Source organism: Nocardiopsis ansamitocini, from assembly GCF_030268225.1.
Lineage (GTDB): Bacteria > Actinomycetota > Actinomycetes > Streptosporangiales > Streptosporangiaceae > Nocardiopsis_D > Nocardiopsis_D ansamitocini.
The window spans coordinates 224,205-279,202 of the sequence record NZ_BSQG01000004.1; the positions used below are offsets into that span (position 1 = coordinate 224,205).

Sequence of the window (54,998 nt, forward strand, 5' to 3'; positions counted from 1 at the left end):
CGAGCCGCGCCGCTGCGCAAGGGCCGTCGGGGCCGCCACGGGTGGTACGCCGCCAGAGCGGGCTCTATCCACCCTCGCCACCGGCCCCGGCCGACCAGCTCCCTGCCGCCCTGCCCCGAACGTCACCCGGAACGGAGCAGGGCCGACGGTACGGCACCGGGAGGTCGCCTGGCGCGCGAGTTCTTCGAGCCCTTGCTCACCACCGCCGGGGTGGACAGGGCACTGTGCCGTGCTGGCGTCTATTCGGCACCGATGGAGGTGCCGACGTCGTCAACGTATTGGTTTGGCGAGCCGATCAGTTTTCCACGCGCGTCGTATTCACGGACGATGGTCTCGCTTCTCGCTCCGAACGCTGCGGTGAGGACACCTTCCGTGCTGGCAATGACGCCCTTTGGGGCGATGCTGTAACCGGAGATGTCCACGACACCCACCTGCTCTACTATTTTGGGCGTGTAATTGAACGCCTGGAGATCCCTGATGAGCTTATCGACAGAAACCCACCACAAACGGTGATGAGGGTCCGAATCACTGATGGGGATGTTCTTTTCGAACTGCACCGCAACGCCGCCGTGCAGCGGGATGGTGGCCGTGAAGGGAACCTTGTACTGCCTCATGTCCACGTGCATCAATACGTCGGCATAGTGCGTAGAGGGTACTTCTACAGGAACGGTATACTTATAGATTCTTTTGGCCGACTCTAGAGACTTGCGCCCGGCACTGAAATTCACCTCCCCGCTCTGCTTGAACCCTCCGCTCGCGACGAAGGGAAGCTCCAGCTTCCCGCTCACCTCGTAGCCGAGCTTGAAACCACCGGTGATTGTGACCTCAATGGACTCCGTGATCTCCTTGGAGAACTCAACCGTCTCCTTGAGGGTGGTGCTGCCGTGCCGATTGTCGATGCGCCGCGATCCGCCGAAGTCCCTGACCGGCTGTAGATGGTCTTCAACCGGCTGGTAGTTCACCTTCACACCCGCACCCTCCTGGACCTTCTCCCAGTTCCTCAGGTGCTCACTTTTCGCTATGTCCCAGTTTTTCTTCGTCGTGGCGATCCAGAGCACTCTCCCCCCGCCCCCGCGGAACAACTTCTGCCTTTCGGCCCAGGCGTACGTCAGGTCGTCGATACTGAGACCGCTCATTTTGGACTCCCATCACATACCGCCCGATAAACTCTCGAACCACTTCGAAGACGCTGGATTCCGGGCGTGGACACCCAATCCACCCGAAAAACCGACTTTGGCTCCATTCGATACATGACGATAAAGACCGCCCGATGGCCTGTCAATAATGCGCCCGTTGCACCCTGCGGCGGGAACGTATTTTAGTGTGGCTCATAAATGCTTGCCGTTGAATCTCGAACAGGAATTCTCACAGTGGCTGGGACGCCACCGCTCGGCCGTCGAACGCACCATGGTCCTGGCTTGCGGGCTGCCGCCGCCCCACTGCCGTTGCGAACGCAAGGCCGAGCATTTCCTCGCCTGCATCAACCTGCTATTTCACTTGATTCGAAACTCAAAGGGTTTTCATCGAGCACATGGCGGACGTGCGGGCCACCGAAATAGCCGCGCACGATGTGTGGTTGACGCCGGCATCGTGGAAGAATCTGCGGGCTCCGGCTGTGAGTTCGGCCTGGCTCCTCGTCCGGTGGATTGTGAGTGGTCCAGTGAACCGGGTCTTGGTGTGAGGTTCGGCGTTCCATGGGTGCGGAGCGCGGGGGCACGCCGCAGCAGAGGTCCGCGCCGCGCTCTCCGGTCCCTCCCCCGATCGCGCTTCCCCGGCGTTTTGCGCTCCATCAGGCCCGGCCCATGTCGCGGGACAGGTGGGACCGGTGCAGCCGTCTGGTGCGCCGCAGTCGGGCGAGGTCGGCGCGGGTCTGATGGGAGAGCTGGACGTGGAAGTAGTTCACGTGTTCAAGGACCGCGAACGCCCAGAGGCCGAACCCCGGCCACGCCTGGGACCAGCGGGGACCCACCGCCAGGCTCCACAGGACGACCGCTCCACCGGCGAGGAGCAGCAGGACGTTCACCCGCTTCAGGACGCGGAAGACCCGCATTCCCCCGGGACTCCGGGCATGGACGCGGACCTGACGGGACTTGAGCCACCAGTAGGCGCCGCCCTGGGCCAGGAGCAGCGCGAACAGGGCGAAGCCGACCAGGTTGGCCGGCGAGGCGGGCATGCCCGTGCCCCCGAACAGCACCACGGCGAACAGGGGGATGTTGACCATCTCCAGGACGGCCAGGGTGCGCAGACGCTTGAGCATCCCCCGATTGTGCCCGGACTCCGCACGGCCACGGCATCCAGGTCAACAGACCTGCGCCTGCATCCTCGTACGGCGGGGCGGGGAGCACTGCGGCAGCGTCCGGTCCTCGAACACGCTCCTCGTCACGAGGGTGGAGTGGAACCGAGGCGCTGGACGCCGGGCCGTGCGGCGATGCGGTCACCGTAGAGGTCCTGCACCAGGAGCACGGGAGCCGGCTCAGAGCCGGTGTTCCCGTGCGGTGGTGAGGAAGGCGCTCCACTCGGTGAGAGGGAAGGCGAGGTGACCGCACTCAGGGTGCTGGGAATCGCGCAACGCGGCGACACGATCGAGATCAGCGACCTCCACACAGTTTTGGTTTTGGGCGCTGTAGCTGCTCTTGCGGAACTCCGAGGTCCGGGGCATCACTGGCCTTCCAGATCAGGCAGCAAGGAATGTGGGCGGGAGTCGTCTCAGAGTCGGCGATCCCGTGCGGTGGTGAGGAAGGCGCTCCACTCGGCCACGGGGAAGGCGAGGTGCCCGTGACCGGGGTGCTGGGAATCGCGCAACGCCGCAGCACGGTCGAGATCAGCGACCTCCACACAGTCCTGGTCCTGGGCGCTGTAGCTGCTCTTGCGGAACTCCGGGGTCCGGGTCATCACTGGCCTTCCAGATCACGTAGCACGGTGGCGATGAACTCGGCGGACAGCGCGGTGGACAGTGCCACGCCCTGAACGTTGCCGAATGCCACGTTATACCGGGCGATTTCGTCTGCCTGTTCCAGGAACAGGCTGTCGGCCGCAGTAGCCACGTAAACGATGGGGGAGTCCCGCTGCTCGGGAAAATCCAGAACGGTGAACGGTCCGGCAAGGGCCAGATGGGCGCCGGCGGAGTAGGGCAACACCTGGATGTCGATGTTGTGCCGCAACGCCATCCGCGTGAGGTAGGTCAACTGTTCACGCATGACTTCAGGACCACCGATGATTCTCCGTAGCGCGGCCTCATCGATGACGGCGCTCAGGTGGGGTGGATTCACGCGGTTGAGGATGGCCCGGCGCGCCATCCTCGCCTCAACCCGACGGGTGATGTGCTCCTCTTCGAGTGCACGACCCGCGCGAAACACCGATGCCGCATAGGCCGGTGTCTGCAGTAGGCCGGGGATGACCTGGGCCTGAAAGGTACGGATCATGGACGTCTCGGCCTCCCAGTCGGGAAGGGCGTTGTCACCGAAGACGTCCTTGTACTTGGACCACCAACCGCGTTCCTTGGATTGGTTGGCGAGTTCGTGCATCGCTTCGCGTGTAGCCGTGTCCACCTCGTAGAGGTCCGCCAGGGCGTCCAGATCGGTATGGCGCAACCGTTTGGCGTCGGCCGTCTCCATCTTCCCCAAGGTCGCCCTGGGCACTCCGGCTGCACGAGCCGCTGCCTCCAAGGTCTGAGCCTTCTCTTCCCTCAGTCGGCGAAGCACCTGGCCGAGGCGTCGTCTCCGAATGTTGGGGCTCTGCTCATCCATGAAACCACCATAGAGGAAATTGGGGGCATCTCCAGCAACCACTTGACTACTGAGATTCTCTATTTCATGCTGAAGGTAGCAGGGTGACTACCGCATCGCGGTTCTCCCACCCGCCACGCTACGCATCCGGCCGCCCTTCCGTCCCCCGAATCGGGGTCCCGTCCCGGTCGCCGCTGCCTGTTCTCCCATTTCGTCCCAAGGAGTTCCGCCATGCCCGCTACCGCGACCACCACGCCCGAAGCCCCGTCACCCCTTGCGGCGATGCCCGCCGTCACCGTCCCGATGACCGCGTTCGTGCCCGACCGTCTCGCGCACTACTTCTGCGGCCGGTTCACCGGCGCGTTCACCAAACGCGCCTTCCTGTTCCCCGGCGACCACGCCTTCACCCCGTTGGTCCGCGCCTTCCTCGACACCTGCGTGGCCGAGCACGGCGCGGACCACCGTTCCGTGTTCGCCCTCCTCGGCCTCGAACTCGCCAAGAACGCCATCGACCACACCCGCTCCGGGGGACCGGAGAACACCTACCGTCTACTGGTCGAGCGCACACGGACACACACCCTGCTCACCTGCTACGACGACGGGGACCCGGGCCCGCGCGACTGGTTCGGCCACCGCCCCCTGGCAGCCGTGGCCCCGGACCCCATGGCCGAGCGCGGTCGCGGCCTCGCCCTGGTGGACGCCCTCTCAAGCAGGTGGGGCGACAGCGGGCGCACCGCCTTCCGCTCCGTGTGGTTCCGCCTCGACCACACCCGCTGACCGATCGCACCAGGTCGTCCGATCCGGCGTTCCGCCGCCTCGGACACAGGAGCACCGGAGCGCTCAGCCCGAAGGCACCGCGCACGGCACTGGTCCCCGCCGGAGAAGCCGACGGGGACCAGTGCTCAGTGTGCTCCGGGGTCAGCCGCAGGCATCCTGTCGGTACGTGACCTGGTAGTTGCCGATGCTGCCGCCCCAGTCGACACACTGCGAGGCCGCGCTGCGGTATACGGGGCCGGCATAGGTCGTCCAGTTCCCCGGGTCCTGCTGCCACGTGCTCTCGTTGCTGCGCTTGAGCCAGGCGTTCATGGGAATGGCCGCACCCGGACTGTTGCGGATGACGACGACGCAGTTGGTCGTGTTGGCGGCCCGGTAGGTCAGGAACGCCGTTCCCTGGCCGCCCACACTCGCGGACCTGATGACGTTGTATCCGGACCCGCACTGGCCCCCGTAGGTGGCGGCGGAGGCCGGGGCCGCAGTCGCCGCCAACGCGGCGAGGATCATGCCGGTGGTCATGCCAAGGGCGGTGAGCTTCTTCCCGAGTTTCATTACGCTCCGTTCACTCTCGCGTTCGAAACGTCAACGCTAAAGAGGGTTCGGCCCGGCGGCCATGGCTTCACGGGCGCCGGAACCGGCCAGACCGGATGCGGCCCCGAAGGACGGTGATCAAGCTGTGGGCCGCACCACGGGCGCGGCTCGCTTGACCTTCCAGTTACTGCAACCCCGAAGCTGGACACATGTTGTCGATCAGCGATTTCAGCGAGATGTGCGCACTCCCCACCCAGACGTTGCGCTTCTACCACTCCGAGGGCCTGCTGGTCCCGGCCGAGGTGGATGAGCGGACCGGCTACCGCTCCTACACGTTCGAGCAGGTCGAGACCGCCATGCTGGTCATGGTCCTGCGGGGGGCGGGGTTGAGCGTCAAGCAGGTCCGGCAGGCCCTGGACGCCCCCGACACCGTCCCCGCCCTGCTGGAGGAGCACACCGAGGCGCTTCACCGCCGACGCGAAGCGGAGGACGAGGCGCTGCGGGAGGCGCACGCGTTCGTCCACACCTGGCCGCAGGTCCGGCGGTCGCACACCCCGGATATGACCGTGGTGTCGAAGGTGGTGCCCCCGACACCGCACACCGCGGGCGATCACTACGACTGGGACGCGGTCGGCGCGGCGGTCGCCTCCACCGTGGGAGAGGTGACCGCCGCGCTGGAGGCCCGCGGGGCCACCGTGGCCGGGACGCCGTGGCGCGGCAACGCCGTCGAGACCCCGGAGCAGAGGGAGCGCTCCATGACGCTGGAGGGACCGCACTGGCTGGTGAAGGTGCCCGTCGAGGCGCCGTCCGACGTGCTCGCCGACCTGCCACCCGACATGGAGGTGCAGACCTTCGAGGGCAGGGACGAACTGGTGGTTTTCATACCGGGGAAGGAGACCATGGCCAAACACGCCACCGCGCTCTCCTGGTTGACCACCCACTCACTGGAGGAGGGCTACCTGGAGAAGGGCTACGTCGCCGATACCGCCCGGGTGCGTACCATGCTGTCCGAGGACGGGGTGGAATCCCGCGCCTGCCTGCTCCGCCTCGACTCCCTGGAGGGACTCGACTCGGCGGAGGAAACCGCGTGACCTGCGAAGGAGGCCGCGCGGCCGCTCAAGTCCCGGTTCGGCTCCCCTCGGGCGGGGTCCCCCGGAACGTGGCCCGGTAGGCGCTGGGGGAGACGCCGAGCGCGGCGTGCAGGTGCTGGCGCAGCGAGACCGGGCTGCCGAAACCGGTGTCGGCGGCGATGCGCTCCACCGACAGGTCGGTGCTCTCCAGCAGCTCCCGGGCGCGTTCGACGCGTCGCAGTGTCAGCCACCGCACCGGGGAGAGCCCGGTCTCCTGGCGGAAGTTCCTGGTGAAGGTCCGCACGCTCATGGATTCGCGGGCGGCGAGTGCGCGCAGGCTCAGTTGGCGGTCCAGGTTCTCCAGCGCCCAGGCGCGCGCCCGGCCGGTGGAGGAGGAGCGCGGCTCGGGGACGGGACGGCGGATGAATTGGGCCTGGCCGCCGTCGCGGTGCGGCGGGACGACTGTTGCGCGCGCGACGTCGTTGGCGACGGCCGCGCCGTGGTCGGAACGGATGATGTGCAGGCACAGGTCGATACCGGACGCCTCACCGGCCGAGGTGAGCACGTCGCCCTCGTCGACGTAGAGGACGTCGGGGTCGAGGGCGATCCCGGGGAACAGTTTCCGGAAACGGTCGCTGGACTCCCAGTGCGTGGTGGCGCGGCGGCCGTCGAGCAGCCCCGCTGCGGCGAGGACGAAGGCACCGGTGCAGATCGAGGCGATCCTGGCCCCCGGGCTGATCCAGGCGAGCGCCGCGGCCAGGACGGTGTCGAGGACGCCGTCGGCCTCGGTGGCGTCGGGATCGTGGGAGGCCACGACGATCACGGTCCGCGCCTGGGCGAGGGCCTCGGGTCCGTGGGCGACGCGAATGGAGAAGTCGGCGTTGGTGCGCACCTCCCCGGGGACGGGAGTACACGTCACCACCTCGTAGAGCGGCGCGCCTTCGGTCGATCGGGCCTGGCCCAGGAGCTGGTGCACGATGCCCAGCTCCATGGGCATGGCCCCGTTGCGCGCGAGGACGGCGACCGGATGCCGGTCGGCGTGCACGAAAACGCTCATGGCCCGATCATTGCACATCGTATGAATCGGGCCATGGCCCGCTGTCCTGGCCACGGTCGCCGTGTTGACAGGCGGCGGCCGGCTGGCTCTAATGGTCCGCGTGTAGCGCGACGCCCGCCAGAAAGCAGGAGGCCGGCCGGCAGTCGAGCGGACACCATTCACCAAGGGACGACGCCATGAGCTCATTCCACTCCTGACGCAAGCCGTCAGTGCGCGTCGCCCCCTGTCCCACGGCAGTTCCCGACCACTGCCGTGCGATGCCGGGACATGCCAGGCCATCCCGCCCCGACCGCCGCCGAACCCCGGCACCCGTTCGCGGTGTCGGGTGTCCGAGGCGTCCCTCTCCGGACAGGGCCCGCGTGTGCTTACGCCGCGCACACCACCGTCATCGCCCCCGCGCCCGTCGCGGCGCCCCTGATTCTTTCCGGAGACCCAGTCGTATGCCCGAATCGTTCAACCAACAGATCATCGACGAGTTCCGCGCCAACGCGGGCCGGGTCGGCGGCCCCTTCGAGGGAGGCGACCTTCTTCTGCTGACCACCATCGGCGCCACGTCTGGCCGGGAGCACACCGTCCCGCTCGGTTACGTCCGCGACGACGGCCTCCTGCTGGTCGTGGGCTCCGCAGGAGGCGCCCACCGGCACCCCGCCTGGTACCACAACCTGCTCGCCCACCCCATGGTGCGGGTGGAGATCGGTACCGAGACGTTCGACGCGGTCGCCGTCCCGACCGAGGGGGCGCGGCGCGACCGGCTGTTCGCACGCGTGGTGGACACCGCCCCCGGATACGCCGACTACCAGGCCCGGACCACCCGGGCCCTGCCGGTGGTGGCCCTGGAGCGCTCAGGGCCGGCGGCGGGGGAGGGCCCCGCGACGATCACCAACCTCGCCGACAAGCTCATGGAGGTCCACACCTGGTTGCGCGCCCAGCTGCGGCACGTGCGCGCCGAGGCCGACGCGCACTTCGCCGCGCGCGCCGAGCACAAGGGGGAGTCTCCCGTTCCGGGGCTGGGCCTACAGATCCGGCAGCACTGCCTGGCGTTCTGCGAGTCCCTGAAATTCCACCACACCAGCGAGGACGCGCACCTGTTCCCCTCGCTCGCGGGGTACCACCCCCACCTGAAGGGCTCCCTCGACCGGCTCCGTGCCGAACACCGCACGGTCGAGCGCGTCCAGAACGAACTGCTCGCCCTGCTCGCCGACATCACCACCGCCGATCCCGAACGGTTTCGCACCGGGCTGGACCGGATGTCGCGCGAGCTCACCGCGCACCTCGACTACGAGGAGGAGTCACTCATCCCGGTCCTGGCCGACGTCCCGTGGCCGCCGGCACCGCCGGATCCCGACCGCTCCGAAGGCGCCTCCGCCTAGGTGCGGGACCGGAGGCGGTGGTCGGCACCTTCTGCGGCAGATGCCGCCTAGGTGGACCCGCAGCCCTTGGGCCCGCTCCCGTGGGGAATCCGCGCTTGTCAGCACTGCTGAGAGCTGACCGGCCCGAAGGCTCACGCGCTGTTCGCGCTCCCCGCGAACGCGAGCGAGCCGAGAAAACGCGTCTGTTCGTGTTCCACCGTGGCATCCAGCTCACCCATCGCCTCCAAGGCGCGAGGATCGCCGAGTGTCATGGCGTTGAGGGCGCGCTCCAGGTGGCCCTGGTCCTCGATCTCCCACAGGTTGAACGCCTCGTACAGCGGTCCGACCTGCGTCACCGTGCCCGCAACCAGCGAGATGCCCTGCGCTTCGAAGAGTTCCCGGATGGTCACCATGGCGGCTTCGTAGCGCGCCAGATTCGCGAAACCGTACTTGAGCTGGAGCTGCGCCAGCATGTAGCTGCTCATCTGTCTGCCTTTCCTGGGGGGAGGGCCGTCGAGGCCTTCACCAGGAAGGTAGACGTTCACACTGGTGTGAAGGGCAAGTCACTTGTTGCCGGTCACCGCGTTCAGTACGGCTTCCAGGCTCGTCAGCTTGGAATGCAGTTCCTCCACTTCACGGGAGAGTTCGGCGTGCCGCGTACGCAGCAGAGCCTCGACCCGGGGCGCGGAGTCGGGGAGTTTCCACTCCCGCACCACCGTACGGATCAGGTCGCTCGGCAGGCCCGCGCCGTACAGACGCTGGATAAGCCCGACACAGTCGGCGTCTTTGGCCTGGTACCTGCGGTGCCCCACGGCGTTGCGCGACGGGAGCAGGAGGCCTTGCTCCTCGTAGTACCGCAGTGACCGCGTGCTCACTTGACACCGGTGAGCCAGTTCACTGATCGACAGCGACACGGGGTCCGAATCGGAGTTCCACTCGGGACCTGACTCGGAGGTCGATCCGAGACTGTGCGCCGATCTGCCCCCGCACGGCCAGAGGGCCGTTGGAGACGCCACAGCGCCATCACTGGACGGGGCATTCGAAGCGTTGGAACGCATGGGGGAACTTTAGCCCTCTATCGGCTGGTTCCGTCAGGTATGGCGGTCGGGCGGGTCCGGCTGCGGCGCGGACACGCCGGCGGCAGGCCACCGGCCTTCGACCGCGAGCTCTACAAGGTCCGCAATGTGGTCGAACGGTGCTTCAACCGCCTCAAGCAGTTCCGTACGATCGCCACCCGCTTCGACAAACTCGCCGCCCGCTACAAGGCCGGCATCCACCTCGCGCCCCTCATCCTCTGGCTCCGCGAACCCACCCAAGATCATTTGTCAGACGGCACCCAGGTCACCGGAACCCCGGGGAAGCCCACGGCCTCCGGGAAACTCCATCGGCTTCCCGGTCGGAGAAGTGTTCACCGGGGAGGGGCCCTGGCCGTCCGGGGCCGGACGGCCAGGGGGTGCTCAGGCGCCGGGGGCCGGTACGCACATGGCGTCCGCGATCCAGGCGTAGAGCGCCTGATCCTGGTCCTGGGCCTCCTCGGAAACGGTCCCGTTGACCATTGCCACCAGGGACAGGTACCGGCCGTGGGTGTCGTCGTAGACCGGGCCCTCGGCAGCAGCGTCCTCTTCGGCGATCAGACGCATGATGTCGGGGAGCCGCCGGTATCCGTCGGCCATCCGGTTGCGCAGTTCGGGGGTCAGGGGAGTGTCGGACAACGCCGCGGACGCCTCCATGAAACGGGTGACGGCGTCCTGCGCCCGGGGGGACCGGGGGGATTCCCCCGCGTGATACGCGGCCAGGACCTCTTCGCTGAGCGCGGCACCGTTCGTGTGGATGAAGTCCTGGAACGGCGCGCTCGCCACGTTCCTCCCCTCGTCGGTGGAGTAGGTCTCGTGAAGGTAGGTGCGCACCGCCTCGCGAAACTCCGGGTCCTGCACCAGATCGGCCAGCTCGATCCACGCCTCCAGCTGGGCGGCCGTGGGCTCCGCCGGGAGAACGGGACGCACTGTTCGCAACCGCTCGACGAAGCCGTCGGGGACGTCGAGGCCGGCGCCGACATCGTTCCAGAAGTCGTCGATGATCCGTTCGCGTTCCTCGTCGGTCATCGAGACGAGCTTGTGCATCAGGTCGGCCCGCGCGGTCGCGTCGCCCTGCTTGATCAGGGTCCTGAGCACCGCCCGCCTGGCCCGTAGGACGCGCTCCTGGCTCTCGACGATCTCCAGGTGGGTGGTGAGCAGGTCATGCAGGGTCGTGCCGCCGTCGAGCAGGCGGCGGATCTCCTCCAGGTCGGTGTCCAGCTCGCGCAGGGTGCGGACGAGTTCCAGCCGGGCGATGGCGTCGATGTCGTACCGCCGGTGGCCGAACTCGTTCAGGTCCGTGGGTTCGATGATTTTGGCGTCGGCGTAGAAGCGGACGGCGCTGACGCTCAGGCCGCTGCGGCGCGCGGCGTCCCCGATGGGGTACAGCTCGTGGTCGTTCATGAAAACCACTGTGGCGTCTCAAGCCGCTTGAGACGCAAGTCCGTTTTCTCGAAGCTCCCGTTGTCGAGCAGGGGTGTGGCCGTCACGGATCCAGGCGTCTGGCCCCTCGTCCGTGCTCCTCAACATCCCGCGGCGGGGCTCCCGGACGCTCGCTCAGCGACGGCGGGCGCCCCGTTCCTCCGACGGAACGGCTCCTTGACACTTTATATTTCTAATTGGTTATATAGCTACTATGGCAAATGCGTTCGAGGTGCTGGCCGAGCCGCGGCGCCGGCAGATCCTGGACCTGCTGCGCGGCGGGGAACTCCCGGTGGGCGAGCTGGTGCATCGGGTCGGCCTCACTCAGCCCGCGGTATCCAAGCACCTGCGCGTCCTGCGTGAAGCGGGACTCGTCGAAGTGCGCCAGGACGCCCAGCGGCGTCTCTACCGGCTGCGCCCCGGACCACTGGCCGAGATCGACTCCTGGCTGGCGCCCTACCGCCTCCTCTGGGAGCAGGGCTTCGACTCCCTGGCGCAGCACCTGTCCACCATGCCCGACGAACAGACCGGAGCAGAGCAGTGACGAACGTCGTCCGAGCGACCGCCGAGGGCCGTTGTGAACTGCGCATGGAACGCCGCTTCCCCCATCCACCGCGCAAGGTCTGGCGCGCCCTGACCGAGAGTGCGCACCTTTCCCGCTGGTACCCGTTCCCGGTACGCGAACTGGAACTGGCCGTGGGCGGCACGATCAGCTTCGACGACGGCCAGGGCGGTGCGCTGTCGGGTGTGGTCACCGTGCTCGACCCGCCCGGCGTCTTCGCCTTCAGCGAGCAGGACGACCTGCTGCGCTTCGAACTCCACTCCGACGGCCCCGACGGATGCCTGTTGGTGTTCACGCACGTCTTCGACGATTCCGGGCACAGCGCGAACAACACCGAGGGGTGGCAGAAGTGCCTGGCCGTGCTCGGCGAGGCGCTCGCCCAGGACGCCGAGGGCTGATTCCCGCGCCGCAACCCGATACCGGTCGCGTCCAGGTATGGCCATGTCGTGTTGTTAGCCACCCCCGACCCTCCCGTGTGGGAAACACTGATCCCATGCGCCTGGACCCACTCGACGAACAGATCATCGCCATTCTCACCAAGGACGGCCGCGCCAGTTTCGCGACCATCGGGGACCGGGTGGGATTGTCGGCCTCGGCGACCAAACGCAGAGTGGACCGGTTGACCGCGACCGGCGCGATCACCGGTTTCACCGCGATCGTGGACCCCTCCGCCCTGGGCTGGGGCACCGAGGCCTACGTGGAACTGCACTGCAAGGGGCAGCCGAAACCCGAGACCCTGGCCGCCGACCTGGAGGGCATCCCCGAGGTCGTGGCGGCCTCGACCGTCACGGGAGAGGCGCACGCGCTGTTGCGGGTTCGGGCGGGCGACGTACGCCAGTTCGAGCAGATCCTGCAGCGTCTCTCCGGACTGCGCTACGTCTCCTACACGAAGACGACCATGGTGCTCTCCGCCCTTTTGGAGCGCTCCCACAGCGGAGTGGCCGAAGAACGCTGACCCTACTGCGCAGGATCACTGCGCGAAACATGACCCATACGCAATGAAGTACCGATAACCAGCAGTTTTCTCCTCTTGGGGTGCGCGCCCACGGGCAATAACGTGCAGGTGACGTCCCACTGCGCCGAACGCCCGCCCGGGCGCGCGCCCCAGTCACGAGGGAGACCCATGACGACGAGTGCCACCCGTACCCACAGCGAGCAGCAGATCGCGCTGGCCGAAGAGCACGGCGCGCACAACTACCACCCGCTGCCGGTCGTCATCACCGACGGGCTGGGGACAAGGGTGACCGACGTCGAGGGCCGCGGCTACCTGGACTTCCTCGCCGGGTACTCCGCGCTGAACTTCGGACACCGCCACCCCGGACTGATCGCCGCCGCCCACGCCCAACTCGACCGGGTGACCCTCACCAGCCGGGCCTTCCACCACGACCGGTTCGCGCCGTTCTGCGCCGGGCTGGCCGCGCTCGCGGGCAAGGACATGGTGCTGCCGATGAACACCGGCGCCGAGGCGGTCGAGACCGGGATCAAGGTGGCCCGCAAGTGGGGTTACGAGGTCAAGGGCGTCCCCGAGGGCCGGGCAACCATCATCGTGGCGGGCGGCAACTTCCACGGCCGCACCACCACCATCGTCGGCTTCTCCGACGACCCCGACGCCCGCGACGGATTCGGGCCGTTCGCCCCCGGTTTCGTGACCGTGCCCTACGGCGACTCCGCCGCTGTGGCGGCCGCCATCGACGAGACCACCGTGGCCGTACTGGTCGAACCGATCCAGGGCGAAGCGGGCGTGCTGGTGCCGCCCACGGCCTACCTTCCGGAGCTGCGCCAACTGTGCACGGGCGCCGACGTGTTGCTGATCCTGGACGAGATCCAGTCCGGACTGGGCCGCACCGGCGCGACCTTCGCCGCTGAGCACAGCGGTGTGGTGCCGGACATGTACCTGCTGGGCAAGGCCTTGGGCGGGGGAGTCGTCCCGGTCTCGGCGGTCGTGGCCGACCGCGACGTCCTGGGCGTGATCAAGCCCGGCCAGCACGGCAGCACCTTCGGCGGCAACCCGCTGGCCAGCGCCGTGGGCAACGCAGTGGTCGACCTGCTGCGCACGGGGGAGTTCCAGGAACGCGCCCGCGTCCTGGGCGAGGTCCTGCACAGCGAGCTGTCCGCCCTCCTCGGCCACGGGGTCGTCGCCGTGCGCGGCCGAGGGCTATGGGCAGGCGTGGACATCGACCCCGACCTGGCCACCGGACGCCAGATCAGCGAGGACCTCCTGGCCGAGGGCATCCTGGTCAAGGACACCCACGGCTCCACCATCCGGCTCGCCCCGCCCCTGGTGGTGACCGAGGAGGAGATCCGCGAGGCGGTGGGAGCGCTCGGCCGTGTGCTGGCGGCCCGGACGGCTTCGGCACTCGTGGGGGACGCCCACTAGGACCGGTCGGGAAGTGCTGGTCGCGACCACTCGTCGAGGGCTGCGGCCAGCACGGTCGCCCGGTAGCGAGCGTGCCGGCTCCAGGGGCTGCGCCATTGACAACGGCTGCGAACGGACAGCACCCGGGGGACGACGCACTCCGACGTCGAGTCGGAACCGATACGACGTCCGCACCGGTCGAGGATTCGGTGTCCGGGATCACCGTCCGGGCCGGGCCGTCGGTCGCGACTCCCCTTGACCCCGACGCAACGTCAGGGTCTTTCCTGGTCCCATGCCGCTCAAACAGCACCTGGTCGTCGTCTCCTATCTCGCCTCGCATCTGCTGAGCCTGCTCGGCAACGGCATCGCGGCGGTGGCGCTGCCGCTGATCGTGCTCCAGACGACCGGCAGCCCGTTGGGCACGGCGGCGCTGGCGGCCGCGACTGCGGTCCCGGCCGTTCTGGTCGGACTGCTCAGCGGGGTGGTGATCGACCGGATCAACCGGCGGACGGCCTCGGTGGTCTCCGACGTCATCTCCGCCGCCTCGGTCGCCGCGCTGCCGCTGGTCGACCTGTTGTGGGGCCTGGACCTGGCGTGGTTCATCGTGCTGGGCATCCTGGGCTCGTTCGGGGACGTGCCGGGGACGACGGCCCGTGAGGTGCTGGCCCCGATGGTGGCCCGGCACGCAGGGTTCGACCTGACGCGGGTGATCGGCCTGCGCCAGACCCTGACCTCTGCCGCCCTGGTGATCGGCCCGGCTGCGGCCGGTGTGCTGCTCGCCGCCTTCGACGCCGCTTCCGTACTGTGGATCACTGCGGCAACCTCGGCGGTCGCGGCGCTGCTGACGCGGACGCTTCCGCGCCGGCTCGGTGAGATCGAGGCCAACAGGTCGCCTCGCCGGTCGATCCTGCGCGAACTCGGAGAAGGTATGGCGGTAGTGGGACGCAGCCGGTTCCTGCTCGGCACGTCGGGCCTGGTCGTCGGCCTGGCCGTGGCGCTCGGCGGGTTGCAGGGCCTGGTGATGCCGCTGTACTTCGACCTCATCGCCCGCCCCGACCTGCTCGGCCTCGTCCTCACCGCGCTGGCCGTCGGGATGCTGAGCGGCGCGACGCTCTACAGCAGTATCGGTCGACGACTCTCATCGCCGGCATGGTTGTCGGCCGGGCTCGTCATCACCACCGCAGGGTTCCTGATGATGGCCTCCCTGCTTGCCCCGGCCGTGGTGTTCGCCGGCGCCGCGACGCTCGGCCTGGGCAACGCCGTGGTCGGAGCAGTCATCGGGGTGTTGCAGGTCGAACGGACCACCGGTGCGGTACGCGGTCGGGTTCTCAGCGTGAAGACCGCCTTGCTGATGATCGCCGCGCCGGCGGGGATCGGTCTGGCCGGGGTGACGGCTGAGTACGGGTCCCCGACCCTGGCCGGGTTCGGCGTCACCGGGGTGTGGATCCTCGTGTTGCTGGCCGTGATCGCCTCGCGTGCTCTGCGCGACCTGGAGCCGAAGGAGCTGTCCGATGCTCAGCAGTGAGCTCGCCGAGCTGGCCGGCGTAACCGTCCGCACGTTGCGCCACTACCACCAGATCGGGCTGCTGCCCGAACCACCGCGCTCGGCCGGGGGCTACCGGCACTACGACGTGGGCCACCTCGTCCGTCTCCTGCGCATCACGAGGATGACCGCACTGGGAATACCACTGTCCGCACTACCTGCGGTGCTGGACGATCCAGCGGCCGCGGAGGAGCTGCTCGACGAACTCGATCGCCAAGCCGCCGCCGACATCGAACGGCTCGCCGCCCGCCGGGCCAGTATCGCCGCGCTGCGCAGCAGCGGCGCCCCACCCGACCTCCCACCCGAGCTTTCGGCATGGCGTTCCGCCCCCACAGCGGAGATGCCGACGGACATGGCCCGTTACGAGCACGAACAGCTGATCCTGTTCGGACACCTGCTCGGGGAGGACGGCCCGGCAGGACTCGCCGCCCTGTTCGGTGGAGCGGACGACGGCATGGCCGCAGCCGCCCCACTGACGGCACGCTTCTACGCCCTCGGACCCGACACCCCCGACGACGAGGTCTCATCACTGACCGACGAGCTGGTCGCACACCTCAAGCCGGTGATGGTGCGAGTGGCCGGCCTGCCCTCACTCGACGCGCAGGCCTCAGCGCTGATGGACGAACTGAACCAGCAGACTCTCAGGCCCGTGCAGCACCGCGTTCTGCGCCGGGTCCAGCAGCGGTTGACCGGGCCCGACGAAGCCTGACCGGGGGCCGAGGCCCTTCATCGGTCCACACTCCGCAACATCCTGTGATCCAGACCACTCCGCGGGGCCTTGAGTACGACGCGACGTCGGAGTTTTGACTCGGGGGTGTCCGCATCCATCGACCAGGAGGATCCGTCATGACCGCCCCGTCGAAGCTGATCACTGTCGAAGAGTTCTTCGGCCCGCCCACCCGTAGCCGGGCCCTGCTGTCCCCGGACGGCACGAATGTCGCCTACCTCGCCCCATGGCACGGCCGGCTCAACGTGTTCCTCCGTGATCTGGACACGGACTGGGCCGCCCCCGACGACGTGCACGACGCCGGCGCCCCGGGCGCCCGGCGCATCACCTCTGACACCCGGCGCACCATCGACACCTTCTTCTGGACCACCGACGGCCGCTACCTGCTGTTCCAGCAGGACACCGACGGCGACGAGAACTGGCACCTGCATCGCGTCGACCCGACCCGACCCGACGAGCCCGCGGTCGACCTGACTCCCTTCGAGGGCGTGCGGCTGCTCGGCGCGCACCTCCCACCGGACCGGCCGGGGACGGCTTTCGTGCAGCTCAACATGCGCCGCCCCGACCTGGCCGACCTGTTCGAGCTGGACCTGGCGACCGGCCTGCTGACCTTGATCGCGGAGAACCCGGGCGACGTCATCTCCTGGCTGCGCACCCCGGACCGCTTGCTGGTCTTCACCATGGAGGAAGGGGGCGAACACGTCCTGTCGGAGTGGGCTCCGGGCGAGCCGCGCCCGATCGCGCGATTCGCCGGCACCGATTTCCTCTTCGGGGTCCTCCCGGCCGCGCTCACCCCGGACGGGAACGGACTGTGGATCGGTTCGTCGCGCGGCTCGGACCGCACCCGCCTGGTCCGGGTCGACCTGGACACCGGCGAGCAGATCGGGGTGGACAGCCACCCCGTCTTCGACCTGGACACGCCTCGCCCCGAGGCAGACCCGCGCTTCCCGTCCTCGCTGATCCTGCACCCGAGCACCGGGGAACTGCTCGGCGCCCGCTATCTCGGTGCCCGTCAGGAGATCCACGCGCTCGACCCGCACTTCGCCACGGTGCTGCCGCGACTGGCCGAGCTGTCCGACGGCGACCTGGCCCACGTGTCCTGCGACGCCACGGCGCAACGCTGGGTGGTGGACTTCACCCACGACCGCGATCCCGGCGCCACCTGGTTCTACGACCACGCCACGGGACAGGCGCGCCGCCTCTTCCGACCGTTCCCGCACCTCGACCCGGCCCTGCTGGCCCCGGTCACCCCCATCACCGTCACCGCCCGCGACGGCCTGGCCCTGCCCTGCCACCTCACCCTGCCGGTCGGGGTCGAGCCGCGCGACCTACCGACCGTGCTGCTGGTGCACGGTGGACCGTGGTACCGCGACAGCTGGTGCTACGACCCAGAGGTCCAGCTTCTGGCCAACCGCGGCTACGCGGTGCTACAGGTCAACTTCCGAGGGTCCACCGGTTACGGCAAGGCCCACACCCAGGCCGCGATCGGCCAGTTCGCCGAGCGCATGCACGACGACCTGATCGACGCCCTCGACTGGGCGGTCGAGCAGGGCTACACCGACCCGGACCGGGTCGCGATCTACGGCTGTTCCTACGGCGGCTACGCCGCACTCGTCGGGGCCGCGTTCACCCCGGACCGGTTCGCCGCTGCGGTCAGCTACACCGGGATGTCCGACCTCGTCGACCTCGTCCAGTCGGTCGTTCCGTTCGCCCGTCGCAGCGTCGAGAACAGCTACCTGCGCTACATCGGCGACCCGGACGACCCCCGCCAGGAGGCCGACATGCTCGCCCGCTCGCCCATCAACCGGGTCGACGGCATCACCGCACCAATGCTGCTGATCCACGGCGCCAACGATGTGCGCGTCGCCCGCCGCCACTCCGACCGGGTCGTCGACGCGCTTCGCGCCCGCGGCGCCGAGGTCGAGTACCTGCTGAACGAGACCGAGGGCCACTGGTTCATCAACACCGACAGCAACATCGAGCTGTACCGCACGCTCGAACGCTTCCTGGCCCGCCACCTGGGCGGACGGTCTTCGACCATGTCCTGATCCACGGCGGGCGAGCGACGACCGCACACCACCGCGCCCTTCTCGGGCCCAATGCCGCGGCCCGGCCGGTGAGAAGCGATCATGATCGGAGCGGAACGGGCCATGGAGCACACCGATCACTCGATCGACGCCTCCTTGCGGTCCCGCCCCCGCTTGCGGTGGAGAACCTCGGGGCTCGACCACGGACCGTCGTCGCGTGGCGGGGGAGTACTTCGAATCCCCCGGCACGGGCGGTACTCACTCGTCGACGGAAGGAGTAAGCCGAAGCTGAGTAGGAGTGCTCAGGTGGCGGTATCCGGTGCGCCCCACACTGATCGCATGATCTCAACACCCTTTGCACCGGTCAGTCCGCTTCGTTCGTTCCTGACTGGTTTCGCCGCAGGCACAGGCGCGGCTTTTGGCGCATCGCTGCTGGGCGGTCTGGTTACCGCCCTGATAGCGGCCTACATGTCGGAAGACGTGGTGGGAGCCAACATCGGTGCCGGCCTGGCCGGCACGGCCACGGTGATCGTCATCGCCCCGATCCTGGCCTGGCTCCTGTTGCGGCTCGCCAAGGCGGCCTCACCGCTCCTGACGGCCGTGCTCTCCTTCCCCGTGCAGCTCGTGCTGTTAATGGTGGCGACGAGCGCGGGGATCGCCGTGGACGACTGGCTGTGGACATCGGCGCCGGCCCTCGCCGAGGCCGTCCCCACGATGGTGCCCTTCGTGGTCATGGACGTGATCGCCATCGGCGTCTCGGTCGCCATCGCGGCCCTGGCCGTGAACTGGTTCCGCTCCCGCCGCACATCCGCCGCTCTGCCCGCGCAATCTTCTGATCAGCGCCAGCCCGAGGCCCTCTGACGGGTCGGCCCGGTTCTGCCGAGAGTACGGCGGGACCGGGCCGATTCCTCACCCCACCGGTTCCTCGTCCGCGGCCCCTCCCCGCCCGGGGCGGCTGCACCGGCCGCCGGTCCTCCGAGGTGCCGACCGCCTCCCCGCCCCCTATAGCCAGTCGTGTTCCCGTGCGTAGCGTGCGGCTTCGTGTCGGGTCCGGGTCTGGGTCTTCTGCATGGCGTTGGAGAGGTAGTTGCGAACCGTGCCTTCGGCCAGGTGCAGCTGGGCGGCGATGTCGGCGACCGCGTACCCCTCGCGGGTCGCTCGCAACACGTCGATCTCGCGATCGGTGAGGGGGCAGTCGTCGATGACGGCGAGCGCGGAGACGTCGGGGTCGATCCATCGCTTGCCCTGGTGCAGGGCCGTGATGACCGAGGTGATGTGTGCGGGGTCCGCCGCCTTGCTGACGAAGCCCTGGACCCCGAGTTTGAGCGCCTTGCGCAGCACGCCGGGTCTGGCGTGGCGGGTCAGCATGAGAACCACCTGTTCGGGCAGTGTGCGGCGGATCTCCGCGACCGCGCCGAGTCCGTCCACGCCGGGCATCTCCAGGTCGATGACGAGCACGTCGGGTCGGTGGTGCAGCGTGGCGTGAACGGCGCTCTCCCCGTCTTCCGCTTGGGCGAGCACGGTGATATCGCCTTCGAGGGGCAGCAGGGCGGCCAGTGCTTTGCGCAGGAGGGCTTCGTCGTCTGCGAGCACCACTGTGGTCACTGGTCGTCCTTGCGTGTGTCGGAGGGGGTCGCGGCGGGAAGGGTCGCGGCGGTGCAAAACCATCCGTCTTGCTGGTGCACGCGCAGTTCGCCCGCGCTGTCGGCTACTCGTTGCCTGAGGGTGGAGAGTCCTCTGAGATCGGGAAGAGGTCCCTCGCGCGCGCCGTCGTTGACGATGGTGATTCCCATGGTGGAGAGAGTAATCCGCACCTGTCGAGCCTGGGCGTGACGCAGGATGTTGGTCGTGGTCTCCCGGAGGACCTGGCCGAGCAGTTCGCCCGCGTGTGAGTCGACCTCGGATTCACGGTCGACCCGAACACGGATACCGGCGGCCTCGAAGAGGTTCTTGGCGTTCTCCAGTTCCGCGGACAGGTTGAGCCGTCGTTGGGCGTAGGCGAGTTCCTTGGTCTGTGCGATGGTCTCGCCGACGAGGGTGTGGATCTCCTGGAGTTCGTCCTCTGCCCGTTCGGTGTCGACGCGCACGAGCTTGCGTGCCAGTGCGAGCTTGAGCTTCACCACGTGGAGCGTGTGGCCCTGGATATCGTGCAGGTCGCCGGCGAAACGCATGCGCTCGCGGATGACGGCGTGTTCCGCCTCTCGTCGTCGCGATTCCCCCAACTCCGTGATGAGGTCGTGGACCGCGTAGATGAGCATCGTGAAAACGATTCCCGCCGCGGCGACGCAGAGGGAGATGAAGACGAACTCGGCCAGGGCCGCGACCCCGTCCTCGCGCGCCACGACCAGTTTCGTCGCGAGCACGACGACGGCGAAGGCGGCGATGCCCGCGATCACCGCCCGCCGGTGACGCGGCAGTTCGAAGGCGGCGATGGTGGCCACGATGGCGAACCCGTAGGACGGTGCCGAGACGTTCAGCGCCAGCACCCCGACGACCCACACGATCGCGGTGACGATCAGGCCGGGGAGCACCACACGGGAGAAACGGCTCACGGTCCACCGGTTGACGACCAGCAGTGTCGTGGCCAGGCCCACGCCCATGAGAAGCGCGTCCCACCAGGTCCTGGCGTCGCCCGCCACCAGCAGCGCGCCGACGGCGGAGATCGCGCCGGACACGATGCCGAAATTGAGCGTGCGCAGCTGGCCCTGTGTCTTCTCGCTCTGCCCCGACGTCATGCACGCCCCTTCCGCACTCGTTTCCACAGCCCCCGCACATCGTCCTCCATCCCGGCCCTTCCGGTGTCGGAGCGAAGGCGTCCCGAGCCGTGGGGGAGCCCCCGTACGGCCCGGGACGCGACGGCCGCCTCGAAACACGGTCGACGGGCCGCGTCACGGTGTCCTTTGTGCTCAGGCGTCAGGATTGCGTCCAGTCTGCTCCCGCCCGACCGCGTCCACCAGTGACACCACGTCATGGGTTCGCCGCAGAAATGTCACGGGAGAACGGTGACGCGGTCCCACTGCCCGGAGGCGGCGCCGATGGACGAGGGTGGCGTCATGTCCGTGACACCCGTCATCGATGCCGACGCCCCACGCTCCGATGCAGCGGCTTCCCCCTCCCGCGAAGAGCCTCTTCGTCGGGCTGCCTCGCAACGGGCCCCACGCGCGACTCGACACGAACGGGGTCGAAAAGACCTTGTCCGCAACCCGCTGCCCCTACAAGACGATCTGGAGTCCACTCCGATGACGGTTGCCCGTTCCGGCGACTCGCCGCCCACCACACACCACCCGGTACAAGCGACCCCCGTCACCGAACGCGTTTTGGCCCCCGACCTGGCCCGCGGCATGATGCTGCTGCTCATCGCCCTGGCCCACGTGCCCTGGTTCATCTACGACGCCCCCGCCGGCATCGCCCTGCTGCACCCCGCACACGGCAACCTCGCCGACAAGATCGCCCAAATCCTCACCATCGTCATCGTCGACGCCCGCACCCACACCATGTTCGGGTTCCTCTTCGCCTACGGCATCGGGCAGATGTACGCCCGCCAGACAGCGCGCGGCACACCCCCCGCCCGCGCCCGCCGGCTCCTGCGCACCCGTCACCTATGGCTCCTGGCCTTCGGCGCCGTGCACGCCGCCCTGCTGTGGCAGGGCGACATCCTGGGCACCTACGGCCTCATCGGCCTGCTCATGATGCCGCTGTTCTTCAACCGCAGCGACCGCACCCTCAAGATCTGGATCGTCGTCCTGCTGGTGGCCGGCGCCCTTCTCAGCGCCCTGACCGTTCTCTCCGCGATGGCCGCGCCCGCGGGTGAGGCCATCGCGGCAGCAGACCTGCAACGCCTCAGCATCGCCGAGGCCGGCTTCCTGCTCTCGGCCGCGATCCGCGTGCCCACCTGGATCTTCGGACTGTTCTCGGGGGTGGCGACCCTGGCGTTGCCCACCGTGTTCCTCATCGGTCTGCTCGCCGCGCGCCACCGCGTCCTGGACGAGCCCGCCCGCCACCTGCCGTTGCTGCGCCGGGTGGCCCTGACCGCCATCCCGTTGGGTTGGGCCGCGGGGGCGGTGCTGGGTCTGGAGCACACCGGTGTCATCACCACTGGCTACGAGAGTGTGTGGAGCACGCTGCACTTCTACACCGGAACCTTCACCGGGGTGGGTTATGCCGCGCTGTTCGGGCTCCTCGCCCATTTCCTGGCCACCCGCGACGCCCACCGCGCGCTGCCCGTCCAAGCCCTGGTGGCGTTGGGGCGCCGCTCGCTGAGCGGGTACCTGGCCCAGTCGGTGGTCTTCGCACCCGTGTTCGCGGCGTGGGGCCTGGGGTGGGGGATGTATTTGTCGAGTTGGTCGGCGGTAGGGGTGGCGGTGGGTACCTGGGTGTTGACCGTGGCCGCTGCACTGTGGATGGAACGCGCTGGTGTACGCGGGCCGGCCGAAACCCTCCTGCGCACACTCACCTACCGAGGAACGACTCGCCGGGTCCACGCCGACAAGGCCCGTTAGCGGCACTGCGGAGCATGAGCCACCGCGCCAGGAGTCCTCTGAGGATCTCCTCGGCGCGGGTCCACGACGGGGAGCCACTGTCATCCGGGGGAAACACCTGCGCGCAATGGGTTGCGTGCGGCGGACGCGGTCCCGTGACCGGGAGAGCGAACGGGCCCGGTGTCCGAGCCGCCGCCGCACCGGAGGCCCGGTGTGTTCGACTCCGTGCGCCGTGCACCATCAGCCGGGACCTACGGTTCTCCCATGGGGAGCCGGTCGCAGGGGTATGCCTTCCCCAAGGAACTCGAACGGGTATCCGGCGGCCTCGGGTTCACCCAGTGGCGGAACCTCCTCAAGGGACGCCGGAGAACGGTGTCGGGACGGACATACGGGGGCTGACATGTCCACGACGCGCTTGCTGGTGCTCGGCCTGGTGGTGGGGCACGGCACGACGCACGGCTACGCGATCCACCATGAACTCGTCCTGTGGGACGCCGACAAGTGGGCCAACGTCAAGTGGGGATCGATCTACCACGCGCTGCGACAGTTGACGAAGGAGGGCAAGCTCGCCTCCGTCGAAGACCCCTCCGGGCGGGTGGACTACCGCATCACCGACGAAGGCCACGAGGCGTTCATGCTGCTGTTGCGCGGCGCGCTCAGCGACGGGGGAGCCCACGCCGACCTCTTGTCGGCGGGGCTGGCCTTCCTGACCGCCCTGCCCCGGGCCGAAGCCATCGCGCTGCTGGAACGCAGGCGCGCCGCCCTGGAGGAGGAGCGGGAGCGCACCGCAACCATCGTCGGGGCCGGCCCCGACCGGGCGTGGAAGACACCCGGTACCGAACACGTGCCGGAGATGTTCGCCCTGTGGCACGGCAACGCCGACCACGCGCTGCAGTGGACGTCGGGGCTGATCGAACGGCTGCGCGGCGGCGCGTACACGATGGCCGACGACGTACGGGCGTGATCGACCGGTCGCACGGACCGGTGGGCAGCGGTTGCGCAGGAGCCGTTGCCGTCGTCCCGGAAGCGGGGGATCAGTCGGTGGAGAAGTGGCTGGCGACTTTCTCGGCTTCCACCGAACCCTCACCGATCGCGGTGTAGAGGCTTTCCAGGTCGGCGTGTCCGGCTCTGCGAGCCACCCCTACCATCTTGCCTATTGCCTCGGAGTCCACCAGCCGGACCTCGCCCACGAGATCCGCGAGACGCCGGCGGCCGGCCTGTTCGGCGTGTTCGCGGGCGCGCGTGCGGTGCCACGTGGTGATACCGACCCGGGCTTCACCGGTCTTGGCCGAGGCCAGCCAGTCGCGGTCGGGGTTGGGCTCGTCCTTGGTGATGATCCGCACGGTGTCCCCGTCACGGACCGGGCTGGAGGGGCCGACGAGGCGTCCGCCGATAATGGCGGTGGAGAAGTGGTTCCCGGTGTCGGTGCTGATGGTGTAGGCGACGTCGACCGGGGTGGCGCCCTCGGGGAGGGTGAGGATTCGTCCGTCCTCGGTCAGGACGGTGATGGTCTCGGCCAGGTCGGTGCGCACGCCGCGCAGCAGTTCCTCGGCGGATGCCTGCTCCTGCCAGCCCAACAGGCGGGTCAACCACTCCGGGTCGGTCGTGCGTTCCCGGGTCAACCGGCCGTCCCGGCCGGTCACCTGACGGATCTCGGCGACGATTCCGAGCTCGGACACCTGCTGGGCGTGGGAGTCGCAGATGATGATCTGCACCCGCCGGCCGGAGTCGGTGACCACGGTGGTGTGCAGCGCCCGGTAAAGGTTGTATTTGGGGATCGCGATGAAGTCCCGGAACTTCTGCGGTACCGGGCGCCAGCGCCCGTGGACCGCGCCGAGCGCGAGGTAGGCGTTCTGCTCGCTGCCCTTGACCACTACCAGACATCGGACGGTGTCGAGTGCGTCGAGTCGCTCACCGGGGCCGCGCCCGGAGGTGAACACCGAGTAGAGGTGCCGTTCGCGGGTCTCCACCGTCGCCTTCACCCGGAAGGAGACGAGCATGTCGCGGAGACGATGGCGCACGGCGTCGAACTCGTGCCGACAGTCCTTGCGTACCTGCTCCACCTTTGCCCGGGTGCGGTCGTGCTCGTCGCCCTCCAAATACGCGAAGCACAGGTCCTCCAGCTCGCGCTTCAGGCGGTACACGCCGAGGCGCTCCGCCAGCGGGATGAGGAGCTCCCTGGTTCCCTGGGCGATCTTGATGCGCTTGTGGGGCGGCTGGAACTGCAGGGTGCGCAGGTTGTGCACCCGGTCCGCCAGTTTGATCAGCAGTACGCGGAGGTCGTCCCGCGCGGCCAGGACCATCTTGCGGAAGGTCTCGCCCGCGGCGGCGTTGCCGTACATGGACCGGTCGACCTTGGTGACCCCGTCCACCATGATGCCGACCTCGACCCCGAACTCGGCGCTGAGGTGGGCGAGGCTGAAGGGGGTGTCCTCGACGGTGTCGTGCAGCAGGGCGGCAACCAGCGTGGCCGTGTCCAGTCCCATCTCCGCGAGGATCGTGGCGACCGCGAGCGGGTGGATGATGAACGGTTCCCCGCTCTTGCGCTTCTGGTCCCGGTGCAGGTGCTCGGCGACCGCGTAGGCACGACTGAGCAGGGCTGCGTCTGCCTTGGGGTACCAGCGCAGGTGTTCGTCCACGAGCGGCTGGACATCGGGGCAGGGGCTACGGGTGGCCATGGCCTTGTTCAGGCCCTTCCACCATGCGGAGGAGGCGATGAGATCCGCGGATGCGGCCATGTGGGAGTCCCCCTTCGCGTACGCGCGAGTGTGGTGTGTCGCCGATATTACATCGGCTCCCGGGTGCCACCGGCGGCCAGGGGAGCCTCACCGATCCACCGCAGGTCAGCGGCCCGATCCAGCTCGCCCAAGCACACTGGAACTTACCGTATTCGCAGGTCAGAAGGTTGCTGTTGATGGAGTTGGGTCCCCCCGATCGGGGGGAGGGAAAAGGACTCGGGACCACCGCCGGTGGGGCGCTTCTCACCCGACGGGCGGGGCCACCGTGTCGGAGCTGCGCCGAGGTGCGGGACGGGGAAAGCGAGGCGCTGATTTCGCCCTCGACTGGCCTTAACCGTTTCAGTAGGGTGTCCGCCATGACGACTGGACACGGTGAACTGCGGTGGGGTATCCAGGCCACGGGCGCAATCGCGGCGGCCTTCGCGCAGGGGCTGCGCGCGGTGGGGGGAGCGCGGCTCACCGCCGTGGGTTCCCGCACGGTCGAGGGTGCCGACCGGTTCGCCGACCAATGGGGCATCCCCAATCGCCACGGCAGCCTCGCCGGGCTTGCCGCCGACCCCGATGTGGACGTGGTCTACGTCGCCACCCCGCACCCGGCCCACCATACGGCGACCCTTGCCTGCCTGGAGGCGGGCAAGCACGTCCTGTGCGAGAAGCCCTTGGCGATGAACATCCGCCAGGCGACGGAGATGGTCGAGGCCGCCCGCCGCAACGAGCGCTTCCTGATGGAGGCGATGTGGACCCGGTTCGCCCCCGCCACCCGCGCGATCAAGCGGCTGGTGGACGACGGCGCGATCGGCGAGCTCCGGGTGCTCAACGCCGACTTCGGCAACGCCGTTCCCTACGACCCCCGACACCGCATCTGGGCTCCCGAACTGGGTGGCGGCGCACTGCTCGACCTGGGTGTCTACCCGATCGCGCTGGCCTCCTTCTTTCTGGGCGAGCTGACCGTCGTGGGCGCCACCGGCCATCGTGCCCCCAACGGAGTCGTCGACGCCCAGGCAGCGGTGGTGGTGGTCGGAGCGGCAGGGGCCACCGGGCTGTTGTCGTGCTCGTTGGAGGCGCCGCTTCCCAACCGGGTGGCCCTGGCCGGGACGCTCGGGCGCATCGAGTTCGACCGTTGGTGGTGTCCCACGGAGTTCACCCTGCACCGCAACGGCCGCGACCCCGAGTCGTTCGTGTTCCCCCATCGCGCCAACGGCTACGAGTACGAGGCCGAGGAGGTCGCCGCGCGCATCGCCGAGGGCGCGCTGGAGAGCCCGTTGATGTCCTGGGACGAGAGCCTGCGCGTGACCGCGGTCCTGGACGAGGTCCGCGCCCGCCTCGGCGTGGTGTACCCGGCCGACGCCGGATGAGTTTGGGGCCGGGGTGTTGCCGAGAAGGCCCGCGTGTTCACCGCGGACTTCGACTGGGGACCGCTGTTGGCCACGGTGTTGCCCGCCCTCGGCGTCCCGCCCCGGCCTCCGGCCGCCCCAGGGCATGCACAGCGCGCCTATCTCGGTGCGCTCGTGGCCGACGAGTCGTTGTGGGGGACCGACGTGGGCAACGCCCTCTTGGCGTTTCAGCGGGCGGGGCCGCCCTACGACCGTCGTGCCGGGCTACGGCCGGCGGCGGCCCCGTGCCCGCTAAAGGGGATAGGGCCCGAAGCGTCCCCATGCCACGAAGGCCGCGAGGGCCAGCAGCACCGCGTTGAAGACGATCCCGCTGTATTCCTTGCGTCGCAGGTGGACGACGGCTGCCAGTGCCATGGTGACGGCGAGGCCCGCCGCGGCCAGCGGGGTGAGCACCGTGGCCACCCCGGTGGCCGCGGGCAGGACCAGGCCGAGTCCGCCGAGCAGTTCGGTGACGCCGATGGCCTTGACGGCCGTGGCGCCGAAGTCCTCGACCCAGGGCATTTTGGGGGCGAGTTCGTCCTTGGTCCGGGTCGCCTTCACGACTCCGGCCATGACGAACATGGCGGCGAGCACGATCTGTACAACCCACAGGGCGGTGTTCATCGAGGTGGTGTCCTTGGTCGTGTGAGGGGGACCGCTACCGAGGCGGTGGGGCGGGGCAGGCAGGGCAGACGCGTCCGGCGCGGCCGGTCGCCGACCTCACCCGGCTTCAAGTGAAGGAATTCCTCCACTTCTGCGAAGCATAGCAGGGTAAGCGGAAGAATTCTTCCGCTTGTACGCTGGCCCCATGGCCTCAACCGACACACCCGGGCAGGGGACAGGGCACGAACAACCGGTCCTGCGCGCCGATGCCGCCCGCAACCGTGAACGCATCGTTTCCGCTGCCTGTGCGGTCTTCTCCCAACGCGGCCTGGAGGTGGCGATGGAGGACATCGCCCGTGAGGCAGGGGTGGGGGTAGCGACCCTCTACCGGCGCTTCCCCACCCGCGAGGCCCTCATCGCCGACGCCTTCGAGCACAAGATGACGGCCCATGCCGATGCGGTCGCCGATGCCTTGGAGGACCCCGACCCCTGGCGCGGCTTCTGCGGCTATCTCGAACGCGTCTGCGCCATGCAGGCCGCCGACCGGGGCTTCGCCAGCGTGCTCACTCTGACTTTTCCCGCCGCCAAAGGATTCGAGGCCCAGCGTGACCGCGCCTATCGCGGTTTCGTCGAGCTGATCCAGCGGGCGAAGAACGCCGGCCGGTTGCGCGCCGATTTCGTCGCCGAAGACCTCGCCATTCTCCTGATGGCCAACGCCGGCGTGGTGGAGGGCACCGGAGAGGCCGCCCCCGAGACCTGGAAACGGCTGCTGGGCTACATGATCCAGTCGTTCGCCACCCCCGCCCCCCAGCCGCTGCCCGACCCGCCCAGCCCCACCCTCATGCACCGGGCGCTGCTGCGCCTGCGACCGGGGCCCCGAAAAGGCTGCCCGCCTCGACGGTGAACCGGGCGGCCGCAACGGGCCATGACGGGTTAGCCCGACGGCCATTGGGGTTAGGAACAGCGTGATCACCGGAACATGGGACGAGGAGCACGCGCACACGTGAAGAACGGACGTACGGGTTCACGGCCGGGCAGGCGGTCGCGGTGGCGCCGGCTGGGCGGGGCGATTCCCTGGTGGGCATGGCTGTTCGTGGTGGGCCTGCTCCTGCGGGGAGCCGCCTGGATCTTCACCAACGTGGAGCACCTCTGGCTGTGGCTGCTGGGCGTCGCCGCGATCGCCGCGCTGACGGCATGGGCCGTGGTCAAGGTACGCCGGGTCCGCTCCCGCGCATGGCTGGCCGCCCACGCCGACCTGGAGATGATCGACTCGCTGCCGGGGCCGGACTTCGAGACCTACGTGGCAGAGCTGTTGCGCCGCGACGGCCACGCGCGGGTGCGGGTGCAGGGTGGCGCCGGAGACGGTGGAGTGGACATCCTCGGCGTCACGCCGCGGGGAGAGCGCTTCGTGGTGCAGTGCAAGCGCTACTCCCGGCCCGTGGCCCCTGCTGCGGTCCGGGAGTTCCAGGGCGTCCTGCACACCACGCACCGCGACCACATCGGGGTGTTCGTCGCCTCCAACGGCTTCAGCGCCGCCGCGCGGCAGGCCGGTACGGGCATCATCCTGATCGACCGACCGCGCCTTGCCCTCTGGGCACGGGGACGGGTCCCGCTCACCCTCGACGAGGACGCCCGAGCGGCTTGACCGCCCGCACCCGAAGCCTCCGGTAGTCGGCCCACCAGTGGCCGTCCCGGTGCAGATCGGGGCGCGAACGCCGTTCCAGTTCGACCAGGAAGGCGTCGGGGTCGGCGACGCCGGAGAGCAGGTGGGCGCCGAACATCCGCAGCCAGTCGGCCAACCCGCCCTCTGCCGCGAGGCGGGTCGGCCGGTCGAACAGCCAGGCGTCGCGAACCTCGAACCCGGCGTCCTCCAGGACCCGGGCGTACTCGGCGACCGTGGGGAAGTACCAGGGGCTGACCGCATCGGGGAGCCCCTGGTCCAGCCGCAGGGCCCGTGCGGCGGAGTCGATGGCCCCGATGTTTCCCGTACCCCCCAGTTCGGCGACGAGCCGCCCACCGGGGCGCAGTGCGGCGTACAGACCGGCAGCGGCATCGGCCGCATCGGGAATCCAGTGGAGTACGGCGTTGCTGAGAACCGCGTCGAACTCCTCCGCGAAGTGGAGGTTGCGCAGGTCGGCAAGGAGGAAATCAGGGCCGGAAAAGCGTTCGCGGGCCCGTTCGATCATCGCGGCGCTGGCATCCACGCCCACCGCCGTCACCCCGGATTCGCCGAGCGCGGCGACGTGTTCCCCTGTGCCGCAGCCGGCGTCCAGGACGCGCTCACCGGGCCGGGCATCCAGGAGGTCGACGAGCGCCTCGCCGTATCCAGCCACGAAGGAGTGCCGGGTGTCGTAGAGCTCGGCGTTCCAGTTCTGCGAGGTCATCCCCCGACCCTAGATCACCGTCTCTTCATTTGAAACTCACGTCTCACATTCAGAGACGTCATCGTCCGGTCGGCCCGTGGTCCGACCGGACGGCGCGGGCAAGGCTGCCCGGCAGCGCGGAGGCCGTCTCGCGGATCCGGGCGTCGAGATCGCGCACGGTCGGAACCGCGCCGCCCTCCGAGGCGTCCGCCCGCGCCGGCCCGTCGTCGGGAACACGTGTTCACCGGGATCGGGTTCGGGCCGCATAGCGACGGGCAGCATCCGGGGGCACGGTGCCCTGTCAGCGTTCCTCCGAGGGGCGGGGAAGAGTCCGACGTCGGGAAACGTCCGGGTCCGCCCTGCCGCCCAGCAGCCGCAGCAGGGTGGACTTGCCGACGCGAAAATCCAGTGACCGGCGCAGGCGGATTGGGTAGAGTGCAACCGTCCTGTTGTCTCCGATAGAGGTGGACGTTGCGCATCTGAGGTCCGCGATCATCGCGCGGTACGGCCCTGTCCGTAACCAGTCACGCCGCAGCCGGCTCTGTGCCGCCGTGACCCCGCGTAGATGCGACCTCGGTGCATGAAACGTCCCTCGCCCTTCGGGCAGGACCGCACCCCTTTTCCCGGTCTGGTCACCGCGTGGTGTTCGCACACGAAGCCCTTTCATCCACTGCGCTTGCGACTGCGAGAACACCAATGACCAATCCCATCACCCCCAGTACGCCTGTGACCTGCTCCGACCTGTCCTTCCAGTGGCCGGACGGCACGACTGTCCTCGACGGTCTCTCCGTCAGCATCAGTGGGGGCCGGACCGGTCTCGTCGGGACCAACGGCGCCGGCAAGTCCACCCTGCTGCGGCTGCTGGCCGGCCGGTTGCGCCCCTCCAACGGATCGGTCACCGTCGGCGGCAGCCTCGCCTACCTGCCGCAGGACATCACCCTCGACACGGCTCTGCGCGTCGACCAGGCCCTGGGCATCGCCGAGCGGCGTACCGCGCTGCGCGCCATCGAGGATGGCGACGTAGGCGAAGAGCACTTCGAAACGATCGGCGACGACTGGGACGTCGAGGAGCGGGCCCTGGCGACCCTGGGCTCCCTCGGTCTCGGCGGCCTTGAATTGGACCGCACCGTCGGGCAGATGTCGGGCGGGGAGACCGTTCTGCTGCGCCTGGCAGCGCTGTTGTTGGAACGCCCCGACGTACTGCTGTTGGACGAACCGACCAACAACCTCGACCTGTTCGCACGGCGCCGGCTCTACGATGCCGTCGATTCCTGGCGGTCCGGCGTGCTGGTCGTGGTCAGCCACGACCGCGACCTGCTGGAACGGGTGGACCGCATCGCCGAACTGCGCTCCGGATCGGTGAGCTGGTACGGGGGCGGATGGTCGGCCTACGAGGAGGCCCTTGCCGTCCAACAGGAAACAGCCGAGCGGATGTTGCGGTCGGCGGAGGCCGACGTTCGACGGCAAAAACGCGAACTGGAGGAAACCCAGACCAAGGTGGCCCGGCGCCAGCGGCACAGCAGGAAGATGGACGCCCAGCGGCGGGCTCCGAAGATCATCGCCGGCAAGCACAAGCGTTCCGCGCAGGAGTCGGCGGGCAAGCTTCGCGGCGTCCACGAGGACCGTCTCAACGAGGCACGCGAACAGCGCGAGGAGGCCGCGGAGGCGATCCGCGACGACGCCGAGATCCGGGTGAGTCTTCCCCACACCGCTGTGCCCGCAGGTCGCACCGTTTTGACCGTGCAAGGGCTGCGGCCTCGGTTCGGCGCACTGCGCGAAGGCGACCTCCAGGTGCGCGGCCCGGAGCGCATCGCCCTGGTAGGACGCAATGGAGCCGGCAAAACTGCACTGCTGCGCACCCTCACCGGAGAACTGACGCCCTTGTCAGGAAAGGTCGAGACGTTCGTACCGCTGCGGTTCCTTCCGCAGCGCCTGGACGTACTGGACGAGGAGCTGAGCGTGGCGGCCAACGTGGCCCGCCTGGCTCCGGGGACCACCGACAACCACATCCGCTCCCAGCTCGCACGCTTCCTGTTCAAGGGGGCGCGCGCCGAACAGCAGGCGAGGACCCTTTCGGGCGGGGAACGCTTCCGGGCCGCCCTCGCAGCGACGATGCTCGCCGCACCGGCACCGCAACTGCTCATGTTGGACGAGCCGACCAACAGCCTCGACCTGGCCAGCGTGCGACAGTTGACGAGCGCTCTGGGGTCTTACGAGGGAGCGCTTCTGATCGCCAGCCACGACCTGGCATTCCTCGAATCGGTCGGTGTCACCCGCTGGCTGCTCGTGGCGGAGGAATTGCAGGAGACCAGCGCCGAAGAGGTCCGCGGCCTGCTCGAAGCGTCCGGGGCCTGCTGAGGGCACGACGGTTCTCGCCCGCTGCTTCCCTTTTCCGCGGTTCATCGCGGAAAAGGGAAGCAGCCCGGGGCGAACGGCGGTCGATTCCTCCACGACGCGCCGGGCGGCAGCCGAACCGCGGGATTCGGGGAAACAGAATGCCGACCGACACGGTGGGCCGAAAAGCGCCGACCGATCGCTTTCCCCGCGAAACCCCCGGGCCCGGGTAAGCGGCTTTCGGGGCCTACCGCACAGGAACTCTCCCGTACAGGCGTGTGGCCAGAGCCAGCCAAGAATCGCCGTCGGTGACTTCCCAGCGAAGAATTCGGGGATGTTCCTGCATGGCGCCGGCTCAGGAGCGGATCCTCCTGCCGGCCCGGACCCGGTGCCGTCCCACGAGGCCGGCCCGGGTTCGTCCCCGCTTCTCATCCCCGAAGAGAAGGATCCGTGCACCAGAAGCGCCCGCCCGTCCTGACCTCCTACGATCTTCGTCCCCAGGCAGCCGGGCTCCGTGCCCGGGGCCCACTCGTCCAGGTGGAGATCCCCGGAGGGGTCATCGCCTGGGCGGTCACCACCCACACGGCGGTTGCCGAGATGGCGACCCATCCCGACGTCAAGAAGGGCCTCTCCTACTGGAGCGCGTTCTCCCGGGGCGAGATCCCGCCGGACTGGCCGCTGATCTCCTGGGTGGCGGCCGAGAACATGTTCACTGCCGACGGCGAACGGCACGATCGGCTGCGTCGGCTCGTCTCCACAGCCTTCACCCCGCGCCGCATCGAAGCGCTGCGGTCCCGCGTCGAACAGATCGTGGCCGCCCTGCTCGACGACATGGCGTCCGGGGACGGCACGGCCGACCTCAAGGAATCACTGGCCCGGCCGCTGCCCATGACCGTGATCACCGAACTGTTCGGGGTGGACGCCGCAACGAGCACGCGGATGACCAACCTCGTCGACACCGCCTTCGACACGACGTCCACCCCCGAGACCGCGGCGCGCAACCAAACAGCCCTCATGGCCCTTCTCGGCGAACTCGTCGCCGGCAAACGGGACCATCCCGGCGACGACATGACCAGCACGCTGATCTCCGCCCGGGACGACTCCGACCGGTTGAGCGAGTCGGAGTTGGTCTGGACACTGATCCTGATGATCGGGGCGGGCTACGAGACCACGATGAACCTGATCGCCAACGCCGTCCACGCACTGCTCACCAACCGCGACCAGTTGGGCCTGATCCTGGACGGTTCCTATGGCTGGGACGCGGCGGTCGAGGAGGCCCTGCGCTGGAACGCTGCGGTGCAGAACGTCCCTCTGCGGTACGCCGCGGTCGATATCACCATCCAGGGTGTGACGGTTCCTGCGGGGGACCCGATCCTGCTCGGATACGGTTCGGCCAACCGCGACCCCGCTCAACACGGACCGGATGCACACCTGTTCGACATCACTCGGCAACAGCGGCCGCACCTGGCGTTCTCGCGCGGAGCGCACTACTGCCTGGGCGCGAGCCTGGCCCGCCTCGAAGCCGAAACGGCGCTGCGCATGCTGTGGCAACGCTTTCCCGATCTTGTAGCGACCCTGGAGGACCCGCCCTATGAGCCCTCCATCGTGACCAACGGTTTCACCACGCTGCCGGTCGCCTTCACCCCGTGAGTTTCCGCTCCGCCGTCCGGAGCTGGGTCAGCAGAGAACGGCCAGCGTGTCCAGGGCCGCGAGGGGGTCGGGGCCCGTAGGCGCCAGGACCGTGTCGGTGACGCCGGCGCGGTGCAGTTCCTCGATGCGGTTCCTGGCCTGCTCGGGGGTACCGGTGACGGAGAGCTGGGAGATCCATTCGTCGGGCATGCGCTGGGTGAACTCCTCGCGGGTGGAGCACCGGGCGCGCAGTGCGGTGAATTCTTCGGCGAAGGGGAGGGGCGCGATGTGGGCGTGCCAGTCGGGTTCACCGATCCATTCGAGTGCGGGCCGGGCAGCGGCGATCGCGGTGGCCGGATCGGGGTCGACCGCGGCGATGTTGTAGGCGACGAGGCGGTGCGGCCGGGTGGCGTCGATCTGTTGGAGGGCGGCGCGAGCGTACTGCGGTGCCACTGGTTCGGCGAGGATGGTGCCGTCGGCCACCGCACCGGAGACGGCGAGGGACTTGGGGCCGCGTACCCCGGCAAGGATGTCGGGAACGGTGCCGGGAAGGGCGCTTGTGTCGAGGTGGACGCCGTCGAGGTGGACGTAGCGGCCGCGCGTGTCCAGACGCTGGCCGCGCAGCAGTTGGCGCAACGCGTCGATGGACTCGCGCAGGAAGGCGAGAGGGCTCGTGGGCCACTGGCCCACGCTGCGCATCCAGCCGGGCATCCCGTGCCCCACGCCGATGTCGATGCGGCCGGGAAAGAGCTGGGCGAGGGTGGCGACCTCCATGGCGGCGAACGCGGTGTTGCGGGCGCCGGCGGGGAGGAGGCCGATGCCGACCCGAATATCGGTGGTGGCGGCCAGGACGGCGGCGGCCTGGGCGATGCCGCCGCGAAAGCCCAGGTCTTCGACGACCCAGACAGCGGCGAAGCCCAGCTCTTCTGCGCGGCGGGCGAACGGCAGGATCTGCGCGGTGGGCAGGTCACGGGCCAACAGCACGCTCACGGCAGGTACGGCGGGGGTGGGACTCACGGTGTTCTCCCTGGATCGTGGAGCGGCCCGGCGCGGACGTGGGCATCAGACGCCGACGGGGCGGCGGAGCGACATGGGACCGACGGGGACGGTTCGGTGCCGTTCTTTCACCAATGAACATAATGAACAAGATTGATGTTCGCAAAGCAATACTTCAAACATTTTAAATGTTTATTCAAGGGTGGTGGTTCGAGCGCGGCCGAACTGGACCGTCGTCGCCCTGGGCGAGTCCGCTGCGACGTACCGGACCGTCCGAACCTGCGCTCCCGACCACGGCGGGGCGACCGGTCCGGCTGTCGATGCCGCGTGGCGGGCGATTCCCGGCACCGGCCACCACGGCTCGGGTGAAAAACACATTGCCCGGCACCCTGCCTTTCAGGAGACTGTGCCGGTAACCGAAGGAGCGGAGAACACCGATACCGACCGACGAGGAAGCGGGCGACGACGACCGGCACCGGTCGCACAGGCGGTCCTGCATGGGCTGCACAGGCGTTGGCGCCGTGCACCGGCAATCGGGAAACCGGTGGGGGAGCCCTCAAGCCAGCAGCGCGGCAACCTGTTCGGGGGTCCATGCTCCGCGGGCGCCCGGACGGTTCGCCAGATAGGCACCGATGCGCCCGGTCCCCCAATCGTGGGCGGCCGACAACCCGGTTCCGATGGTGCGCAGATAGGCCGCGCTGGGCGCGACCGTCTCGACGCGTGCCATGGGCCACGGCGCGGTGAAGCCCAGCACGGGGTGCCCCTCCAGGACACCCAACCGCAGCAGGGTCTCGTAGCGCCCCTCGCCCAACTGGTGCCGCCCCCGGGAAAGGACGGTGGACAGGTCCAGGTCGGTACCCGGTTCGCGGTACATCTCCTGAGCGGCGATATCGCTGAACTGGGCGGTCGTGACCAGGTGGGCGCGTGCGGGTGCGGCTCCGGGCAGAGCGGGGTCGTACACCGCAAGGCCACCGCCCCACATAGGGGAGCGCAGCGCGAAATAGACACCGCCGGACAGCCACACCGCCCGGCTGTCCCGGGGAGCAGCACGATCGCGGCACCCCGGGTTGGCCCTGGTCCCGCCCGGGGGCATTCCGCCCTCGATGTAGCAACCCAACCGGTCCGAGGACATGTTCGCGCCGTAGGACGCGTACCAGACGAGGAGAGGCTGGGTACTCACGCCGCGGAGACGACCAGGATCCGCTCGAAGCAGACGCTCTGGGGGGAGTCGGCGTAATAGCCGAAGCGGTCGATGCGGTGGTAGCCGCACCGTTCGTACAGGCGCTGGGACTCGGGCTGGGCGGTCCCCGTCTCCAGGCGCATGCGCACCGCGCCCTTGGCGACCGCCGCTTCCTCCAACGCGCGCAGCAGAACCTCGCCGATCTGACGGCCGCGCCACACCGGCGTCACATACACGCGTCTTGCCTCGAACGTCTCCTCGTCGAGACGGCGCATCCCCCCGCAGCCCACCGCAACGGCGGTCTCGGCGTCCCGGGCCAGAAGAAACAGATCGACGTCGGTCTCCGAAGGCTTGGGCCCCGGTTCGGTATCGGCTCCGTAGCGCTCACTGATCTCCGCCTGCTGCTCCAGGCGCAGCCGAACTCCAACCGGGTCGTCCCAGCTCACGGTTTCCACGATGATTCCCACGCGCAGCAGGCTACGCTACCTGGCCCCCCGTTCGGGGCGAGACAGCCGGTACAGGACATGGGAGGCAAAGGGGTGACCGGCTCCGAGGTCGGGGTTGGTGAAATCGGCGGTCGTATCGCGTCGCATCCCCAACCGCCGCATGACCGCCTGGGAGCGACGGTTGGCGGCGGCGGCCATGGCCACCACCTCGGTGAGCCCGACCTCGGTGAACCCGAACTCCAGGGCGGCCCGCCCGGCCTCGGTGGCGTATCCCTGCCCCCAGGCGTGCCGGGCGAGCCGCCAGTCGACGTTCACCGCGGGGGTGAAGTCGGCGGTGAACCCGACGTTGCTCAGGCCGGTGAATCCGATGAACTCCCCTGAGTCGACGACCTCCAGCGCCCACGGACCGAATCCGTAGATTTCGAAGTGCAGTTCGTAGCGGTCGATGGAATCGTCGCTCTGCTCCCTGGACCGCCGAGCCGGGAAGAACTCCATTACCACCGGATCGGTGTTGATCGCCGCGAACGGCTGGCGGTCGCGATCGCACCAGCGCCGCATCAACAGGCGTTCGGTGCGCAACTCCGGTGCATCACCCATGACCGCAGGCTAACCCGCCCCGAACGGACTGGGAAGCGCTTGGAGCGCACCGCAGGGATCAACCGGCCCGACCGGTAAGAGCGAGCAGCCTGGTCTGGGCCGGTGTGTCGGCGGAGACCGGGCGCGGAGGGTCGAAGAGCGGGGAGGGGCCGAGGAAATCCTGTTCGTGCGCCCAGTGAAGGAGCGCGGCGCTCAGCTCGGGGTCGAGTTCGTCGTCGGCGCTGATCGCCCTGGCCAGGTCCCAGGCGTGCACGGCCAGGTCGAAGGTCATCTGCCACAGGTACTCCTCGGCGAGGACGTCGCCGTAGGACAAGTGGACGGTGCGCGTGACGGAGTCGGGTGCCAGCCAGGCCGTCCGGGCCTCGCGCGCGACGATCTCCCACGTGGCGATCGGTTCTTCCCCCAACCGGTCGCCGTCGTAGCGGTCGCCGGCCTCGGCGATGGTGCCACCCGAGAGCAGATGCGGTACCCACAGTTGCTCACTGACCAGATGGTTGACGAGATCGTGCACGTCCCAGTCGGTGCAGGGGGTGGGCAGCGCCCACTGCTCCAGGCGCACGGCGCGTACCCGGCGGTCGAACTCGGCCATCGCCTGTCCGTGCAGGTCGAGGATGTCACTCATGGGATCTCCATCGTGTTCGGACGTCGTATGACCTAGACCGTGTACCCGCTGAACGGCGAGACACGTGTGAAGGAGCGATTTTCCGCAAGTTGTCAGGGGCTCACGCTGTGTCGCAGGCACCCCATGCGCACCCGGATGGCGATCATGGGAAAAGCCCCAGGCCAAGAGTGGGGCCCACAGTGGAAGTCGCCGGTCCGCGACGGTCGGGGCCATAAAGGAGGACATGTGTCGGACAGGAGCACATCGGCGTCCAGGGGCGGTGAGGACCTCAACATCGTGCACGTGGCGCTGATCGCGGGTGCTGCCGCGATGGGCGGTTTCCTCTTCGGCTACGACACCGCCGTCATCAATGGCGCGGTCAGGGCGATCCAAGAAAACTTCCAGGTGGGAGCGGCCGAAACCGGGTTCACCGTTGCCGGTGCGCTGCTCGGTTCGGCGCTGGGCGCGGCCATCGCCGGTAGTCTCGCCGACCGGTTGGGACGAATCCGCGTCATGCAGATCGCGGCGGTGCTGTTCGCCGCGAGCGCGGTCGGCTCGGCGCTGCCCTTCGCGATCTGGGACCTGGCCGCCTGGCGCATCCTGGGCGGTATCGCCATCGGCATCGCGTCGGTGATCGCGCCCACCTACATCGCCGAGATCTCCCCACCGGCATGGCGCGGACGCCTGGCGTCGTTGCAGCAACTGGCGATCGTGCTGGGCATCACGGTGTCCCAACTGGTCAACTACGCGCTGGCCGCTTCGGCGGGCGGCAGCGCACTGGACGACCTCGGCCCTCTCATGGCCTGGCAGTGGATGCTGGGCGTCGGCCTGGTGCCCGCCGTCGTCTACTTCCTGCTCACCCTGATGATCCCGGAGTCCCCACGCTTCCTGGTGCGGGCCGGTCGCCTGGACAAGGCCCGCCGCGTGCTGGCGGAGGTGGAGGGCGGCGACGTGGACCAGCGCGTCAGCGAGATCCGCGCGGCCCTCGGTTCGGAGTACAAGCCCAAGCTCAGCGACCTGCGCGGCCGGTACGGTCTGCTGCCGATCGTCTGGGTGGGAATGGCGCTGTCGGCGTTCCAGCAGCTGGTCGGCATCAACGTCATCTTCTACTACTCGGCGTCGCTGTGGCAGTCGGTGGGAATCAACGAGAGCGACTCGCTGCTGCTGTCGTTGTTCACCTCGATCGTCAACATCGTGGGCACCTTTATCGCCATCGGCCTGGTGGACCGGATCGGGCGCAAGCCGCTGCTGCTCGTCGGGTCGGCGGGAATGGCCGTGGCGCTGGCGGTCACCGCGTTCGCGTTCAGCAACGCCGAGGTCGTGGGGGAGCAGGCCCAGTTGCCCTACGCGTGGGGCGTGGTGGCGCTGATCTCGGCGAGCTCGTTCGTGCTGTTCTTCGCGCTGTCGTGGGGCGTGGTGACCTGGGTCCTGTTGGGGGAGATGTTCCCGCTGCGCATCCGCGCCGCCGCGATGGCGGTGGCCACGGCCACGCAGTGGATCGCCAACTGGCTGGTCACCGTGACCTTCCCGGCACTGCGCGACTGGAACCTGTCGTCGACCTATCTGATCTACACGGGGTTCGCCGTGCTGTCGTTCATCTTCGTGTGGAGGTTCATCTCGGAGACGCGCGGGAGGACGCTGGAGTCGATGGGGACCTGAGTCCCTCGACACCGTGGCCCCGGTCGGATTCCGACCGGGGCCACGTGCTTTCGACTCAGAGCCGGTCGATCGCGGTGAGGTCGACGTCGACCGCGAAAGGGACGGTGAGCGTCAGCCGGTCGTGGTGGATACCGGTCAGTGCGTACGCGGCCGTGGCCGGGTCGAGTTCGTAGACGTAGACGGTCGGCTTGCCCGACACCTCCTCCACCCGCCAGAAATGCGTGATACGCGCCGCCGCGTAGAGCTGGGGCTTGCGCTGGCGGTCGCGTTCCTGCCGAATCGGGGGAGACGACCTCGACCGCCAGCTCGACGGCCTCGGGACGATAGGCGGTCTGGGCGGGGCCGTCCTCTGCTTCGGCCCGCACGACCAGGAGGTCGGGTTCGGGGCGCTGGCGGGGCGCCAGGACCACCGACGTCTCCCGACGAACCCGCAGATGTGGGGGAACCCCCACGCGCAGTCCCTGTTCCAGCAAGTACATGGTGAGGCTGTGAAAAAGTTTCTGCGGACCCACGAAAACAAGGCTTCCGTCGATCAGCTCGGTGTGCGCAGGAAGGTCGGGCAACCGGTCGAGGTCGGCGGCGGTGAAACCGCGGGCCGGCGGAACGAGCCAGTCAGGTATCGGTTGCGCGGTCATCGCCTGTCGCTCCCCGTCGACGGTCTGCTCATGCAGCTCAGCGTAGCGACAGAACGACCGGTTCCGGCTGGCCGCGCACCACGTCCGCTCCCCGCAAGCCCTACCCTGAATTGTCGCAATTGGCGGTGAAAGGGCGGGTCATGCGGGTGCTCATCGTGGACAACCACGACTCCTACACCTACAACCTCTTTCAGCTGATCGCCGAGGTCGTGGGAACCGAGCCGACCGTGCTGGCCAACGACGACCCCGCACTGGCCGGCCTCGACCTGCGCGCCTTCGACGCGGCCGTGGTCTCCCCGGGGCCCGGAACCCCGCGGCGGCCCGGTGACATCGGCGGCGTCCCCCGGCTCCTCGACGCGCCGTGGCTGCCCGTACTGGGGGTCTGCCTGGGCCACCAGGCAATCGCGCACCTGGGGGGCGGCGACGTCACCTCGGCCCCGTTGCCCAGGCACGGCCACCTCACCCGGATCCGTCACGACGCGGCCGGTCTCTTCACCGGCCTGCCCCAGGACTTCACCGCCGTGCGCTACCACTCGCTGCGCGTCGCCGACCCCCTGCCCGCCGACCTCACGGTCACCGCCCGCGCCGAGGACGGGGTGGTCATGGGCCTGACCCACCGTTCGCTACCGCGCTGGGGCGTGCAGTTCCATCCCGAGTCGATCGCCAGTGAGCACGGTGCGGTGCTGATCGCCAATTTCGCCCGGCTCGCCCGGCGGTGGTGCGGCGGCGGCGCCTCCTCGCCCCCGATCGGCACCGCCCGCGTCGCTCCCGTGACCGAAACCCCTCCGGCTCCACGGCAATCGGCAGCTACCGGCGACGAAACGCGGCGCTCCACGGCTCCACGGTCCCAAGCCCCCGTGGAGGCGACGGGTCGGCCCCCCGGTCCACTGGTGTTTCGGGTCCTGGAGGACGCCCCCGCCACCGACGCGGTCTTCCACGCCCTCTACGCCCGCGCCCCCTACTCCTTCTGGCTGGACAGCAGCCGCGTGGGCAACACCGCGCGGTTCTCCTTCCTGGGGGACGCGAGCGGTGCGCGTGGGGAGGTCCTGACCTACCGGGTCGGGACCGGATCGGTTCGCGTCGAGACCGCAGGGAACACGTACACCGAGCCCGGAACCATCTTCGACGTGCTCCAGGACCGGGTCGCGACCGTTCCCACCGCACATCCCGTTCTGCCCTTCGACTTCACCGGTGGCTACGTCGGCTACTTCGGCTACGAGCTCAAGGCCGACTGCGGAGGGGCTGCGGTCCACCGGTCGCGCACGCCCGATTCGGCGTGGCTGCGCTGCGACCGGTTCGTGGCGATCGACCACCTCGAAGGCCGTTGCTACCTGGTGGCGGCCGACGGCGACACCGCGTGGCTGGACCACGTCGCCGATGTCCTGACCGGTCTACCGGCGGCACCCGACCTCCCCGACGGTGTCCCCGCGGTCGAGCCCGAACCCTTGCTGGAACGGCACCGGGCGGGGTACCTGGCAGACGTCAAGGAGTGCCTGGCGCAGCTGACCGCGGGGGAGAGCTACGAGATCTGTCTGACCAACCGACTGCGCCTGAGCGCGCCCGCCGACGGGTTCTCCTTCTATCGACGGTTGCGCAGGGCCAGTCCCGCACCCTACGCGGCGCTGGTGCGGATGGGCGGCCTTACCGTGCACAGCGCCTCCCCCGAGCGGTTCCTTCGGGTGGACGGCGAGGGCTGGCTGGAGAGCCGGCCCATCAAGGGCACCGCACCGCGCCACCCCGATCCGGTCGAGGACGCCCGGTTGCGCGACGAGCTGCGCACCAGCGCCAAGACCCGGGCCGAGAACCTGATGATCGTGGACCTGCTGCGCAACGACCTGGGGCGGGTGAGCGAGGTGGGGACCGTGTCGGTCCCGGAGTTCATGTATACCGAGTCCTATGCCACGGTGCATCAGCTGGTCTCCACCGTGCGCGGCCGGCTGCGCACGGGGGTGTCGCCGGTGGCCGCGATCCGCGCGTGCTTCCCGGCGGGGTCGATGACCGGGGCGCCCAAGCGCCGCACGATGGAGATCCTGGACCGGGTGGAGTCCAGTGCGCGCGGGGTGTACTCGGGTGCACTGGGCTATCTCTCCTACTCCGGCGCCGCCGACCTGAGCGTCGTCATCCGTTCCGCGGTCAGCACCCACGGCGGGATGGAGGTGGGGGCGGGGGGAGCGATCGTGCTGGACTCCGACCCTGCCGAGGAGTACGAGGAGATGCTGTTGAAGGCGCGGGTGCCGCTGCGGGGCCTGGGCGGCGGGTGAGGGGCCGGCCACCCGCCCGCACGCGGGTGGCCGGGGGCCGGGCGGGGGCAAAGAGGGGGATTCAGCCCCGCCCGGCGAGGGGAAAGGTCGTGCGCGCTACTCCACGGTGCAGGTGGTTCCGTTGAGGCGGAAGTCGGTCGGGACCTTGGGACCCGCTGGGGCGTTGGCGTTGAAGCCGAACGACACCGATCCGTGGTGGGGGATGACGGCGTTCCAGGCCGCGTTCTTGACGCTCACGCTCGCCCCGGTCTGGGTGAGGGTGCTGTTCCATCCGTTGGTCGCTACCTCGCCGTTGGTGAAGTCCCATTCCAGGGTCCAGCCGTTGACGGGGGTGTGGCTGTCGTTGAACACACTCACCTGACCGGTGAACCCGCCGGACCAGGGGTTGGGGGTCTGGTAGTCCACCACACAGGGGTTCTCGGGCGGGCTTCCGGTGGTGAAGGTGCGGTTGGCCGAGGCAGGTGAGTTGTTGCCCGCGGCGTCGTGGGCCACGACGTAGACCTCGTACTGGGTGTTCGGTGACAACCCGGTGACCGTGGCGCTGGTGTTGGGCGTGGTGGCCAGGACCGCGTCGGTGGTCGCGTTGTGCACGGTGTAGCTGGTGACGGCGGTGTTGTCCGTGGCGGCCGTCCAGCTCAGCTGGGCCGAGTTCCCGGTGATGGTACCGACCGTGGGGGTACCGGGTGCGGTTGGCGCCTGGGTGTCGGGAGGGCCGGGATTGGTCGAGCCCTCGAAGACGACGTCGGAGCAGTTGTAGAACGCCTCCGGGCTGTCGGAACGCTGCCAGATGGAGTAGATGATGTGCCGACCGCTCTTCACGGGCAGTTCGGCGTCCCAGTAGTACTCCGCCCCTTCGGGGCCGCCCTGGCGCAGGGGCGGGTCGGTCACCTGGTCGAAGGGAACGGGCTCAAGGTCGTCCCAGGCCAGCGGGGTGTTGGGGTTCCAGTTGTCCTTGGTGATGTACTGGTACCAGGTACCGGGGTGCGGGGCCCAGGCGTTGTACTGGAAGGTGATGTCGGCGCCGGACTGCAACGTGGTGGTCGGCCAGTGCTCGCTGACCGCGTTGAACGAGTCGAAGGATGCGGTGGGCCCGCACAGCTTGCCATCGGGGATGATCTCCCGATGGCGTCCGCCGGCGTTGCTGATCAGGTTGCCGAACCAGTTGTAGAAGGCGTAGTTGCCGCCCTCGTTGAGCGCGTCGCGGCAGACCGGGTTGGTCGGGTCGACGTTGCCGCCGAGTCCGCCTGCGATGCCGTCGAGGTAGCAGGCGTAGGTGCGGGTGGCGGGCAGGGTCAGACCGCCGTGCGCCTCGGCGGGTGGCGCGGGGAGCGCGACGAGCGCGCCCGCTGCCAGGCCCACTGCCGCGGCGAGAGCGGCGATCCGGCTTCGGGTTCTCACGGTGGGACTCCTTGGGGGATCGAACAGCCGTGCTTCGGGGTGGGGGACGGACCCCTGGCCGCCGGGGCGGCCTTGCGGGGCCGGGAAAGCGGATCGCCGTGAACGAATCGGTGCGTGCATGCCCTTTTGCACAGGACCGCACGAGTTTTGGGAGCGCTCCCAAAAGAGGCTGGTAAGTAAATAGTGATACAGGTCACGCAACCTGTCAACAGATGGTCACAACCCAGTGACCCACCGGAAACATTCGGTCCTATCCACCGCTCACAAGAAGACCCAGTTCACGGCTGGAACGCCAGTTTCCGCAGAGCGCATGCCAACGGGAAAACCGGTTCAGCTCTTTTCCCCGACGGGCCGGCCCGTCGTCCGCGTGTCCCAGGAGTGGAACAGAAGCCTTGCGCGGCAGTCTCTTGCGCACCGCACCTGGCCCGAACCCGGCCGGGAATCCCCCCGGCCACATCCGGCGGAATTCCCGGCCGCCCACCAGCACGCATTTCCTCGAAAACGCGCTTGCGCGGTCGACCGGGACGGTCGGGCACCAGGAGAACCACCGGGCGGAATCGTTTTCTCCCCCGAGAGAAAAGCGTCACGGGTCGGCCGTCTATTCGCAGTTCATGGTTATCGCAGATACCTAACGAACGATCAGGCCCTGGAGGACTTCAGCGATATCGATGGGGTTTCCTCTGCCTCAATGCCAAGCTCTCACCGGTGGCTCCTCGAAGGAGAGCCTCGGATACGTCACGACGTCTGCACCGAGCCGGCGACGATCTCCCGCAAGGCTCGGATGTGGCTCCGGTATGCCGCCTTGCCTCGTGGCGTGAGTGTCAGCCAGATGCGACGGGAATCTTCCTGGGCGCGTTCCTGCGTGACATATCCGGCATCAACGAGCGGTGCCACCTGCTTGCTGAGCGCGGACGCACTCAGGCCGACGACCTCCTTGACGAGAGCCATCTCCACGGTGGTGCCAGCGTCGAGCATGGCGCAGATCTTCAATCGGTGCGTCGGGTGAATGACTGCATCCAGTTGTGCGGTCATCGGTGCGTGCTCCGGTAGTGCAGGATCGAGCCGAGGCCGTAGCTGGCCACCGCCCCGATAGCGCATACGACGATGACCCACTCCAGGCCTGCGGCGCGCGCGAACAGTGATCCGATCACGAACGCACCGGATACGGCGCCGAGGATACGGAAGCCCGTACTGGTCGGAATCACGAACGGAGCGCCCATCAGTCGGCCCGCCCAGTAGTTGAGTGCGGCCAGTGCGATACCGATGATGAGCACGACGAACGTCGCAAGCATCGACGAGTGGAGGAGGCCAGCCAACGCCAGCCCACCCAGCAGGATTGCGTTGATCGGATACAGCCAGACAGGCCACGGGCGATCTCGAACCGCGCGCCGCGCGCCTGCGGCGGCGTCAAGCCCGGCGGCTGCCTCACGTGGGTCGGGGTTCGGGTTGATAGTTTCCATGTCGGCAATCATATTCGATAGTTTCCATGTCGGCAACTATCATCGGCGGGTCTCGAGCCCCAGGGGCCGACTATGCTGCGGCCGGCGCCTCCCGAGCGAGCGCACCGCGCCCATCAGTGCCTGCCGCACTGCGAAGCAGCGTGGACACGCGTCGGGCCAGGTGGCGCTTCAACGCGCGGATCGCCTCGGTGGTCGGGTCCCCCAACGCTCGACATCCCGCGAGGTAGTCCTGAGCGAGTGGGTGCATCCGCTTCTGAGTGATCGCGATGCGGTGGAGCCGCCACCGCCCAACGGTGCGGTCCGAGCTTGCGCACCCAGGCAAGCAAAGCCCGACATCCGCGCGGCCCCGTGGTGGCATCCTTCACTTCGAGCTGCCTGCCATTGCCGTTCACCGCGACAGCAAACAGGACGCCTCTATGCGAATCGAGCCCGATCACAACTTCCGCCTCAATCTCCGTTCTCCTCTCATAAGTCCTGCTGGAGTACCGCGACGGGCATACGCAGGTGGCTGTCTGCTGCGCGATCGACCCCTTTGCGAACGTGCTGCGCTTTTGTCGACCCGCAGAGGAGGAGCGAGTCGGATGGACGGGGTTCACCCGCCCACCGCCCGGGCACGGTGACGAAATGGGGGAACCGCAGTTCAGTGAGGACGGCCACCACATCATCGTCGCCGGCCGACGGTGGCGGGCGAGCGATCCGCTACTGCCCGAGGCCACACGCGAGACGCTGGTACGGCATCTGATGGCGGCGCGTCGTGCCGTTGCCCGAGCCGGCAGGGACGGCGACACCGGAGCCGAACGGGTGGCGCGCGCACGGGTTCAGCAAGCCAAGCTCGGTCTGGGGGAGCGGGGCGTCCCCTGGTGGGAGTGCTCCACGGCCGAGCGTCGGGCCCGTTGGGAGTCGGCACTGCACGACCTGGACGCACGGGCACCGCACCCCGAACACTAGGCCGCCCTGTCCCTGCGAAGCGGGAGCCGCCGATCAGAGCGGGGGGTCCAGCGCCTCGCCTCGTGCGACGCGACGCATCATGCGTTGCATGGATTCGGTGTCGTTGAGGTGCGGAAACGGCTCGTCGACAGGAAGCTCGACGCCGAGGAACCGGCACAGCGGCTCCCAGCCCCGGCCCAATTCGTAGACGAGAAGTCGGTCGGCAGGGATTGCGGCGCGCACCTGTGCGTTGTGCCGCTCGAAGGCGGCGATGGCCGTCTCCTCGTCGGGGATCTCGGTGAGTTCCGTACCGAAATAGGCCCTGCACATCAGCTCCAATGCGGGCCGTACGTGCTTCATCCCCTCCAGGCTCGGCGAAACGCCGCTGGTGAGCGATGATGTGCGATCACTGAAGACGGTGTTGCGGGCGCTGGCGTACCACCCGTGCGGCTCACGCACGGTAAGCAGCACCTTCGCCTCGGGGAACGCTGCGGCCAACTCCCTCCAGTAGAACGACGCCGGCCAGTCCACCTCGGAGGAGAAGCCGGCGAAGACGGCGTTCCAGTCGATGGTGTCCCTGCGGCCCGCGGCATCGGCCCGTGCGACCCAGGCCCATCGTTCGCCCAGTTCCGGGACGGCCATGATGGTGTACATGTGGTGGCAGGGGCCGAATCCGAGCCGGTCGAGCGCGGCTTTCATCGAACTCGTCCCGGTGCGCGGGAAGCCCGCCCCGATCACCTTCAGCATTGCTCTCCTTCGGTGTGCCGCCCACACCTGTCCGCGATCCGATCCGCAAAAAATCTCGGATTACCGATCGCATTGATTTGAACACGGAGGGCACTCATTTGGGTGCGCGTGCCACCGGGGTGAGCAGCCCTTTTCCGGCGGTCGCGCAACCGGGCAAAGGAGGGGGCGCTCGGCGAAATGCCGAGCGGCCCCAATGTAACCGTTTTAAGTAGTTACATCGGCCGGCGGTGCACACCGGCTCACGTCATAACCGGGGGTCAGGCGCGACGGACGCGGGCCAGCCACGCAGGCAGGTCGCCCAGTTCCCCGCCGCTGCCGACCACGCCACGATAGAGACTGGGGCTCAGGTCCTCGATGACCCATCCCTGCCCGAATGCCTCGCGGATCGCCGCCTCGCCCACCGTGGGCCAGGGTCCCTGACCGACATCGGACAGCGCCAGCACGTGCACCAGTGCACCGGGGCGACAGACCCGACGGAGACTGCGGGTGTAACGGGCCCGGTCCCCGGCCGAAAAGACGTGGAACAGTGCGCTGTCCACGACGGTGTCGTAACAGGGGGCGTCGCCCAGTTCCAGGGCGTCCGCGACGGCGAACCGTGCCTCGACCCCTTGTTCTGCGGCTCCCGTCCTCGCCTGTTCGATCGCCGGCCGCGAAGAGTCGATCCCTCGGACGTCGTAGCCGATCCGGGCCAGATGGATCGTGTGTTCACCGGTACCGCAGCCCGCGTCGAGCACCGCGCCGCCGATCAGGCCGGCCTCCTCCAGAGCGACCACGACCGGCTGCGGGCCCCCGATCACCCACGGGGCGGTGCCGGCCACGTACGCCCGGTCGAATTCCGACGCCGGATGCTCCGGCTCCTCCGCCGCTTCGCCGGCCAGCCGCCCCTGGGCCTCGGCGATGTCCTCCTGGGTGGGCGCGTCGTCCTGGGTCAGGGCGAGCCGCCAGTGCCCGGTGAAGTCGATGGCCTGGCGGTCCACCCCTCGCTCGTCGACGAGATGACGGCGCAGGGCGCGCACCACACCGGCCTCGGCGGCCAACCAGACGGCCGCGGCTCCCGCGGGGAATCGGGTCGTGCGCACGGCGTCGAGCAGCAGGTCACCGCGTCCCGGCGCGGTGGCCCCCCGGTACAGCCAGTGCATGTGGACCTGCGCGCGGGTGGCGAACGACTGCTTCTCCGCGGCGTCGGCGACCTCGACGTAGACCAGTGCCCGGGCTCCTTCGGGCAGCGTCTCCAGCAGCGCACCGATCGCCGGAAGCGCGGTCTCGTCCCCGGCGAGCAGCAGCCAGTCGGCGTCCTCGACCGACGAGGCGAACAACGAGACGGGGGAGAAGAACGTCGAAGGACCGAACATGGCGAGCGTGTCACCGGGTGCGGCCGAGCGCGCCCATTGTGTGGCGGGGCCGGCGTCGTCGTGCAGGACGAAGTCGATGTCGATGGTGGCGGCGTGCGGATGGTGCGCGCGGACGGTGTAACTGCGCATCCACGGCTGCTCCGCCTCGGGGACAGCCGCACAGGACTGATACCAGGACGTGAAGTCGTCATCGGCTTCGGGCAGCGGCAGGAGGGGAACGCTCTGGCCGGGCTTGGGGAAGTACAGCTTCACCTGCTGATCGGGAGCCTGGGTGACGAAGTCGGCGAGGTCATCGCCGCCGAAGGTGACGCGTGCCATGCGCGGGGTGATCCGCTGGACGTCGGTGACACGAATGAACCGGACCGGCAATCTCTGCTGCACGAAAACTCCTCATCGTATTTGGTCGGGGACGATTCTTCAATCCCCGAGCTAGAGTTCTAACAGCATCGTCCGCGGAAAAGTCAAGGCCGGAAATTGCTTTTTTCCGAGAGGTGGGTCACCCTGCGTTCGGCCGGATTCGCGCCTTGCCTGGCGGCGCACGAGGGGTCAGGGCGTCCGGGGCAGCGTCTTGGCGCGTGACGCCCTACGACCGCTACGGGCGACCGAATGGCGAACCGTGGGGGATGCAGACCTTCCCTGGGCGGCAGCGACCGATGTGCCTCGAACGCGTCCTGGAGGCGGTCGAGGTGTATGGGAGCACGGGGAAGCGGGCAAGTGGATCGCCTTCCCCGAGGACTCCTCGCACGCGACCGGCACTGCCGTGGACATCGGTCGTACCGACGCGGCGTACTGGTTCTCCTGGCGCAGCCCCGAGTTCGGGCTCCGCCAGACCTACGCCGATGAAATCTGGCATCACGGACTCGCCGTAGAGCCCGGCGGCACCTGCCTCGGACCCCTGGCGGACGCGCCCACTGATTGAGGGGACCGAGGACCGACAGATGGGCGCCGACCCTCGGGGCGCCACCCCTGCCGGATACCCCGGTCCCCGGCGTCCCATCAGGCCGATTCATTGAGATCGCGATACCGTAGCGGCCATGGGCACCCCTTCTAATCGGCCGTCCACATCCGTTGAGGACTACGTCAAAGTGATCTACGACCTGCAGGAGCGCGGGTCCGGTCCGGTGACGATCTCCCGCGTGGCCGAACGGCTGGCGGTGTCCAATTCCTCGGTCTCGGGGATGCTGCGCAAACTCGGCGAACTGGACCTCGTCGACCACGAGCGCTACGGAGCGGTGCACCTGACCCCCACGGGGACCAAGGTCGCTCTGGCGGTGCTGCGCCGCCACCGGCTCATCGAGCTGTACCTGGTGGAAGCCCTGGGCTACTCCTGGGACGAAGTCCACGACGAGGCCGAGATCCTGGAACACGTGGTCTCGGACCAGTTCGTGGACCGCATCGCCGACCATCTCGGCGATCCCACCGTCGATCCGCACGGCGACCCCATCCCCACCCGGGACGGCGAGGTCGTGGAGCGCGACACCCGGCTGTTGTCCGAGCTCGACACCGGGGTGCACGGGGTGATCGTGCGGGTCAACGACTCCGACCCCGATCTGCTGCGCTATCTCGCCGACCAGCACATCAGTATCGGTATGCAGGTGGAACTGGTCGAACGGCAGCCTTTCGGCGGCCCTCTGGTGGTCCGCCTGGGCAGTCAGGACGAGCAACGCGTCCAATCTCTTGGCGTAGGAGCGGCAGACGCCCTGTGGATCGCCGCGCACCCCTGACCCGCGCGGGCCGGTGCCTCGGGCGATCCCATTCGGCAGCCGAGGATCAGCGCTCCAGGTCGATCTTGCGTTGCAGGAACTCCTCGCGGTCGACCTCGCCCCGCGCGTAGAGCATCCGCAGCTCCTCCTGCGCGGGGTCGGGCTCGACCGGCGTGGAGCGGGAGCGCTGGTCACCGGTGAGCTGTTCGGCCGCGGAAGCCGTGATACTCAGACTCACGGCCAGCGCGGTCACGGCGAACAGTATGACGGTCGCAATCAGAAATCCCATGTCGTTCCTCCAGCCGACGCGAGGGCGACACACCCCTCACACTCCTGTGTACCCCCGGAACGAACCCTCCACCGGCAAACAGGCCCCGACGACTCAAGACGTGCCGGAGAAGCGTCCGGAAAGCCACCACGGACACGGGAGCCGTCATCGGAAACCCGTGGCATGTTTCGTCGAGATCGGATGCCATGGCGCGCGGATGTCCCACCGTTCAACGGATTTCCCATGGTTTCCCTTCTCCCCGACCGGGCTCCAGCCCTCCACGCCCCTTGCCCCGGAACTGGGCGAAAAGCTCCTGTGATAAAAGTTAGGCGTGCCGAACAATAAAGATTGGCTCTTCGTCAATTCGGTCGTGCTCACCCTCGCGCTCGGCCTCACCGCCTGTGCCGCCCCGCGATCGGAGACCCCGGACGACGGCCGCCCCCTGGTCCTGACCACCTTCACCGTCCTCGCCGACATGGCCCGCAACGTCGCCGGCGACCACGCGCGGGTGGAGTCCATCACCCGGCCGGGAGCAGAGGTCCACGAGTACGAGCCCACCCCCGGCGACCTCGTGCGCGGCCAGGACGCCGACCTCATCCTCAACAACGGGATGAACCTGGAGTTGTGGTTCACCCAGTTCACCGACCGGGTCGACGCCCCCGAACGCGTCCTCACCGAGGGCATCGAGACCATCCCGGTGGCGTCGGGCGGCTACCAGGGCGAACCCAACCCGCACGCCTGGATGTCCCCGGCCAACGCCCTGATCTACGTGGACAACATCCGCGACGCACTGATCGAGATCGACCCCGACCACAGTGCCGAATACACGGCCAACGCAGTGGAGTACCAGGAGAGCATCGCCGAGATCGGCAGGTTCCTGGACACCGAACTCAACTCGCTGCCCGAGGAGCACCGCGCACTGGTCACCTGCGAGGGGGCGTTCTCCTACCTGGCACGCGACGCGGGTCTGAGCGAGCACTACCTCTGGCCGATGAACTCCGACGCCGAGGGCACCCCGCAGCAGATCGCCTCCGTCGTGGAGTTCGTTCGCGACAACGAGGTGCCGGCGGTGTTCTGTGAGAGCACCGTCAACGACAGTGCCCAGCGCCAGGTGGCCCGCGAGACCGGGGCGACTCTGGGTGAGGCGCTCTACGTCGACTCGCTGTCCGAGGAGGACGGCCCCGTGCCCACCTATCTGGACCTGCTGCGCCACGACGCCGAAGCCATCGCGGCCGGCCTGGGCAAAGGGAGGACGCGATGACGGGTGAACCCGCGGTACGGGTCAACGGCGTCACGGTGCGCTACGGCGACGTCCTGGCACTGGACCGGGTGGACCTCACCGTCCCCGGCGGCGTGATCTGCGGCCTACTGGGCACCAACGGATCAGGCAAGTCCACCCTGTTCAAAGCCATGACCGGAATGATCGCGCCCCTGAACGGCACCGTCGCCATCAACGGCCTCACGCCGAGCAAGGCGCGCAGGCGCGGCCTCGTCGGCTACGTTCCCCAGGCCGAACAGGTGGACTGGGCCTTTCCCGTACGGGTGGCCGACGTGGTCATGATGGGACGCTACGGGCACATGGGTCCCACCCGCAGACCGCGAAACGCCGACCGCGCGGCCGTGGCCGAGGCGCTGGCGCGCACCGACCTGACCGACCTCGCCGACCGCCAGATCGGCGCTCTGTCCGGGGGCCAGCGCAAACGCGCGTTCGTGGCCCGTGGCATCGCCCAGGGCGCCGACGTCTTCTTCCTCGACGAGCCCTTCGCCGGCGTGGACAAGCGCTCCGAGGCCACGATCGTGGCGGTACTGCGCGAGATGCGGGCCGCCGGGCGAACCCTGATCGTGTCCACCCACGACCTGGCCTCGGTCCCCGGGCTGTGCGACGAGGCGGTGCTGCTCCAGCAGCACGTGGTGGCGCGCGGCACCCCCGCTGAGGTACTCACCCCCGAACGACTCATGCAGGCGTTCGGCCTGGACGAACGGAGGGTCGCACCGTGACCGCGGTCATCGAGTGGTTCACCGTCCCCCTCGCCTTCGAGTTCATGCAGCGCGCACTACTGGTCAGCGTCGTCACGGGCACGGTGTGCGCGGTCCTGTCCTGCTGGATGACGCTGATCGGGTGGTCGCTGCTGGGCGACGCCGTCTCCCACGCGGTCCTTCCCGGTGTCGTGCTCTCCTACCTCGTAGGGGTCCCCTTCGCGGTGGGCGCGCTGGTGTTCGGTGCGGGTTCGGTGGCGCTCATCGGCGTGGTCAACCGCACTTCCCGGGTCAAGGAGGACGCGGTGATCGGGGTGGTGTTCACCGCGATGTTCGCGGTGGGCGTGGTGCTGCTGTCCACGGTCCCCACCAATACCGACCTCATGCACATCCTGTTCGGCAACGTGTTGGGCGTCTCCGACACCGACATCTGGCTGATCATGGCCATGGCTGCGGTGACGCTGACGGTCGTGGCGCTCAAGCACCGGGACCTGACCCTCTTCGCCTTCGACCCCACCCACGCCCACGCCATCGGCCTCAGTCCGCGGCGCCTTGAGGCACTGCTGCTGGGGTTGCTGTCGGTCACGGTGGTCATCGCCCTACAGGCGGTCGGGATCATCATGGTGGTCGCCATGGTGATCATCCCCGGCGCCACCGCCTACCTGCTCACCGACCGTTTCGAGCGGATGCTGGGGATCGCGGTGGCGGTCTCGGTGGTGGCATCGGTGCTGGGCACCTATGCCAGCTTCCACCTCAACGTGGCCACCGGCGGCGCGATCGTGGTGGTGCAGGCGAGCGCGTTCGCACTGGCCTACCTGTTCGCGCCGCGCCACGGGGTACTCGGCCGGGCGACCGCACGTAGACGCGCCGAAACGACTGCGTCCTCGTGAACCCCCGGGAACGGGAAACGACCGTGTTCGACCATTCTCCCTACCACCAGGGCCTGAGGATCGACGCCCCCGTCCACGTGACCACCGGCAAGGGGCACTACTCCCGGAAGATCCGCACCGACCTGCGTCGACGCGGCTCCGCGGCGGCAGACCCCCGGCTTCAACCAGACCATCGTCGCCTCCAACCTCCTGTGGATCCGCCCCTTTGGAGACGACCTCCAGGCGACAGCGGTCGGACCTCGGTTGGCCCACCCGCCCGGGCCGGGCGCACCTCGCCCCGCAGAAAGTCGCCGACTCCTTCCGGGTAAGAGGCGGACTGCCCTATTTATTCGCTACCGCGTTCGCCACAGTGATCTCCGAACAACGTTGTCCAGATAAGTGAAGCGGGCTGGTCGTGAGAGCAGTGGTCGGTGGGATCGGGCGCGTTCTGGCAGTCGGTGTGATGGTCGCGGCGTCGGCGTTGTCCGTGAGTTCCCCGGCTTCGGCCGAGGACCAGTCCCAAGCCCAGGCACCGGCGAACAGGGTCTGCGCCAAGGCGTACGTGCAGGGCACGGGTTGGACGGCCGAACAGTGCGCCAACACCGGGCAGTCGGTGACGGTCGGCGCGGCCGGCGCGGGGCGCCCGGTCGAGGCAGTCGAGATGGCGGTCGCCGGGAGCCGTCTCTGTGCCAGGGGTTATCTGCAGGGCACCGGATGGCAGGCTGAGCAGTGCGCCGCCTCGGGCACCCGTATCACGCTCGGCGCCCCGGGCAAGGGGCTGCGCCTCGAAGCGGTGCTCTTCAGCGTGCAGTCGGGAATGATCTGCGGCAACTCCTACGTGCAGGGCGTGGGCTGGAATCCGATCTGGTACTGCGGGGTCGACGGCGAGAGCAACGGGATCGGCACCACCGGGCAGAACAAGCGCATGGAGGCCGTGGCCTTCATGATCGTGTGATGGCGGCCGACCTCCCTTGCCCCGGAGGGTGTCTTCCGGGTTGCGGGCGCTGGTGCCGCTGCAACGGTGTCAGCCGCAACCAAGTGGAATCGGCCTGGTTGGACGGAGCGCACCCGCGAGGCCGTAGCCGCAACCACGCATGCCGCGACCGGTCGCGGCGGCTGCGTGCGCGACGTCGACGCCCTTCCCGCCACCTGGAACGACCGTCCCGCGCTTGCCCGGCCCCACTGAAACCCGCTGTGTGAGCGGTGGGTGCGCAAGGCAATGGGAGGGTCACGGCAGCGTGACCGCCAGGGCGCGACATGGCCACGAGAGCGGGCAACTGCTTGAGGTCGCGGCCCGTTTGGGTGAACCTGCCGGTTATGGACACCCGACCCGGGGGGCGCCGACGCCGCACGGCAATCGTGGCGGCGCCGATCCACACGCCCCGCCTCACCCTGGAGCCGTTGCGCCTGGACCATGCAACGGAGATGGCCGAGGTGCTGGGCGACCCCGCGCTCTACCGCTACCTCGGCGGGCGCCCTCCCCAGGAGGAGGAGCTGCGTTCGCGCTACGCCGACATGCTGGAGGGCTCGGACGAACCGGGTGTTCGCTGGTGCAACTGGATCGTCCGTGAGGACTCCGGGCAGGCGGTGGGAACGGTGCAGGCCACCGTGGGCCCCGACATCGGCGGCCTGCGCGCGGTGATCGCGTGGATGGTGGGGACCCCTTGGCAGCGGCGCGGTTACGCCGCCGAGGCATCGCGCGGCATGGTGGAGTGGCTGCACGCCCGGGGTGTGCGCAAGGTCAACGCCCACATCGACCCGCACAACGAGGCATCGGCGGCGGTGGCGCGCGGCATCGGGCTGATTCCCACCGACGCCGACTACCACGGCGAGACCGTCTGGACCGGACGTCCGCGTTTTTGAGGGACCGGGCGCCTTCGGGGCCTGCACCCGTTCGGGAAAACACGGCATGTCACGGCTGGTGACCTCACGGACGTGCCGGCCGGGCTGGCCCCGGGAAGACCGGCGCCTTCCCGGAGCCGCTGTGTGCCCGCTGTGCCCGGCCGGCTCAGACCTGCCCGGCGTGTGCGACAGCCGCGTCGTACGGGGGCTCTTGGACACCGCGGAGGGAGAGCAGGACCAGTCGCGCGACCCCGTGGTAGGCGGCACGGGCGGTCAGGGTGCGCACCCTGGGGCGCGCAGGCCGGTCGTGCCGGTGCCGCCCAGGACCAGGACCGGTTGTGTTGTC

Annotated in this window: 56 protein-coding genes and 2 pseudogenes; 29 read left to right on the forward strand and 29 right to left on the reverse strand. The window is 68.8% G+C overall.

The genetic code is table 11. From position 1 onward, the window contains the following. Positions 1–239: 239 nt before the first annotated feature. Positions 240–1,136, reverse strand: a complete 897-nt coding sequence (locus tag QSJ59_RS13435) for an ETX/MTX2 family pore-forming toxin (protein WP_285759865.1) — start codon at positions 1,134–1,136, stop codon at positions 240–242. Between the two features lie 223 nt (positions 1,137–1,359). On the opposite strand from QSJ59_RS13435, the pseudogene QSJ59_RS13440 reads away from it, so the two are divergent. Beyond that, a pseudogene (locus QSJ59_RS13440) lies at positions 1,360–1,503 on the forward strand (IS5/IS1182 family transposase); the annotation flags it as partial. A gap of 286 nt (positions 1,504–1,789) precedes the next feature. On the opposite strand, the gene QSJ59_RS13445 reads toward QSJ59_RS13440, so the two are convergent. The 4 genes from QSJ59_RS13445 to QSJ59_RS13460 all read right to left on the reverse strand — a co-directional run bounded on the left by QSJ59_RS13445 (position 1,790) and on the right by QSJ59_RS13460 (position 3,746). Further along, positions 1,790–2,257, reverse strand: coding sequence for a hypothetical protein (locus QSJ59_RS13445; RefSeq protein ID WP_285759866.1), 468 nt, complete (start codon positions 2,255–2,257; stop codon positions 1,790–1,792). A 216-nt stretch (positions 2,258–2,473) separates the two neighbouring features. After that, on the reverse strand, positions 2,474–2,659 hold the full coding sequence (locus tag QSJ59_RS13450; RefSeq protein ID WP_285759867.1) for a DUF397 domain-containing protein: 186 nt from the start codon (positions 2,657–2,659) through the stop codon (positions 2,474–2,476). Between the two features lie 47 nt (positions 2,660–2,706). Then, the gene (locus QSJ59_RS13455) at positions 2,707–2,892 is read right to left on the reverse strand and encodes a DUF397 domain-containing protein (protein WP_285759868.1); all 186 of its coding nucleotides are present in this window, start codon (positions 2,890–2,892) and stop codon (positions 2,707–2,709) included. After that, positions 2,892–3,746 carry a helix-turn-helix domain-containing protein gene (locus tag QSJ59_RS13460; protein WP_285759869.1) on the reverse strand — a complete coding sequence of 285 codons (855 nt, stop codon included), beginning with the start codon at positions 3,744–3,746 and terminating at the stop codon, positions 2,892–2,894. Before QSJ59_RS13460 ends, QSJ59_RS13455 begins: the two co-directional genes overlap by 1 nt. Positions 3,747–3,956: 210 nt before the next feature. On the opposite strand from QSJ59_RS13460, the gene QSJ59_RS13465 reads away from it, so the two are divergent. After that, on the forward strand, positions 3,957–4,502 hold the full coding sequence (locus QSJ59_RS13465) for an ATP-binding protein (protein ID WP_285759870.1): 546 nt from the start codon (positions 3,957–3,959) through the stop codon (positions 4,500–4,502). Positions 4,503–4,643: 141 nt separating this feature from the next. Here QSJ59_RS13465 and QSJ59_RS13470 read toward each other — a convergent pair whose 3' ends face one another. Beyond that, positions 4,644–5,051, reverse strand: coding sequence for a spore-associated protein A (locus QSJ59_RS13470; RefSeq protein WP_285759871.1), 408 nt, complete (start codon positions 5,049–5,051; stop codon positions 4,644–4,646). Positions 5,052–5,239: 188 nt separating this feature from the next. On the opposite strand from QSJ59_RS13470, the gene QSJ59_RS13475 reads away from it, so the two are divergent. Then, the gene (locus QSJ59_RS13475) at positions 5,240–6,121 is read left to right on the forward strand and encodes a MerR family transcriptional regulator (protein WP_285759872.1); all 882 of its coding nucleotides are present in this window, start codon (positions 5,240–5,242) and stop codon (positions 6,119–6,121) included. 25 nt (positions 6,122–6,146) lie between these two features. On the opposite strand, the gene QSJ59_RS13480 is transcribed toward QSJ59_RS13475, so the two are convergent. Next, a complete protein-coding gene (locus QSJ59_RS13480) occupies positions 6,147–7,157 on the reverse strand; it encodes a GlxA family transcriptional regulator (protein WP_285759873.1) in 1,011 nt (336 codons plus the stop codon). A 440-nt stretch (positions 7,158–7,597) separates the two neighbouring features. Here QSJ59_RS13480 and QSJ59_RS13485 point away from each other — a divergent pair, with 440 nt between their 5' ends. Continuing rightward, positions 7,598–8,527 (forward strand): nitroreductase/quinone reductase family protein, encoded by a 930-nt coding sequence (locus tag QSJ59_RS13485; protein WP_285759874.1) that lies wholly within the window; start codon positions 7,598–7,600, stop codon positions 8,525–8,527. Positions 8,528–8,658: 131 nt separating this feature from the next. Here the strand turns inward: QSJ59_RS13485 and QSJ59_RS13490 are convergent, their stop codons facing one another. The 4 genes from QSJ59_RS13490 to QSJ59_RS13505 all read right to left on the reverse strand — a co-directional run bounded on the left by QSJ59_RS13490 (position 8,659) and on the right by QSJ59_RS13505 (position 10,983). Continuing rightward, positions 8,659–8,991 (reverse strand): NIPSNAP family protein, encoded by a 333-nt coding sequence (locus QSJ59_RS13490; protein WP_285759875.1) that lies wholly within the window; start codon positions 8,989–8,991, stop codon positions 8,659–8,661. Between the two features lie 78 nt (positions 8,992–9,069). Continuing rightward, positions 9,070–9,564, reverse strand: coding sequence for a MerR family transcriptional regulator (locus QSJ59_RS13495; protein ID WP_285759876.1), 495 nt, complete (start codon positions 9,562–9,564; stop codon positions 9,070–9,072). Between the two features lie 33 nt (positions 9,565–9,597). Continuing rightward, positions 9,598–9,828, reverse strand: a complete 231-nt coding sequence (locus QSJ59_RS13500) for a hypothetical protein (protein WP_285759877.1) — start codon at positions 9,826–9,828, stop codon at positions 9,598–9,600. 135 nt (positions 9,829–9,963) lie between these two features. Next, complete coding sequence (locus QSJ59_RS13505; protein WP_285759878.1) at positions 9,964–10,983, reverse strand: MerR family transcriptional regulator; 1,020 nt, start codon at positions 10,981–10,983, stop codon at positions 9,964–9,966. 232 nt (positions 10,984–11,215) lie between these two features. Here QSJ59_RS13505 and QSJ59_RS13510 point away from each other — a divergent pair, with 232 nt between their 5' ends. The 8 genes from QSJ59_RS13510 (at position 11,216) to QSJ59_RS13545 (ending at position 19,077) form a co-directional block, all read left to right on the forward strand. After that, the gene (locus QSJ59_RS13510) at positions 11,216–11,545 is read left to right on the forward strand and encodes an ArsR/SmtB family transcription factor (protein ID WP_285759879.1); all 330 of its coding nucleotides are present in this window, start codon (positions 11,216–11,218) and stop codon (positions 11,543–11,545) included. After that, positions 11,542–11,961: an SRPBCC domain-containing protein gene (locus tag QSJ59_RS13515; RefSeq protein WP_285759880.1), complete on the forward strand. Its 420-nt coding sequence runs from the start codon at positions 11,542–11,544 to the stop codon at positions 11,959–11,961. Before QSJ59_RS13510 ends, QSJ59_RS13515 begins: the two co-directional genes overlap by 4 nt. Before the next feature lie 95 nt (positions 11,962–12,056). Beyond that, positions 12,057–12,518 carry an Lrp/AsnC family transcriptional regulator gene (locus tag QSJ59_RS13520; RefSeq protein ID WP_285759881.1) on the forward strand — a complete coding sequence of 154 codons (462 nt, stop codon included), beginning with the start codon at positions 12,057–12,059 and terminating at the stop codon, positions 12,516–12,518. Between the two features lie 168 nt (positions 12,519–12,686). Beyond that, positions 12,687–13,940 carry an ornithine--oxo-acid transaminase gene (gene rocD, locus QSJ59_RS13525; protein WP_285759882.1) on the forward strand — a complete coding sequence of 418 codons (1,254 nt, stop codon included), beginning with the start codon at positions 12,687–12,689 and terminating at the stop codon, positions 13,938–13,940. Between the two features lie 271 nt (positions 13,941–14,211). Further along, the gene (locus tag QSJ59_RS13530; RefSeq protein ID WP_285759883.1) at positions 14,212–15,444 is read left to right on the forward strand and encodes an MFS transporter; all 1,233 of its coding nucleotides are present in this window, start codon (positions 14,212–14,214) and stop codon (positions 15,442–15,444) included. After that, positions 15,431–16,171, forward strand: a complete 741-nt coding sequence (locus tag QSJ59_RS13535; RefSeq protein ID WP_285759884.1) for a MerR family transcriptional regulator — start codon at positions 15,431–15,433, stop codon at positions 16,169–16,171. The genes QSJ59_RS13530 and QSJ59_RS13535 overlap by 14 nt, the downstream gene beginning before the upstream one ends. 137 nt (positions 16,172–16,308) lie before the next feature. Then, complete coding sequence (locus QSJ59_RS13540) at positions 16,309–18,237, forward strand: S9 family peptidase (RefSeq protein ID WP_285759885.1); 1,929 nt, start codon at positions 16,309–16,311, stop codon at positions 18,235–18,237. 318 nt (positions 18,238–18,555) lie between these two features. After that, positions 18,556–19,077 (forward strand): hypothetical protein, encoded by a 522-nt coding sequence (locus QSJ59_RS13545; RefSeq protein ID WP_285759886.1) that lies wholly within the window; start codon positions 18,556–18,558, stop codon positions 19,075–19,077. Positions 19,078–19,218: 141 nt separating this feature from the next. On the opposite strand, the gene QSJ59_RS13550 is transcribed toward QSJ59_RS13545, so the two are convergent. Beyond that, positions 19,219–19,821 (reverse strand): response regulator transcription factor, encoded by a 603-nt coding sequence (locus QSJ59_RS13550; RefSeq protein WP_285759887.1) that lies wholly within the window; start codon positions 19,819–19,821, stop codon positions 19,219–19,221. After that, a complete protein-coding gene (locus QSJ59_RS13555) occupies positions 19,818–20,951 on the reverse strand; it encodes a histidine kinase (RefSeq protein WP_285759888.1) in 1,134 nt (377 codons plus the stop codon). Before QSJ59_RS13555 ends, QSJ59_RS13550 begins: the two co-directional genes overlap by 4 nt. A 504-nt stretch (positions 20,952–21,455) precedes the next feature. Here QSJ59_RS13555 and QSJ59_RS13560 point away from each other — a divergent pair. Together QSJ59_RS13560 and QSJ59_RS13565 are read left to right on the forward strand one after the other, a co-directional pair. Then, complete coding sequence (locus tag QSJ59_RS13560; protein WP_285759889.1) at positions 21,456–22,715, forward strand: DUF418 domain-containing protein; 1,260 nt, start codon at positions 21,456–21,458, stop codon at positions 22,713–22,715. 379 nt (positions 22,716–23,094) lie between these two features. Then, complete coding sequence (locus QSJ59_RS13565; RefSeq protein ID WP_285759890.1) at positions 23,095–23,658, forward strand: PadR family transcriptional regulator; 564 nt, start codon at positions 23,095–23,097, stop codon at positions 23,656–23,658. A 70-nt stretch (positions 23,659–23,728) separates the two neighbouring features. Here QSJ59_RS13565 and QSJ59_RS13570 read toward each other — a convergent pair whose 3' ends face one another. Continuing rightward, the gene (locus tag QSJ59_RS13570) at positions 23,729–25,432 is read right to left on the reverse strand and encodes a RelA/SpoT family protein (RefSeq protein WP_285759891.1); all 1,704 of its coding nucleotides are present in this window, start codon (positions 25,430–25,432) and stop codon (positions 23,729–23,731) included. Positions 25,433–25,788: 356 nt separating this feature from the next. Here QSJ59_RS13570 and QSJ59_RS13575 point away from each other — a divergent pair, with 356 nt between their 5' ends. Further along, entirely contained in the window at positions 25,789–26,787 is a 999-nt protein-coding gene (locus tag QSJ59_RS13575; protein WP_285759892.1) for a Gfo/Idh/MocA family protein, read from the forward strand. A gap of 270 nt (positions 26,788–27,057) precedes the next feature. Here QSJ59_RS13575 and QSJ59_RS13580 read toward each other — a convergent pair whose 3' ends face one another. Then, a complete protein-coding gene (locus QSJ59_RS13580; RefSeq protein WP_285759893.1) occupies positions 27,058–27,429 on the reverse strand; it encodes a DoxX family protein in 372 nt (123 codons plus the stop codon). A 184-nt stretch (positions 27,430–27,613) separates the two neighbouring features. Here QSJ59_RS13580 and QSJ59_RS13585 point away from each other — a divergent pair, with 184 nt between their 5' ends. Beyond that, on the forward strand, positions 27,614–28,312 hold the full coding sequence (locus tag QSJ59_RS13585; protein WP_285759894.1) for a TetR/AcrR family transcriptional regulator: 699 nt from the start codon (positions 27,614–27,616) through the stop codon (positions 28,310–28,312). Between the two features lie 99 nt (positions 28,313–28,411). Continuing rightward, positions 28,412–29,053 (forward strand): restriction endonuclease, encoded by a 642-nt coding sequence (locus QSJ59_RS13590; protein WP_285759895.1) that lies wholly within the window; start codon positions 28,412–28,414, stop codon positions 29,051–29,053. On the opposite strand, the gene QSJ59_RS13595 is transcribed toward QSJ59_RS13590, so the two are convergent. Next, positions 29,022–29,792, reverse strand: a complete 771-nt coding sequence (locus QSJ59_RS13595; RefSeq protein WP_285759896.1) for a class I SAM-dependent methyltransferase — start codon at positions 29,790–29,792, stop codon at positions 29,022–29,024. The genes QSJ59_RS13590 and QSJ59_RS13595 overlap by 32 nt on opposite strands. Positions 29,793–30,467: 675 nt before the next feature. Between QSJ59_RS13595 and QSJ59_RS13600 the strand changes: the two genes are divergently transcribed. After that, positions 30,468–32,129 (forward strand): ATP-binding cassette domain-containing protein, encoded by a 1,662-nt coding sequence (locus QSJ59_RS13600; protein WP_285759897.1) that lies wholly within the window; start codon positions 30,468–30,470, stop codon positions 32,127–32,129. A 573-nt stretch (positions 32,130–32,702) separates the two neighbouring features. Continuing rightward, positions 32,703–33,755, forward strand: coding sequence for a cytochrome P450 family protein (locus QSJ59_RS13605; RefSeq protein ID WP_285760156.1), 1,053 nt, complete (start codon positions 32,703–32,705; stop codon positions 33,753–33,755). A gap of 27 nt (positions 33,756–33,782) precedes the next feature. On the opposite strand, the gene QSJ59_RS13610 is transcribed toward QSJ59_RS13605, so the two are convergent. The 5 genes from QSJ59_RS13610 to QSJ59_RS13630 form a co-directional block, all read right to left on the reverse strand. Next, positions 33,783–34,751: an LLM class flavin-dependent oxidoreductase gene (locus QSJ59_RS13610; RefSeq protein ID WP_285759898.1), complete on the reverse strand. Its 969-nt coding sequence runs from the start codon at positions 34,749–34,751 to the stop codon at positions 33,783–33,785. 535 nt (positions 34,752–35,286) lie between these two features. Further along, positions 35,287–35,910 carry a histone deacetylase gene (locus tag QSJ59_RS13615; RefSeq protein ID WP_349497206.1) on the reverse strand — a complete coding sequence of 208 codons (624 nt, stop codon included), beginning with the start codon at positions 35,908–35,910 and terminating at the stop codon, positions 35,287–35,289. Then, a complete protein-coding gene (locus tag QSJ59_RS13620) occupies positions 35,907–36,377 on the reverse strand; it encodes a GNAT family N-acetyltransferase (protein ID WP_285759899.1) in 471 nt (156 codons plus the stop codon). Before QSJ59_RS13620 ends, QSJ59_RS13615 begins: the two co-directional genes overlap by 4 nt. Before the next feature lie 15 nt (positions 36,378–36,392). Continuing rightward, positions 36,393–36,953: a GNAT family N-acetyltransferase gene (locus tag QSJ59_RS13625; RefSeq protein ID WP_285759900.1), complete on the reverse strand. Its 561-nt coding sequence runs from the start codon at positions 36,951–36,953 to the stop codon at positions 36,393–36,395. A gap of 58 nt (positions 36,954–37,011) precedes the next feature. Then, the gene (locus QSJ59_RS13630; protein WP_285759901.1) at positions 37,012–37,575 is read right to left on the reverse strand and encodes a TIGR03086 family metal-binding protein; all 564 of its coding nucleotides are present in this window, start codon (positions 37,573–37,575) and stop codon (positions 37,012–37,014) included. Positions 37,576–37,800: 225 nt separating this feature from the next. On the opposite strand from QSJ59_RS13630, the gene QSJ59_RS13635 reads away from it, so the two are divergent. Next, positions 37,801–39,213: a sugar porter family MFS transporter gene (locus QSJ59_RS13635; RefSeq protein ID WP_285759902.1), complete on the forward strand. Its 1,413-nt coding sequence runs from the start codon at positions 37,801–37,803 to the stop codon at positions 39,211–39,213. A gap of 55 nt (positions 39,214–39,268) precedes the next feature. Here QSJ59_RS13635 and QSJ59_RS13640 read toward each other — a convergent pair. Continuing rightward, positions 39,269–39,848 (reverse strand): annotated as a pseudogene (locus QSJ59_RS13640) (Uma2 family endonuclease). Between the two features lie 140 nt (positions 39,849–39,988). Between QSJ59_RS13640 and pabB the strand changes: the two are divergent. Next, complete coding sequence (pabB, locus tag QSJ59_RS13645; RefSeq protein WP_285759903.1) at positions 39,989–42,109, forward strand: aminodeoxychorismate synthase component I; 2,121 nt, start codon at positions 39,989–39,991, stop codon at positions 42,107–42,109. A gap of 96 nt (positions 42,110–42,205) precedes the next feature. Here the strand turns inward: pabB and QSJ59_RS13650 are convergent, their stop codons facing one another. The 4 genes from QSJ59_RS13650 to QSJ59_RS13665 all read right to left on the reverse strand — a co-directional run bounded on the left by QSJ59_RS13650 (position 42,206) and on the right by QSJ59_RS13665 (position 45,214). Continuing rightward, entirely contained in the window at positions 42,206–43,507 is a 1,302-nt protein-coding gene (locus QSJ59_RS13650; protein ID WP_285759904.1) for a lytic polysaccharide monooxygenase, read from the reverse strand. Positions 43,508–44,242: 735 nt separating this feature from the next. Then, positions 44,243–44,539 (reverse strand): transcriptional regulator, encoded by a 297-nt coding sequence (locus QSJ59_RS13655; protein ID WP_285759905.1) that lies wholly within the window; start codon positions 44,537–44,539, stop codon positions 44,243–44,245. Further along, a complete protein-coding gene (locus QSJ59_RS13660) occupies positions 44,536–44,979 on the reverse strand; it encodes a hypothetical protein (RefSeq protein WP_285759906.1) in 444 nt (147 codons plus the stop codon). The genes QSJ59_RS13655 and QSJ59_RS13660 overlap by 4 nt, the downstream gene beginning before the upstream one ends. Positions 44,980–45,037: 58 nt before the next feature. After that, entirely contained in the window at positions 45,038–45,214 is a 177-nt protein-coding gene (locus QSJ59_RS13665; RefSeq protein ID WP_285759907.1) for a hypothetical protein, read from the reverse strand. A gap of 377 nt (positions 45,215–45,591) precedes the next feature. Between QSJ59_RS13665 and QSJ59_RS13670 the strand changes: the two genes are divergently transcribed. After that, on the forward strand, positions 45,592–45,915 hold the full coding sequence (locus QSJ59_RS13670; RefSeq protein WP_285759908.1) for a hypothetical protein: 324 nt from the start codon (positions 45,592–45,594) through the stop codon (positions 45,913–45,915). 33 nt (positions 45,916–45,948) lie between these two features. Here the strand turns inward: QSJ59_RS13670 and QSJ59_RS13675 are convergent, their stop codons facing one another. Both QSJ59_RS13675 and QSJ59_RS13680 read right to left on the reverse strand, forming a co-directional pair. Continuing rightward, a complete protein-coding gene (locus QSJ59_RS13675; protein WP_285759909.1) occupies positions 45,949–46,641 on the reverse strand; it encodes a sulfotransferase family protein in 693 nt (230 codons plus the stop codon). A 257-nt stretch (positions 46,642–46,898) separates the two neighbouring features. Continuing rightward, positions 46,899–48,374, reverse strand: a complete 1,476-nt coding sequence (locus QSJ59_RS13680; protein ID WP_285759910.1) for an SIP domain-containing protein — start codon at positions 48,372–48,374, stop codon at positions 46,899–46,901. A 235-nt stretch (positions 48,375–48,609) separates the two neighbouring features. Between QSJ59_RS13680 and QSJ59_RS13685 the strand changes: the two genes are divergently transcribed. Together QSJ59_RS13685 and QSJ59_RS13690 are read left to right on the forward strand one after the other, a co-directional pair. Next, entirely contained in the window at positions 48,610–48,912 is a 303-nt protein-coding gene (locus QSJ59_RS13685) for a M15 family metallopeptidase domain-containing protein (RefSeq protein WP_285759911.1), read from the forward strand. Positions 48,913–49,027: 115 nt separating this feature from the next. Further along, the gene (locus tag QSJ59_RS13690) at positions 49,028–49,717 is read left to right on the forward strand and encodes a metal-dependent transcriptional regulator (protein WP_285759912.1); all 690 of its coding nucleotides are present in this window, start codon (positions 49,028–49,030) and stop codon (positions 49,715–49,717) included. A gap of 46 nt (positions 49,718–49,763) precedes the next feature. Here the strand turns inward: QSJ59_RS13690 and QSJ59_RS13695 are convergent, their stop codons facing one another. Beyond that, a complete protein-coding gene (locus tag QSJ59_RS13695) occupies positions 49,764–49,985 on the reverse strand; it encodes an SHOCT domain-containing protein (RefSeq protein WP_285759913.1) in 222 nt (73 codons plus the stop codon). A 310-nt stretch (positions 49,986–50,295) separates the two neighbouring features. Between QSJ59_RS13695 and QSJ59_RS13700 the strand changes: the two genes are divergently transcribed. The 5 genes from QSJ59_RS13700 (at position 50,296) to QSJ59_RS13725 (ending at position 54,673) form a co-directional block, all read left to right on the forward strand. Then, positions 50,296–51,225, forward strand: a complete 930-nt coding sequence (locus QSJ59_RS13700) for a metal ABC transporter substrate-binding protein (RefSeq protein ID WP_432707478.1) — start codon at positions 50,296–50,298, stop codon at positions 51,223–51,225. Continuing rightward, positions 51,222–51,962: a metal ABC transporter ATP-binding protein gene (locus tag QSJ59_RS13705; RefSeq protein ID WP_285759914.1), complete on the forward strand. Its 741-nt coding sequence runs from the start codon at positions 51,222–51,224 to the stop codon at positions 51,960–51,962. Before QSJ59_RS13700 ends, QSJ59_RS13705 begins: the two co-directional genes overlap by 4 nt. 44 nt (positions 51,963–52,006) lie before the next feature. After that, positions 52,007–52,831: a metal ABC transporter permease gene (locus tag QSJ59_RS13710; RefSeq protein WP_285760159.1), complete on the forward strand. Its 825-nt coding sequence runs from the start codon at positions 52,007–52,009 to the stop codon at positions 52,829–52,831. 394 nt (positions 52,832–53,225) lie between these two features. Next, positions 53,226–53,765 (forward strand): hypothetical protein, encoded by a 540-nt coding sequence (locus tag QSJ59_RS13715; protein WP_285759915.1) that lies wholly within the window; start codon positions 53,226–53,228, stop codon positions 53,763–53,765. 362 nt (positions 53,766–54,127) lie between these two features. Beyond that, positions 54,128–54,673, forward strand: coding sequence for a GNAT family N-acetyltransferase (locus QSJ59_RS13725; protein WP_285759916.1), 546 nt, complete (start codon positions 54,128–54,130; stop codon positions 54,671–54,673). The last annotated feature ends 325 nt before the right edge of the window (positions 54,674–54,998 follow it).

Coding starts and splice junctions, on each gene's coding strand:
- QSJ59_RS13505 (WP_285759878.1), bottom strand. CDS start 10,983: ATGAACGACCACGAGCTGTACCCCATCGGGGACGCCGCGCGCCGCAGC.
- QSJ59_RS13655 (WP_285759905.1), bottom strand. CDS start 44,539: ATGACCGCACAACTGGATGCAGTCATTCACCCGACGCACCGATTGAAG.
- QSJ59_RS13625 (WP_285759900.1), bottom strand. CDS start 36,953: ATGGGTGATGCACCGGAGTTGCGCACCGAACGCCTGTTGATGCGGCGC.
- QSJ59_RS13450 (WP_285759867.1), bottom strand. CDS start 2,659: ATGCCCCGGACCTCGGAGTTCCGCAAGAGCAGCTACAGCGCCCAAAAC.
- QSJ59_RS13670 (WP_285759908.1), top strand. CDS start 45,592: ATGGGGGAACCGCAGTTCAGTGAGGACGGCCACCACATCATCGTCGCC.
- QSJ59_RS13605 (WP_285760156.1), top strand. CDS start 32,703: ATGGCGACCCATCCCGACGTCAAGAAGGGCCTCTCCTACTGGAGCGCG.
- QSJ59_RS13445 (WP_285759866.1), bottom strand. CDS start 2,257: ATGCTCAAGCGTCTGCGCACCCTGGCCGTCCTGGAGATGGTCAACATC.
- pabB (WP_285759903.1), top strand. CDS start 39,989: ATGCGGGTGCTCATCGTGGACAACCACGACTCCTACACCTACAACCTC.
- QSJ59_RS13575 (WP_285759892.1), top strand. CDS start 25,789: ATGACGACTGGACACGGTGAACTGCGGTGGGGTATCCAGGCCACGGGC.
- QSJ59_RS13460 (WP_285759869.1), bottom strand. CDS start 3,746: ATGGATGAGCAGAGCCCCAACATTCGGAGACGACGCCTCGGCCAGGTG.
- QSJ59_RS13490 (WP_285759875.1), bottom strand. CDS start 8,991: ATGAGCAGCTACATGCTGGCGCAGCTCCAGCTCAAGTACGGTTTCGCG.
- QSJ59_RS13495 (WP_285759876.1), bottom strand. CDS start 9,564: ATGCGTTCCAACGCTTCGAATGCCCCGTCCAGTGATGGCGCTGTGGCG.
- QSJ59_RS13560 (WP_285759889.1), top strand. CDS start 21,456: ATGACGGTTGCCCGTTCCGGCGACTCGCCGCCCACCACACACCACCCG.
- QSJ59_RS13705 (WP_285759914.1), top strand. CDS start 51,222: ATGACGGGTGAACCCGCGGTACGGGTCAACGGCGTCACGGTGCGCTAC.
- QSJ59_RS13475 (WP_285759872.1), top strand. CDS start 5,240: ATGTTGTCGATCAGCGATTTCAGCGAGATGTGCGCACTCCCCACCCAG.
- QSJ59_RS13555 (WP_285759888.1), bottom strand. CDS start 20,951: ATGACGTCGGGGCAGAGCGAGAAGACACAGGGCCAGCTGCGCACGCTC.
- QSJ59_RS13520 (WP_285759881.1), top strand. CDS start 12,057: ATGCGCCTGGACCCACTCGACGAACAGATCATCGCCATTCTCACCAAG.
- QSJ59_RS13470 (WP_285759871.1), bottom strand. CDS start 5,051: ATGAAACTCGGGAAGAAGCTCACCGCCCTTGGCATGACCACCGGCATG.
- QSJ59_RS13600 (WP_285759897.1), top strand. CDS start 30,468: ATGACCAATCCCATCACCCCCAGTACGCCTGTGACCTGCTCCGACCTG.
- QSJ59_RS13630 (WP_285759901.1), bottom strand. CDS start 37,575: ATGAGTGACATCCTCGACCTGCACGGACAGGCGATGGCCGAGTTCGAC.
- QSJ59_RS13480 (WP_285759873.1), bottom strand. CDS start 7,157: ATGAGCGTTTTCGTGCACGCCGACCGGCATCCGGTCGCCGTCCTCGCG.
- QSJ59_RS13535 (WP_285759884.1), top strand. CDS start 15,431: ATGCTCAGCAGTGAGCTCGCCGAGCTGGCCGGCGTAACCGTCCGCACG.
- QSJ59_RS13500 (WP_285759877.1), bottom strand. CDS start 9,828: ATGATCTTGGGTGGGTTCGCGGAGCCAGAGGATGAGGGGCGCGAGGTG.
- QSJ59_RS13580 (WP_285759893.1), bottom strand. CDS start 27,429: ATGAACACCGCCCTGTGGGTTGTACAGATCGTGCTCGCCGCCATGTTC.
- QSJ59_RS13485 (WP_285759874.1), top strand. CDS start 7,598: ATGCCCGAATCGTTCAACCAACAGATCATCGACGAGTTCCGCGCCAAC.
- QSJ59_RS13545 (WP_285759886.1), top strand. CDS start 18,556: ATGATCTCAACACCCTTTGCACCGGTCAGTCCGCTTCGTTCGTTCCTG.
- QSJ59_RS13530 (WP_285759883.1), top strand. CDS start 14,212: ATGCCGCTCAAACAGCACCTGGTCGTCGTCTCCTATCTCGCCTCGCAT.
- QSJ59_RS13695 (WP_285759913.1), bottom strand. CDS start 49,985: ATGGGATTTCTGATTGCGACCGTCATACTGTTCGCCGTGACCGCGCTG.
- QSJ59_RS13465 (WP_285759870.1), top strand. CDS start 3,957: ATGCCCGCTACCGCGACCACCACGCCCGAAGCCCCGTCACCCCTTGCG.
- QSJ59_RS13725 (WP_285759916.1), top strand. CDS start 54,128: ATGGACACCCGACCCGGGGGGCGCCGACGCCGCACGGCAATCGTGGCG.
- QSJ59_RS13585 (WP_285759894.1), top strand. CDS start 27,614: ATGGCCTCAACCGACACACCCGGGCAGGGGACAGGGCACGAACAACCG.
- QSJ59_RS13660 (WP_285759906.1), bottom strand. CDS start 44,979: ATGATTGCCGACATGGAAACTATCAACCCGAACCCCGACCCACGTGAG.
- QSJ59_RS13675 (WP_285759909.1), bottom strand. CDS start 46,641: ATGCTGAAGGTGATCGGGGCGGGCTTCCCGCGCACCGGGACGAGTTCG.
- QSJ59_RS13570 (WP_285759891.1), bottom strand. CDS start 25,432: ATGGCCGCATCCGCGGATCTCATCGCCTCCTCCGCATGGTGGAAGGGC.
- QSJ59_RS13455 (WP_285759868.1), bottom strand. CDS start 2,892: ATGACCCGGACCCCGGAGTTCCGCAAGAGCAGCTACAGCGCCCAGGAC.
- QSJ59_RS13510 (WP_285759879.1), top strand. CDS start 11,216: ATGGCAAATGCGTTCGAGGTGCTGGCCGAGCCGCGGCGCCGGCAGATC.
- QSJ59_RS13595 (WP_285759896.1), bottom strand. CDS start 29,792: ATGACCTCGCAGAACTGGAACGCCGAGCTCTACGACACCCGGCACTCC.
- QSJ59_RS13665 (WP_285759907.1), bottom strand. CDS start 45,214: ATGCACCCACTCGCTCAGGACTACCTCGCGGGATGTCGAGCGTTGGGG.
- QSJ59_RS13690 (WP_285759912.1), top strand. CDS start 49,028: ATGGGCACCCCTTCTAATCGGCCGTCCACATCCGTTGAGGACTACGTC.
- QSJ59_RS13540 (WP_285759885.1), top strand. CDS start 16,309: ATGACCGCCCCGTCGAAGCTGATCACTGTCGAAGAGTTCTTCGGCCCG.
- QSJ59_RS13565 (WP_285759890.1), top strand. CDS start 23,095: ATGTCCACGACGCGCTTGCTGGTGCTCGGCCTGGTGGTGGGGCACGGC.
- QSJ59_RS13435 (WP_285759865.1), bottom strand. CDS start 1,136: ATGAGCGGTCTCAGTATCGACGACCTGACGTACGCCTGGGCCGAAAGG.
- QSJ59_RS13710 (WP_285760159.1), top strand. CDS start 52,007: ATGCAGCGCGCACTACTGGTCAGCGTCGTCACGGGCACGGTGTGCGCG.
- rocD (WP_285759882.1), top strand. CDS start 12,687: ATGACGACGAGTGCCACCCGTACCCACAGCGAGCAGCAGATCGCGCTG.